Raw genomic sequence first — 56,843 nt, 5'->3', positions numbered from 1 at the left:
ATCGGCACGTTGATCGTGCCGCGATACTCCTGCCGATCGAAATTCGCCGCCGTGAATGCGAAGCGCCCCTCGGTGCGGTTCACCGGCTGATTGGTGATGACGTTGATCGCGCCGCCAATGGCGTTCCGCCCGTAAAGACCGCCCTGCGGACCCTTTAGAATTTCGAGCCGTTCCAGATCCGTGAACTCGTCGAGGCCGACGACTGAAGAGCCGATGTAGACACCATCCTTGTAGAGCCCGTACCCCGGCTCTTCCACATCGGTCAGCCGCACGACGCCGCGAATGGCGATGCTGCCCGTGAAGGAATCATTCTGGAAATCGTCGAAATCGACATTCGCCGCATACTGGAGCGCATCCTCAAGACTGTTGACGCGCAGGTCTTCGAGAAACTTTTCGGAGAACGCCGTGATGGACATTGGCACCTCGATCAGCGTTTCCTCACGCTTGCGGGCCGTCACGATCAGCACATCGTCCTGATTGGCCACTGCTTCTGCGGCATGTGCCGATACGGCAGGCATACCGAGTATGCTCGTCGCCAGCAGTGCCCCGCACACACTCATTTTCAGTTTCGGCATAAGTCATACCCCCTTTTTGCTGCAATCTCTGCGGATCGCGTACCGATATCAAACGAATCAAGTTTATCCTTGGTTTCAAGTTTATACTTGATTATTTTCATCGTTCAAAGAGATGATTTTTATCAATAATTACAGTAATTTAGAAAAATATAGCCACCCCACGAGCGAGGACGAACCTGAAGAATGATGCGTTTCCTGGCCGAAAGGACGGGCCCCGCACCCGGCTCGCCCATTTTGATTTTGGCGGTACGTTGCGTATTGAGGCAGACGCCGGAACGGCACCCCCGGCGATCAGGACCTTTGAGGTAGAACAGGCGACTATGGAAAACCGGGCACGATGACGGCGACGACGCCCCTTCCTCAACGCAAACGGCGCAAGAACGCACGCAAGACGAGCCCTGAACCGCCGAGCACGGAGCGCGGCAAGATCGCGCGCGAGAAGTTCAAGAAGGCAACCGCGAAGCTCCTTGAAAGCAAGAGCTATCGCGAACTCACGCTTGCGGACATCGTTCGCACCGCAAAATTCAACATCGCGACGTTCTATTACTATTTCAAAGACAAGCAGAGCATCGTGCGGGAGGTCATTCAGGATCTCTTCCCCCACGATTCCCTCGTCGCCGAATACCGCAGTAACAGCATCGCGCTGGACGAGCTCTTCGGGATCATCTTCGAAACCACCAAGGGCCAGACCATGGCCTATTCGCAGCACCCCGGCCTCATGCGCAGCATCGCGCAGCTCGCGGACGACGAGCCGGAGCTTGCGGAGATTCTCTACAAGCGCGACCAGATGTGGACGGAGCTGATTGCCGAAGACATTCTGCTGCGCTTTTCCGCGAACGCCATGAAACCCGAATTCGCCCGGGCCCTTGCGGAGTTGCTGAACGGCAACGTGAAATCGTTCCTCACCGATATGTACGTTATAAGGAAGCCGTCCCTCACGCAGACCTTCAAGTCCGAAGACGAAGTCGCCAGGTTTCTGGCAATTTTCTGGTGGCGCGCGCTGTTCCTCAGCAACCCGCAGCCGTCGGATCTGGGGCCGTTCGACGAATTCAGCCGCCTGATGCAAACCACGCTTGAATAGCCCCTGGCCAATAAGCATGGGCCGCAGGGTGTGACATGGCGAACGCGCGCGGTATCGTCGACGCTGAAAGGGGAATATCCGCATGACGATCGCCAGGCTGAATGTGCTCACCTGTGCCGGTATGCTGCTGCTGGCAACGGCAATGCCCGCCGCGGCACGCGCGGATCGCTTCGTGTTCGAAACGTCGATCCCTGAATTGCAGGGGGCGATGGGCGAGGGCAAGGTCACGTCCCGCCAACTCGTCGAGGCGTATCTCGCGCGCATCGCTGCATACGATCAGCGCGGCCCCCGGCTGAACGCGGTTATAGCGCTCAACCCGCTAGCGCTCGAAGACGCTGCCCGCATGGATCGTGAGCGCGCCGAAAAAGGCCCGCGCGGTCCGCTTCACGGTATCCCCGTTCTCATCAAGGACAATTTCGCCGTCGCGGGGCTTCCCACCTCCGATGGCACGCTGGCGCTAGCGACTTACACCGCCACGACCGACGCCTTTCAGGTGCGCCGCCTGCGCGCGGCCGGCGCGATCATTCTCGGCAAGACAACGATGCACGAACTCGCCATGAGCGTGATCACCGTCTCCTCGCTCAGCGGCGAAACCCGCAATCCTTATGATCCCCGCCGCACGCCCGGCGGGTCAAGCGGCGGCACGGGGGCAAGCATCGGCGCGAGTTTCGCGGCGGCTGGCATGGGGAGCGATACCTGCGGATCGATCCGCATACCGGCCGCCTATCAAAGCCTGTTCGGGATGCGCGGCACGTCCGGCCTTTCGAGCCGATCGGGCGTTGTCCCCCTCTCCTCGACGCAGGACGAGGCCGGGCCGCTTGCGCGCACGGTCACCGATCTTGCGATCATGCTCGATGCCACCGTCGGCGCGGACCCGGACGATCCCGTCACGAAGGCGATGACGGAAAGGCCCGCCCCCGCCTATCGGGAGGGCCTTCGCCCCGGCGGACTGAAGGGCGCGCGCATCGGGGTCCTGCGGGCCCTGATGACACCCGAAATGATGGATGCGGCGATGCGCGACAAGACGCTCGCGGCGCTTGAAGCCATGAAGGCGGAAGGCGCCGAGATCGTCGATGTCACGATTCCCGATCTCGATCCCACGATAAAGGCCGCGAGCGTGATCGCGCACGAGTTCACACGCGATTTCGCCGCCTATCTCGCGCGCTATCCGGGCGCACCGATCACCTCGGCGACCGACATCGCAGGCAAGGGCCTCGTTCACGAGGCCGTGGATGCGCGGCTGAAACAGCGCGCCGCGGTCGGCGCGCACGATGCAAAAGCCTATGCCGAAGCCCTCGCCAAACGGGCGGTTGCCCGGCGCACGATCCTGGACGCGATGGCGACGGCAGGCGTCGATGTCCTTGCCTACCCCACCGCCTTGCAGCCGCCTCCGCTTCGGGGTGCCGAGATGTTCGGCGCGGGCACTTGCATGATAAGCGCCGTCACCGGCCTCCCGGCTCTCTCGATGCCGCTCGGGCTCAGTATCAACGCGCTGCCTGTGGGGATCGACCTGCTGGGCAGGCCGTTTGAGGAAGCAAAACTGCTGCATCTCGCTTATGGCTGGGAACAGGCTGCGCACCCCCGCACGCCGCCGTTCAGCACGCCGCCGCTCACAAATGGAAAGGCGCCCGCACCGTCGCATTTCAAGGTGCGAACCTCGAGCGAGGGCCCGCGCGCCGAGGTTGCCTTCATCTTCGATCCGCTGAACGCAACGCTGCGCTACGACGCCCGCCTCGATCGTCTTGGAAACGACAATCCTGTCGCGCTCACGTTGCAGCGTTCCGAAGACGGAAAGCCTGGCGCCATCATCACCAATCTGCTGCGGCCCGGCCAGCGGAAGGCGAAGGGCGTTCTGCAACTCGATACCCGCGCCCGTGCCGACATCGCCGCCGGGCGCCTTTACCTCAGGCTGTTCACGCACGCGCATCCGCTCGGCCGGGAAGAAGCGCCGATACCGCCGCAGCGGTGATCGCGATCAGGGCGTCCGCGTGAACTCCACCGCCCAGGCCCGGCTGTCGCCGTACGTGAGCCCACTCACTGCCCCGGACGCATCACGCACGAAGCGAATAGTCGCATATTTGCTGGTGAACACATCCGTGAACGCCGGCTTCAGCGGCTGCGCGGCAAGGCCGGGCCGTCCCGTTGTGGCAATGGACAGTCCGCCGTCCGGTGCTGCGCGAACCACCATGCAGAATGGATTGTCAGCGCCGCAATACTGACCCGCGAAGGGTGCGGGATCGACCGCCTCAACTGGCTCCATACGCCGATAGCGCAGTTTTTCTCCATTGGCCTCGACGACGAGATCATCGCCGCGCCCGAACACGAAATCCGTGCCGGACAGGCTCCACCGGCCCGGCGCGACCGGATCGAGCGCCGTACCATCGATGCGCAGACCGCCATCGGCGTTCGCGACAATCGAGATCGGTGCTCCGGTGACCTCGCTCACATAGAGACCGGCGGGCAGCTTGCCCGAAGGCGTATGGACAGGCATCGGCGCCAGACCGGAGAGATAGTGATCGGCAACGCTCTGCCCGATCGCGACGGGATCTGCATCCCCCGCATTGCACAGGAGCGCGACGGAGAGGCGCTGCGCCGGGTAGCGCGCGAGCCACGCCCGGTACCCCCCTGTCGAGCCCGAATGGGCAACCTCATCGATCCCCCGGTGCTTCGTGACACGCAGCCCCGAGGCGTAAACGATCCGCGTGCCGTCGGTAAGAACGCCGACGCGCTCCATCGCGGCGCGGAAGCCCGTCCCCAGCCGATCGGCATCCAGCGCGGCATTCCATGCGAGCAGGTCCTTCACCGTCGTCAGCAGACCGCCATTGCCGTGCGCGTCCTCGATCGGCTGATCGATCACATAGGTGTCGCCTTCGCGCGCATAGGCCGTGGCCCGGCCCGGAACCAGCGTCCGGTAGCGTTCGCGCCACTGCGTGCTCGTCATCCCCAGCGGATCGAAGATGCGCGCCTTGGTGAAGGCCGCAAAACTCTGGCCGCTCACGCGCGCCACGATGATGGCGGCAAGATTGAAGTTGGTGTTTGAATAGCTGTAGTGGGCGCCGGGCGCGTAGTTCAGGCGCTTCTGGCGCGCGGCAATGGCCAGCACGTCATCGTTGTTGGCGCTTCGGCTGTTGCGCGGCCAGCCTTCCATGGCGCTGATCGATCCCCAGTCCCGCAGGCCGCTGGTGTGCTGGATAAGGTGCCCGGTCGTGATCGGCGTGCCGTAATCGGGCATCTCGGGCAGGTATGTGCGGATATCGTCGGAAAGCGCCAGCTTGCCGTCCCGCGCCAGCAGAACGATCGCCGCTGCCGTGAACTGCTTGGAGACCGAGCCGGCTTCGTAGATGCTCCCCGGCTGCGCGCGAACGCGCTCCTCGATATCGCCCATGCCATAGGCGCGCTCCAGCACGGTCTTGCCGTCCTTCTCGACGCCGACCGCACATCCCGGAACGCTCTCGCCCGTGTAGCGCGCGAAGATGGTGTCGATCCCGTCGCTGGCCTGTGCCGGAAGGGCTGCTACCGAAATCGAAAGTACGGATATAATTGTTTTCACTCGGCTATTCCTCCGCGAATGGCCCGGCCGGGGCGGGCGGACGCGATCAGCTTGCCCTCCCGGATAACGAAGGTGCCCCCCACAAGAACATGGTGCATTCCCTTCGCGGGTTCAGCCGGTTTTTCATAGGTCGCGGCGGCACCCACCGTCGCGGGATCGAAGACGACGATGTCGGCGTCCATGCCCACACCGATCCGCCCCTTGCGCTTCATGCCGGGCGCAGCAGGCTCCAGAAGCTGCGCGGGAAGCAGCGTCGAACGCCGGATCGCATCGGCAAGGCGCAGGAGTTCCCGCTCGCGGACGTATTCGCCGAGCACCTTCGTAAAGGTCGCTGCCGAACGGGGATGACCGGCAACGGCAGCCGGCAGCGGCCACACCGCTTCGGTCACGATCCGATCCTTCATGGAGTAACGAACCGCGTCACTTGCGATGATCCCGTCTTCAAGAACGAGCGCCTGCTCGATCAACTGGCGTTCCGCTTCGATCGTCTCGTTCAGATAATGCACGATCACCCGTTCATCCGGCTTTGCCTTGCGCAGCTCCGCAAGACGCTGGGCCGTCGCGGGCCGCTCACCGTTAGCGATGACTTCGATGTTCTCCGGCCCGATGTCGAGCAGGGGCAGGTTTTCCGGCGCAAGAAACGGAGCGCCGATCGAAGTCGAGCCCGCGCCCCAGGGATAGGCCTCGCTCGTCACGGGAATGCCGTAGGCGCGCGCCTGGGCGATCATGCCAGTAAGGCGCGGAATGTCGCGCAGGCCGGAGCTGTTGATATGGCAGAGATGCATGTGCGCGCCCGTCGTCGCCGCGGTAGCGATCACTTCTCCGAAGGCTTCGAGCGCACTGTCCGGATCACGCCCGTTCTTCGTGCGGACATGGGTGAATACCGGCACGCCGCGTTTCGCGGCGAGCGCCGCCACGTCCCAGTATTCGGTCCGGTTTGTGCGGGTGGAATAGCCGACCGGCGTTCCGACGCCGAGGCCTCCGGCATCGAGCCCATCCGATACCCGCGCCAGAATTGTTTCGATCTCCGCATCCGTCGCAAGATCCTGGGCACGGTCTCCCATCACCTCCTGCCGGATGCCCGACCATGCGACGGAATAGCCGTAATTGATCGGCCGCCCCTGCTGGGAAGCCGCCCGATAGACGTCGGCGACCGGCCATGCGCCGGTTTCAAGTTCGAGCGCGGTCGTCACGCCGTCGAAGGCTTGCAGCCAGCCGTTCGGAATGGTCATGCCGTGCGAATGCACATCGATGAAGCCGGGTGCCACGACAAGCCCGCCCGCATCGATCATGATGCGGCCCGAAAGCCTATCCGTCGAAACAGCGGCAATGCGGCCATCGGCAATCGCCACGTTCCGAACCGCATCGAGACCGCTCTCGGGATCGATGACCCGTCCGCCGCGGATAACGACATCGTAGGCAGGGTTTTCCGTCGCCGATGGCGCAATTGGGGACCCGGCCACGACCATCGAAAGGATCACACCCAAGGCCCGCAGCCGGTGAATGCCTATGCCTGCGCTCACAGCCGCCCCATTTCCCCCGCTTCAGACATTCGTAAAAACCACTCTAGAGCGGGGACGTATGATGACCTCTATAAAATCCGCCATCTTCCATAACGGATGGTTATGGTTCCGCCGTAACGGCCTGACGCTAAACTCCAGCCTCAGCGTGGCGAACCAAACCCTGCGCAATCCAGATGCCGAGCGTGCGTCCGGCCTCTTCGATGCCGGAGACGCCAAGGCGCTTGATGAGCGCCTCGCACATATCGCCGAAGGTGCCGCCGTTCCTCAACAGGTCAAGGCAGACAGCCTCTTCAGAGCTCAGCATCCGAAACCGTGGATCGAGCCCCTGCCGCCACACAAGGAGGCTCCGCTTCTCATCTAACAGAACATCCGCCGACATGTTTTCATCGTTGGCAATTGCGGTCCAGATCGCACCGCAATCGGCCTGTATCCGCCTTAAGCGCATTCCGGTCACGAATGAAAGGCGAAGCGAGGCCCAGGCTTCTTCAGTAAAGCCTTTCGAGAGCGCGGCGAAGCCGGTGGCATCGAGGACCGGTTCGTCGGCGGCAGTGAAGGCTTGCTGCATCTGCCATTCGAGCCAGGCCAGTTCCGCGACCTCCGAGTCGTCTGGAAAGAGCTGCGCCAGCGTTTCATCGAAGCCGGCGCCCGCATCGTCGAGCGTCCAGCTTCGCGGCGGCTTCGCAATGAGGTGATGCGCGGCTGCGGCATCGAAACTCTCGTCGCCGATCCATGTCCACGTTTTCTCGAACGTGGAACGCAGACATTCGATCAGCCGAGCCCGATAGGCATTCCGGTAGACAGCGAGGCCGGGGCGCAGCGCCGGCTCCCAATCTTCGAACGCCGTCTCACCGGGGCTCGTCACGGCGGCGTAGAACCGGCGCTGGAGATCGACCAAAGTCATGCGGCGTACCGTGCGTCATGCCCCGAAAGACTGCGTGCGATATCGAGTTCGCTCAGCAGCACATCGATCGGCGGAATCGCGTCGTCGCGCTCGATCATCGCGGCAACCGAGGTGAAACGCGCGCAGGCGAGTTGGTAGAGCGCCCATACATCCGCACAGACTGGCGCATCGTGCGTGTCAATCAGCACATCCTGGCCCCGGCTGTGCCCCGCCAAATGAATCTGTCGCACCCGCGAGGCGGGAAGGCCTTCAAGATATGCGATCGGATCGAAGCCGTGATTAACGCTGCTGACGTAGACGTTGTTGACGTCGAGCAGCAGGAAGCAGCCGGTGCGTTCGCACATCGCGGCCAGAAACTGCGACTCGGTCATGTCGGTATCGAAGGCGACATAGCTGGACGGGTTTTCGAACAGCAGCGGCCGCCCGAGCGCCTCCTGCGCCTGCATGATGTTCCTGCATACAACTTCCAGCGCCTCTTCGCTGTAGGGCAGCGGCAGCAGGTCGTGTGTGTTGTGGCCATCCACGCCGGTCCAGCACAAATGATCGGAGACCCATAGCGGTTTCACGCGATCTGCCAGCCGCTTGAGGCGTGCAAGATATTCGCGATCAAGACCCGCCGCCGATCCGATCGACATCGATACGCCGTGCATCACCACCGGGTACCGCTCGCGAACGGCATCGAGCGTGAACAGCGGGCGGCCCCCGTCCACCATGAAGTTCTCTGAAATGATCTCGACGAAATCGACAGGAACGGTCCCGGCCAGATAGTCAGCGTAGTGGTTCTTGCGCAGGCCAAGGCCGAAGCCGGTGAAGGGCTGTATTTCCGTCACGATGGGTATCCTGGAACGAAGGGGTGGGCGATCCGGTCGGGGGGGGGGAGACCGGATCGCCCGGGAGGCATCAGCCGATATCGCCGATCGTACCGCCCTTGCTCAGGCATTGGTCGGCCTTCATGGCCTTGAAGCCGTGACCCTTGCAGCTGTTGTGACCCTTGCATTCGTGCTGCGTGGTCTTGCAGTCGGAGCTGCCCTTGCAGCTGTTGACGCCGTAGCAGTGTACCATGTCGGCACCCGAGATGGCGGCACCGCTGCTACCGGCGGGCGCGGGCGCGGCAGAGGCCAGCGTTGAAAGAGCGAACAGGGCGGCAGCCGATGCGATGCCGGCTCCCTTCAGTGCGATGGACATCAGACAAATCTCCCAATGACGTGCGCCGGATTGGCTATCGTTCATTCGCGTGTGTGCGCCGGACGGTTACAGCGGCAGCGACGAATTTTATTTTTTCGACCCGTGTAACGCGCGGCGCCTTTCGCCCGAACTTCCAGCCAGACCGCCGTGTCGATGGCGGCTTTTCAATTCCAATGGGAGACGAGATGATGACACGCGAAACCTTGACGCCCTTGTTCACGACTCTACTCGCAGCCGCGGTGACCGCCGGTTTGGCGAGCAGCGCACAGGCGGAAACGAAAAAGCCCGAGATGGAAAAATGCTACGGCGTCGCGAAGGCGGGCCAGAACGACTGCGCCGCCGGGGCCGGAACCAGCTGCGCGGGCACATCGACCACCGACTACCAGGGCAATGCGTGGAAGCTGGTGAAGGCGGGAACCTGCCTGAAGATCAAGACGCCTAAGGGCAGCGGCTCGCTGAAGCCGCAGGCATAGACCCATGCTCGCGCTTCAGAGGGGCTGGCAGCGGATCACGGCGTTGTTCTCCAGCCGCGCGGTGGAGGCGTCCGCGCTTCTGCTCGCCCGGCTCGCGCTCGCCGGTGTCTTCTGGCGATCGGGGCGCGCGAAAATCGAAGAGGGCAGCTGGTTTTCGATCAGCGATGCGACCTATTATCTGTTCCGTGAGGAATATACGCGCGTCCCGCTGCCACCCGAGTTCGCGGCCGTCGCCGCGGCGGCAGCCGAGCATGTTCTGCCGGTGCTGCTCGTGATCGGCCTCGGCGTCCGCCTGTCCGCGCTCGGGCTGCTCGGCATGACGATGGTGATCCAGCTGTTCGTCTACCCAGAAGCGTGGTGGCCGGTGCATTCCCTGTGGGCCGCGCTGGCGCTCGTTCTCATCGCAAGAGGCGGCGGTGCGCTGGCGCTCGACGCGCTTTTCAGCCGATTCGCTAGGTGAAAGCGGACGATGCCAGCCTGTCGCGCCTGATGGCGCTGGCTCAGCGGGGCGACCGCCCGGCCTATGCCGCGCTTCTGAAGGCCTGCTCGGCCTGGCTCGGGCGCTATTTCGCGCGCCGGATCGCACCGTGTCATCTGGACGATCTCGTGCAGGAAACCTTGCTGTCGCTGCACGGCAAGCTGGCAAGTTACGATCCGTCGCGTCCGTTCCTGCCCTGGCTCGCGGCGATCGCACGTTATCGCTGGGTCGATCATCTTCGGAAGGTCTACCGCGCGGACGAAGTCGGGCTCGACGAGGAGGTCTCCGTCGCCGGCGGCCAGGAAAGCGTGGCCGCACGGCTCAGCCTTGACGGTTTGCTGGCCCATCTGCCGCCCTCGCAGGCGCAGGTGATAGAGCTGGTGAGGATCGAAGGCCTTTCCGTGGCCGAGGCTGCTTCGCGGTCGGGCCAGAGCGAGGCGCTCGTCAAGGTCAATGTACACAGGGGGCTCAGGAAACTCAGCGCCCTGATCGAGGAAGCGGAATGATCATGGATCCGGATACCGACACGCTCATCGCTTCGCTGGTGGATGACCTGCGTCCGGCGCGCGTTCTGCGCCGTCGCTACGGGCTGGGACTCACCGCTGCCGCGGCAGCCGCCACGCTGGCCATCGTGGCGATCGTTTTCGGCTTCCGGAGCGACATTTCCGCGGGCCGCTTCGACACATTGTTTCTGATCGCCAACGGCCTGTTCCTGATTCTGGGTGTCGCCTGCGCCGCAACTGTGATCGCGATGGGAAATCCGCAGGTCGGGAGCCGGCACTTCGGATGGCGGTGGGTGGCTGCGGCGGCCTGTTTGCTGCCATTGTCGGCAATCATTATACTCGCGTCCGGCACCGAAGCGCTTCCCGGTATAATCATGTCCGTCCACGAGATGGATTGTCTCTTCGCCGGGGTTACCCTCGGCCTGCTCACCGCCGCGGTACTGGTGTTTTGGTTACGCCGGGGTGCGCCGACCTCCCCCGAACGCGCCGGGCTGCTCGTCGGCGTCGCGTCGGGGTGCATCGGGATCTTCGCGTTCGCATTTCATTGTTCGACGGACACGATCTACCACGTCGGGCTGTGGCACAGTGCGCCGGTTCTCATCAGTGCGCTGCTCGGCAGGCTGTTGGTACCCCGGCTCGTGCGGTGGTGACATTTCGCCATAGCGCGCTGCGTGAGCCCATCTACCAATGATCGCGCCGCTTCCTGATCGCAAGGAAAACGTCCGAATCGTTCGCAGGAGCCGGTAGCTCGAGGTTCGTGCGGACTTCGTGGCTGCCGGTCCGCAGAAACAGATTGATCGCGCGCTCTTCGCCGATCGTGGTGAAATGCGGCGCTGTGCCGTCCGTCGATTCGAGCGCGGATGCCAGCGCGCACGCTGCCGCGTTGCCCGGCTCGATGGTCAGCGTGAAAGCGAGGTTGCGCTTAAGGTAGTCGTGCCCGGGATAAACGCGTGTCTCGTCGGCAAGCGATGCGAACACGCCGCTGATCGTTTCCTGAAGCGTCGGCGCGTGGCCGCCATAGCCGCAGTTGCCGACGCCCGCGCCGAACAGCGTATCGCCGGAGATGACGAAGGGTATGCCGCCTTCCTCCTCGCCGAAGATCGCTATGCTCGCCATCGTGTGTCCGGGTACGGCGCGGACCGTCACGCTGTCCGCGCCGACCGAAATCATATCGCCGTCCTCCAGCAGGCGGTCCAGCCCCTCGAGTGTGCCCGCCGCCGCGCGGGGCGCCATCACCGCCGCGCCCGTTCGCGCCTTCATCTCGGCGTTCTTGCCTGCATGATCCCAGTGTTCGTGCGTGTTGACGACGCTGGTGATCGTGACGCCCTGTGCGTTAGCCTCTCCGGCCACGCGCTCGACATCGTAGGGATCGACAGCGATCGCGACCTTCGCCGCATCGCAGACGAGCAGGTAGTTCACATGATCGAAGGCGTTCCGCAGCGGGATCGGAACGACGCGCATCAGACGTCTCCGGCCGCCACGGCCGCCTGCACATTCGCGATGAACAGCCGGTAGTTTTCTTCCGACACTGCCCGCGCCTCGGCCTCCGGCATGTCGACAGGAACGAACGTCGAGCGCATCAGCAGCACGCAGGCAGAGGCCCCAGCCGGGATGATCTTCGCAAAGCCGCAATAGTCCGCGAACGGCACCACATCGCCGGTATCGATGATGCGGAACATCATCTCCATTTCCGCCTCGTCATAATGATCGAGGCGTTCCTTTACGTAACCATCCCCCAGATGCCCTTCGGTACGCATGGTGCGCACCATGCCGAGCCCCTTGCCTTCGAATTCGATCGAGGTGACGAAGCCTTCTTCGGCGCGCCGCTGGCCGTCTTCGGTCGCGAACAGCTTCCAGACCCGCTCCGCCGGGGCCGCGACACGAACCGCACGCTCGACCGTGATCATGAATGTACCTTCCCGCGCAGGCCCGGGCGACGCTCGCCCTCCAGATTCCATTGCAGCTTCATCTTGTGCACCTTCAGCACCATGCAGGTTTCGATGAGGGCGATGTCGGGCTGCCCGTAGCAATGCGCCGCGAGGAAGGTGCGGTAGTGTTCGTGCGACTGGTGATACGTCGCCATGCCGAGATCGAACCGGCCAAGCGTCGAGGTGAGGTAGAACACCTCCGGCACTGCGGCCAGCCGCGCAAGCACGGCATCGATATCGGCGCCGCCCGCCACCTTGATGAAGGTCTGCGCGTTGAAGTTGTAGCCGAACGCCTCGGGCATCGCTTCGGCCTGTATGGTGATGACGTTCTCGTCGATGAGCTGACGTACACGGTTACGCACCGTGCCTTCCGAAACGCCGAGCGCCGTCGCGATCGTCGAATAGGGCATCCGACCGTCCTGCTGCAACAGCGCGATGATCTGGCTGTTGAGCGCATAAACATCCCCTGCCGAGTCGAGAGGATTCGTCTGCTGCTTGTCTCGCGCATCGCGCGATGCACCTCTGCGAACTGCCATCAATGACCCTTCCCCGGTCAGGATTCACACCCCCTGATACGGAAAGCGTGATGCAACCGCAACGCGGAAATGGATTTATTACGATTTGCACATGATATGATGCCATAACTTACGAATACCGTATTGACTCCGAGCCAAGAGCGAGAATATCGAAGCGTCCGTACATAAATGTATCTTTTCGAGGGTGAGATGACCGCAGGCGCAGTCCGGATCGCAGACAGACCGAGGCCGGAAGCAGAAGGCTTCAGGGGCATGTTCAGCCAGACGTGGTTTCCCGTCTGCCTCTCCGAAGAGGCTATCGCGGACGTCGTCAAAGGCTTCGACTTTCTGGGTGGCCGCGTCATTGTCGTGCGCGATGCTGACGGCCGCGCGCAGGTATTGAGCGCCTATTGCCCGCACCTCGGCGCAGATCTCTGCACGGGCGAGATGGTGGAGGGCACGGTGCGCTGCCCGTTCCATTTCTGGCGCTATGGACCGGACGGGCGCTGCGTCGCGACAGGGTCTGGCGACCCCGTACCCCCCACCGCCAATCTCTTCGCGTTCCCGACCGTGGAGAAGTTCGGCTGCATCTTCGCTTTCAACGGCACCGAGCCGCTGTTCGACCTTCCCGACTTTCCCGGTGCCCCCGAAAAGCTCGTCTGGAAGATCGGCGAATACGATCGCCTGATGCCCGCGGACCCGTGGGTGATTTGCTGCAACACGCCCGACATGCAGCACATCGAAGTGGTGCACGGCATCAGCTTCGACAATGGAATGCCGCATCAGGACGTCGAATGGACGCCGCATTCGATGGTCTATCATTTCCGCGGCAAGATGCGCGACGGAACTGCAATCGAGTTTCGCGTCGGCATCTTCGGCACCAACATCTATTGGCAGGATGGCTATGTGGACGGGCGCTGGTTCGGCTTCGTCGCGCCGATGGGGCTGCCGGAACCAGGCAAATCCCGCCTGTTCTTCGCTGTCGCGGTCGGCGCGGACGATGCCGACTCTGAAGGTACGCAGGCGTTTCTGGACGCGATGTACGACATGGAAGTCCGCATCGCGACCGAAGACCTGCCGATCATCGAACGCGCCCGTTTCCGGCCCGGCACGCTGACGAAGTCGGATCGAACACTGGGGCGCTTCCTGCAGTATCTGCGCGACCATCCGCGCGCGCATCCATCCGCCGATTTCATCCGCTGACGACCTTGGGGGGAAACGCTCATGCCTGGCATCGCCGACACTGATCTCGACGACATTCTGGCACTCTGCCCGCGCCTTTATGCGGCCGTGGGGTGGGATGCCGATAAGGCGCCCGACTGGGACATCTTCCGGGCGTGTTGCCATCCTGATGCAACACTTGCCGCGCTGAGTTCCGGCGCTGCAACCCCGATCCCGGTGGAGATGTTCGTCGCCGCCATGAACGAGCAGCGGGCGACAGGCGCGCTCACGGATTTCAGCGAAGTGGAAATCGCACGCCACGTCGAGACCTTCGGCAATGTCGCGGGCGTGCGCAGCAGCTTCATCGCCGAGATGAACGGCGAGAGGCGCAGGGGCGTCACCTTCGCACACATCGTTCGTCACGAGGGCCGCTGGGTCATCCTGTCGGCGATCTGGGACAATGAAAGTGACGGGAAAACCATACCGGCGAGCCTGATCTGAACAGGCCGCCAAATCAAAAAATGGGAGCGGAGGGAAACATGAGGAGCAAGGTGAAGAGCACGGGCCGTTTCGTGCTGACGATGTCAACGGCAATTTCGGCGCTTTGCGGAACGGCCGCAGCACAGGAGCAAGCACGGACGGGCGCGAGTAGCGGCGGCTTTGAAGAAATCATCGTAACGGCACGCAAGCGTGAAGAGAACCTGCAGCAGGTTCCCGATACGGTCACGGCCTTTTCCGCAAGCGTGATCGAAGAACGCCGCCTTGAACGGATCGACGACTTCCTTGCCGTGACACCGAACGTCCACATCACAAACGATCAGGACACGGCAACGAACAACATCTCGATCCGTGGCCTTGGCTCCAACCGCAATCAGGCAGCCGCCGTTGCGTTTTCGGTGGATGGAGTGATCCTGCCGGACGCCGACGCCTTCACGATGGACCTCAGCGATGTCGAACGTCTGGAGGTGCTGAAAGGCCCGCAAGGCGCGCTCTACGGCAAGGGCGCGATCGCGGGCGCGATCAACATCACCACGAAAAGCCCGACGAACACGTTCGAGGGCGAGGCGAAGCTGAGCTATGGAACGGGCGACGCATGGCGCGTGTTCGGCGCCATCAGCGGCCCGATCGTGCCCGACGTCGTGCTTGCACGCGTCACTGTTTCGCATCGCGACAGCGACGGCACGATCAAGAACGCGTTCGATGGACGCACGCTCGACCGCAACCGCCAGACCCGCGTTTCCGGGCGCATCCTCATCCAGCCCACCGATGACTTCAGCATCGATCTGCGCGCTGCGCACATGGACGAGAAAGGCGGGGCGCTGTGGTTCAGCCTTGCCGACGTGCTCGGCACGACGGGCGGCGAGATCACCGAGGATATGGCAGCAAGGCAGCCCAATCTCGACGGCCCGTCCTCGACCGATCGCACCGTGACCGATCTTTCGATGTCGCTGAATTACGATACGTCGATCGGCACGTTCACCTCGATCACAGCGTGGGACAAGATCGACGTCGATTTCTCCGAAGATCTCGACATCTCGCCGTTTCCGCTGGTGCCGCTCGCCCGACAGCTCCGCGTGACGGAAAGCTGGAGCCAGGAACTTCGCCTCACCTCCCCGAGCAGCCAGCGGCTCCGCTACATCATCGGCGGCTATTACCAGCATTCAAAGCGCGACGTGACGACGCTGGCATCGCTCGATCTCTGCCTGTTCGCGGGCACATGCATTACGCCTGATGGATTTGAATCCTCGGGGGTCGTGATCGATGCGACGCTTGCGAACACGCGTCTCACCTTCGATCAATATGCCGTGTTCGGGCAGGTCAACTACGACATTCTCGAAACGCTCGAGCTGACTGCGGCGCTGCGCTACGACACCAACAAGGCGAAACAGGACGACCGCCTCGCGTCCGAGATCGACAAGGCGACCTTCTCGAAGCTGCAACCCAAGCTGTCGCTCGCCTACAAGCCTTCGGACGACCTGACGCTTTACGCCACCTATTCCCAGGGCTTCAAAAGCGGCAGCTTCAATCCAATCGCGGCGGGGTCAGCCTTCCCGCGCGTAATCGGCAAAGAGACCTCGCGCAATTACGAGATGGGAGCGAAAACCTCTTGGCTTGACCGACGCGTGATCTTCAACGTCGCGGCCTTCTATACCGAGCATCTCAACCCGCAGATCTTCCAGCTCGACGCCGTCACCTTCACGCAAGGCTCGCTCAATGCGCGCAAGGCGGCGATTAAGGGCTTCGAGTTCGAACTTGCCGCGCGTCCGGCGAAGGGCGTCGATCTCAACGCCGCGTTTGGCTACATCGATACCGAGATCAGAGATTTCGACGGCACGACGGATGCCTATGTCGGGCAGCAGCTTCCTAACGCTCCGAAATATACGCTGAACCTGGGCGCGCAGTATGCATACGATCTTTCGGACAGGTTGACCGCGAAAGCGCGCATCGATTTCAATGCACAGGGCCGACAGTCCTTCCAGGACTTCCAGCTCCCGGCGGCGCCGAACGTGTATCTGTTCCAGAAGGCCTATTCGACGGTCGATGCCCAGATCGGCCTTGAAGGCGGGCAGTGGGCGATCAGTGTCTTCGGGAAGAACCTGTTCAAGGAGCATTATGCGACCTCGGCCTTTTCACGCTACATTTTCGGCGCGGCGTTGGTGCCGCTCGCCAGCGATGCGATCCAGCCCGATCCGGGCCGGACATTCGGCGTCGAGGCGCGTGTGAAATTCTGAAAGGCACCGGCATGATCGACAGGCAGACGTTTCACCTTCGCCCGGATGGCGAAAAGGCGTTCGGGTACGCGCAGGCGGTGCGGAGCGGCAGCACGCTCCACATCTCCGGCTCGCTCAGCGTCGACGATGCGTTCCGGCCGGAGTTTCCGGGCGACATGGCAGCGCAGATCGCCAGTGTCTATGCGGCGATCGGACGGACACTGGATGCCTTCGGCGCGACGATGGCGAACGTGGTGAAGGAAAACATCTACGTGACCGACATGGATGCGTTCATAGCGGCGAATGGGGCGCGAATATCGCACTACGCGGGGCTCGACCTTCCCGCCACGACCGCTGTCGAGGTGCGCAGGCTGGCGTTTCCCGAATGCATGATCGAGATCGAGATCACGGCGAGTCTGTCGCCAAGGGGGGGGAGCATGCCGGATTCACTCGCGGACGGTTTCGTACGGCCGCTTCACTGCCAGAAAGCCGTCCGCCTCCCCGCCCCTGCGGACGCGGTATGGGCGCTTGTCGGGAATATCGGCGACGAGACCATCGGCAAGGGACTCGTCGAGCGGATCGAAGTGATCGGCGACGGCGTCGGTGCGCTTCGCCTGCTGCATCTGCCCGGCGGCGGCCTGCTCCACGAGCGGATCGAAGAGTATAGCGAGACGGATCGCTATTACGTCTACCGCGTCATCGATTCAGGGCCATTGAATTTCACGAACTACCTTGCGATGGCGCGCGTTACGCCGGCGGGACCGGATGCTTGCATCCTTTCCTGGAACACGCAGGCGCAGGCGGTGAGCGGTCTTGAAGACCAGACACAGGCGATACTTCAAGGGAACATCGACTATATCTGCATGGTGCTCACCGAGCATTTTAAGCCGTGAGCGGCACTCACCCCCCTCTCGGCCACGAACCCATCTCCACATGCCACTGGAGTCGTACGGCACCCGAAGCGCACCCCTGCCCTGTGCTTGAAGGCACGACCGAGGCAGACGTCGCGATCATCGGCGCGGGCTATTCCGGGCTTGTAATGGCGCTGGAACTTGCCGGTGCGGGGCGCAGCGTCGTGCTTCTCGATGCAGAGCAGCCGGGTTGGGCCGCGTCCGGGCGCAATGCGGGCCATATCGCGCCACTGTTCTGGGGCGCGAAGAAAACACCGCGCCAGATCGTCTCCGCCTACGGTGACGACATGGGCGGGCGTATGAACCGGATGATCGCAGGTTCGGGCCGGTGGCTGTTTGACCTGATCGATCGGCACGGCATCGTGTGCGAGGCACGCAGGGGCTATCTCTTTCTGGCCCGAACCGAAGCCTCGCTGGCAAAGCATCACGAGACTTTCGCCGAGTGGAGCGAATTCGGCGGCGTGTGCGAGGCGATCGACCGCACCGGGCTAGCGCGACATGTGAACTCGACTGCCTATGCGGGCGGTATCTGGTTGCCCGAAGGCGGCTTCGTCAATCCGCTCGCACTCTCGCGCGGCCTCGCCGCAACGACGGTGCGCAAAGGCGTGCGCCTGTTCGGCGGTTCGCGCGCGCTCAGCGCCCGGAAAGATGGGCCCGCCTGGCGCATTGAAACTGCGCAAGGCGCAGTCAGGAGCGGAACGCTTCTTGTCGCCGCCGGCGGCTACGCCGATGCGCTGTTTCCCGCGCTCCGTAAGACGGCCTACACCGTGCACTGCGGTGTCCTCGCCACGGACCCCCTGCCCGACAAAGGCGCGTCGATCCTGCCAAACGCGTTTCCGGTCACGGACCTCGACGACAAGGCGGTGTTCAGCCCAACGATCGACGCGGAAGGATGCCTCGTCGTCAGCTTCCTGATCGGCCCCGGCGACCTTGAGATGCGCAAGGCCTTGAAGATATGCGTCCCCCGAATCGCAAAAGCGTTCCCCGGGTTTTCGATCCCGGAATTCAAGCGGATGTGGGCCGGCAAGTTCATGATTACACCGGATGGTACGCCAAGACTGCTCCACCTGGACGACAACGCCTTCGCGGTAACGGGCTGCAACGGCCTTGGCCATACGATCGGCATCTCCGCCGCACGCGAGCTCGCGAAGCTTGCGCTCGGTGTGGACAGGGATGCACTGAATCTGCCGCTTCAGCAGCCAAAATCGCTACCCGCGAGCGGCGCCACCAACTGGCTGCTGAGAAACATCGCGTTTCCGCTGGTAAACCGGGCCGGTTAATGCGGTCTCCAAGCGTCCGCCTGACGGCTCGTCCGCTTTGATTGTCTGCTGGATCCGTGAGGTGAGCTCGAAAACGCTTTGTGCCACGTGTTGAGCAGCCTGCCCGCGAACCTGCCCCGTCCGGCCTGACGGCGGCGGCGTATCCCAATCCAGCGGTTCGGCGACACTATGGGCGTAGGGTTCGCTGTTCGGCTCAGGATCTCAAACGGCCGTCGCGGTCATGTCCTCGAGCAGTTTGTGATCAAGGATCGACGCCACATTGCCCTTGTCGTCCAGAAAGGCAATTGGCCCAAAGTTGGTGAACAGCAGTTCCGTGTACTCTGGAAAGTTCGTGTAATCGTGCACCACGTCGAGTGGTTCGTAGCCGTACGTGCCCGCCGCAGCCTCGCCCATCCGGTAGCACATGCGGCCCTTGATGACATAATATTCTCCGGCGCCGAGGTGCCGGTGTGGCCCGAAGAAGCTACCCGGCCGGGCGCGGAACAGTACCGTCCAGCGTCCGGTTTCCGCGCTCGAATAGAGGAGGCAGACCTCGATTCCGTCGGTCATGGGCGCCCACTTCATCTCCGCGGGCGTGGTCAGGCGTTCGTCGATCATGGGGTTCCCTTTGCCGGAGGTCAGAAGCGGAAGGACAGCTCGACGCCGTATGTGGCGCGCTCGCCGTAATAGCGGGGCACGAAGCCGAAGCCGCTCGTGTCGGTGGCGTCGACGATATAGGCCTTGCCGGTTACGTTCTTCGCCCACGCCGCGAGTTCCCAGCCCTTCGCAGGATCCGCGAGCGTGGCGCGCAGGTTGAGGAGGCCGTAGCCCTCGCCCGAACTGATGAGATCGCTTTGCGCGTTGTTGTAGTATTTCTTGCCTGTGTAATTGTACTCGGCACGCCAGCGTGTCTCGAAGTCGCCGACCGGGATCGTCACCTGCGCGAAGGTCGAGAGCGTGAATTTCGGTGCACCGGGCAGGCGATTGCCCGAGAAATCGCGTGGGTCGCCGGTGTCCGGGTCGATCGCGCCTGACAGGTAGTTCTTGTACTTCGCATCGAGGATGCCGAGGTTGAGGCCGAGATCGAGCCAGTCGGTGGGAAGCGCGGTGGCTTCGAGCTCGATGCCCTTGATCTCCGCGTCGGCGGCGTTGTCGAGGCCGAGCGTCGGCACCGTACTCCCGGCTTGCCGGTTTACCGAAAGCACCTGCAGGTCGGTGTAATCGTAGTAGAAGGCCGAAATGTTGAGCCGCAGGCGGCGATCGAAGAGCGTGCTCTTGAGACCGATTTCATAGGAGGTGAGATATTCGGGATCGACCTGCGTGCGCTCCGCGACGCTGGTGATGATGCCGATGTTGAAGCCACCCGCCTTGAAGCCCTTGTCGATGCTCGCATAGGCTAGCACGTCGTCGGTGATGTCGTAGTCCGCGCCGATGCGCCATGAGAAGGATTTGAACGTGTCCTTCAGCCGCGCAAACGGCACCAGCGGCACGGGCGCGCCGTCCGGAATGTCGGCGTCGAAGAAGCCGGGCACGAGGTCGGCCTGGTGCGTAACGCGGACCTTGTCGATCGTGTACCGCCCGCCGAGCGTGAATCTTAGCGCAGGCGATACCGCATAGGTCGCCTGCCCGAAGATCGCATAGGCCTTGTTCTTGCGCGTAGCGCGCGTGATCAGCGGGAGTGCGCCGTCGGCGAAACTGAGTTCGCCGAGGAGGTCGGCGTTGCTGTCGGCGTCCAGATCTTCTTGGAAATAATAGAGGCCGCCGATGGCGTTGAAGGGACCGCTGTCGTAGGCGAGCTGGAATTCCTGCGTGATCTGTTCCGCATCGGTCAGGAAGGTGATCTCGTCGATCCGGAAGGGGCCGCCGTCGACGTCTACCCGGTTGTCGACGTCGCTCTTGTCATAGCCGGTGATCGACTTGAACGTGAAATCCCCGAAGCTATGCGCGATGTTGAGATTGACGAACAGATTGTCGCTGTAATTGCGCGAGGGCCCGTTGAAATTCAGAAGATTGGCATCGTCCGGATAGGGATCAGTGTAACCGAAGAGGTCGGCGCCATTGATCGTGCCGACGGGCTTGTTTTCGAGATAGTCGCTGCGGTCGCGGCCGCCACCCACCGAGAGGCGGACATCGGTGTCGGCGCTCGGACGCCAGCGCAGGATGGCGCGCGCGGCGGCTTCATCGACGTTGATCGCGTCGTCACCAGTGTAGAGGTTGGTCTTCTCGCCGTCGCGGCGGCGGACCATGCCGGCGACGCGCAGTGAGAGGCCCTCGCCGAGGGGAAGGCTCGCGGCGGCTTCGGCCTCGAACAGGTCGAAGCGGCCATAGCCGAAGCGGGCATTGCCTTCGAACTCATCGCCAGGCAGTTTCGAGAAGAACTGGATGGCGCCGCCTGTGGTATTCTTGCCGAACAGCGTGCCCTGCGGGCCGCGCACCACCTCGATGCGTTCGAGGTCGAACAGCGAGAAGATCTGGCTGCCCGTCGAAGCCACCACCACGTCGTCACGGTAGATGCTGATCGGGCCGATCGAGGAGGCGTTGAAATCGTTGTTGCCGACGCCGCGGATGAAGATGTTGGGCACGCCGCCGAACGTCTTGATTTCAAGGTTGGGCACCTGATCGCCGATCGAAAGGCTGTTGGTGAAGCCCGCCTCGCGGATCGCTGTGTCGTTGAAGGCCGTCACCGAAATCGGCACTTCCTGAAGGTTCTGCGCGCGCTTCTGGGCGGTGATGACGATCTCGTCGATGCCGCCGCTCGCTGCGGGTGCGTCCGCTTCCTGGCCCAGCGCAGGCGCGCTGATGGCGAGCGCGGATACGGCAGCGGCGGCATGAAGCGACGAATGGAAACGGCTTTTCATAAACTCCCCCTCAAGGTCATGTGGGCGCCCTGCATGGGAGCGCCATGTTCGTACCGTCTTCTAGGCCGCGGGCGGGCCTTTGATCATGCGCCTGAGCGGCGCAAAATTTGGCTGGCTGTGAACCGCCCGGGCGCGCCGAAAGGCGGGGTTCCGGGAAAAGCCGACAAGCAACTTGCGCGAAGGCGACGCAACTCTTGGGCGAGCGCGAACCGGCGTGCCATGTCGATTGCATCCGTCTTCCAACAGGCATAGCCTGCCACGTTGGGGAGGGTTGGGCATATGCTTCTGAGCGAAGAACGGTGGAGTTCTGCGTCCTTGCCGCCGCCGCGGCAGTTGCCCGCCTTCCAGGAGGTGCTGGACCGCACCCATTTTCACTGGGGTCTGGCGGGCGCGGACAAGGACCGGTACGGCGCCAAGGTGCGCCGTCGCGCGATCAACGACTTCGTGTTTACGCAGGTCGTTTGCGATCCCATCGCGGGCTTCCGCACCATGGACGACGTGAAGCGCGGTGAGGATGATTATTTCTGCCTGCTCTATTTCGAAGAGGGCACCTGCCGGTTGCAGCAGGGTCGCAACGAATCGATCGTGCGACGTGACCTCATCGCGGTTTGGGACAGCGCGCGGCCCGCGATGTTCGAAAACAGTGACGAACTGCATCAGCTGTCGATCCTGATCCCGCACCGCACGGCGACGATGATCGTGCCCGGCATCGAGGATATGTGCGGGCTCACCGTGGATGGCAGCGCGGGGCTCGGTTCCATCCTGCTGTCGCACCTGCGGCAGATTCACAGGACGGTCGAGACCGTGGACCCGCAGGACCGCGCCGCCGTGCTGCGTGCCACGGTCGAGCTGCTCGCGGCCGCCTTCCGCCCTGAACCCGACCGCATCGCCGGCAGCGCTTTCCGCCGCGCACTGCTCGGCCGTGTGCAGGAACATATCCTCGCGCATCTTGGTGATCCGGCGCTTTCGGCGGCGACGATCGCGGCGGCGTTCCGCTTCAGCCCGCGCTATCTGCACCGATTGTTCGAGGAGTTCGGGGTCACCGTCGGCACCTGGATTCGCGAACGACGGCTGATGGCGGCGCGCAGCGATCTTGCCAGCCGCGCGATGGCGGGATTCAGCATCACGCAGATCGCCATGCGGCACGGCTTCGCCGACGCCTCGCACTTCAGCCACGCCTTCCGCGACGCCTTCGGCCTCTCTCCGCGCGAATATCGGCAAACCGCGGCACGCAGCGCGGATGACGAGCGGAGTTCCCTCCTGTCCAAGTAAGCCGCCGTTCTGGCGCAAGCCAATCGATCGCCCCTCCCGTACGTCTTGGTCAAAAGACGTGCGGAAGGGGAGGTTCATGGGCAGGTTGCAGGGCAAGGTCGCGCTGGTCACGGGTGCGGCGCAGGGCATCGGCGCGGGTATCGCACGGGCGATGGCACGCGAAGGCGCCGCCGTGGTCGCCGCCGACCGCAACGTCGCGGGCGTGGAAGCGCTCGCCGCCGAGATCGGCGCGGAGCCGCTCGCGCTCGATGTGACGAGCGAGGCCGATTGGGCGAAGGCCGCAGCGCATGTCGAAGCTGGGCATGGCAAACTCTCCATCCTCGTGAACAACGCAGGCGTCGAACTCGTGAAGCCGATGACCGAGCACAGCCTCGCCGACTGGCGCGGGCTTATGGCGGTGAACGTCGACGGGCTGTTCCTCGGCTGCCGTAGCTTTCAGGAACTGCTCGCGAAGGGCGGCAACAATGCTGGCCCCGCGAGCGTCATCAACGTGTCCTCGATCGCCGGTCTCGTCGGCTATCCCGATCAGCTCGCCTACAACACTTCGAAGGGTGCCGTCCGGCACATGACAAAGAGCCTTGCGATCGAGTGGGCCGCGCACGCGCTACCCATTCGATGCAACTCGATTCATCCGGGTTGCATTCGCACGCCGATGCTGGAAATGGCGGTGGAAGGCTGGGTGCGCGAAGGCTCGATTCCGGCGGACGATCCCTGGGCGGCGGTCGCGGCGCTCTGCCCTTTGAACGCCGTGGGACTGCCCGAGGACATCGCGATGGGCGCGGTCTATCTCGCCAGCAACGAGGCGCGCTTCGTCACCGGCATCGAACTCGTCATCGACGGCGGCTGGGTGGCGCGATGAGCAATCGCAGCGACCGGCTCTGGATGTACGGCACGATGGTGAAGAGCCGCCATTTTGAAGCGCTCATCAAGCCCGCCTATTTCGAGGGCAAGACCCCTGTGTTCAACATGGCGAAGGGCCCGCTTCCCGGCGAGATGCACCTGTCGGACGGCCAGGAGCCGTGCGCCGTCGGCGTTTGCGCGCACCTGCGCCCCGGCGATACGGTGACGGCGACGCACCGCCCGCACCATGTTGCCATCGCCAAGGGCGTGAACCTCGATGCCATGGCAGCGGAGATTTTCGGCAAGGCGACGGGGCTTTCCGGCGGACGCGGCGGGCACATGCACCTGTTCGACGCGCGCGTGAACTTCGCCTGCTCGGGCATTATCGCGCAGGGCCTCGGCCCCGCCGTCGGCGCCGCGCTGGCGAGTAAGCTGCGCGGTGAGGATCATGTCGCGGTCGCCTTCCTCGGCGAGGGCGCCGCCAATCAGGGTGCGTTCCACGAAGCGCTCAATCTCGCCTCGGTGTGGAAGGTGCCCGCCGTTTTCGTGATCGAGGACAATGCCTATGGCATCTCGGTCGCGAAGCGCGATTGTACGGCGGTCGCACGCAACGCCGACCGCGCCGCCGCCTATGCGATGCCCGGGCACTTCATTCCCGGCAACGATCCCGATGCGATCCATGCCGTCGCCGGAGAGGCGATCGCGCGCGCGCGGCGCGGCGAAGGGCCGTCGCTGATCGAGATCGAAACCTGCCGCCTTGAAGGCCATTTCATGGGCGACGCCGAAGGCTACCGCCCGGCGGGAGAGGTCGAGCGCCTGAAGGCCGCCGACCCGATCCCTGCTTACCGTAATCGCCTGATCGCCGACGGCTTCGATACTGCGGATCTCGACAAGGCCGAAGCCGATGCGCGCGCCGCCGTCGACGCCGCGTTCGCCGCCGCGCGCGCCGCAGCCTATCCCCAGCCGGAGGAGGCGTTCGCGCATGTCTTCGCCTGAGACCATCGCAGCCCCCCGCCCCACGCGGCGCCTGACCATCGCGCGCGCCATCGCTGAAGCCATCGGCCAGGAGATGGAACGCGACCCCGCTGTCCTCGTGATGGGCGAGGATATCGGCAAGCTCGGCGGCGTGTTCGGCACGACCACGGGTTTGCTCGACAAGTTCGGCGCAGAGCGTGTGCGCGATACACCGATTTCGGAAACCGCGTTCATCGGCGCGGCGGTCGGTCTCGCGGCGTCCGGGATGCGGCCGATCGTCGAATTGATGTTCGTCGATTTCTTCGGCGTGTGCATGGACGCGATCTACAATCTCGCGGCGAAGCAAAGCTATTTCTCGGGCGGGCAAGTCGCCTGCCCGATGGTGCTGATGACGAGCGTCGGCGGCGGCTACGGCGATGCCGGGCAGCACAGCCAGACGCTCTACGCCACCTTCGGGCACCTGCCGGGTCTCAAGGTTGTGATCCCTTCGACAGCACACGATGCAAAGGGGTTGATGCTCGCGGCGATCCGCGATCCGAACCCGGTGATCTTCATGTATCACAAGGCGCTGCAGGGCATGGGCTGGCTCGGCACCGTGCAGCGTTCGATCACTGATGCCCCCGAAGGCGATTATGCCGTACCGCTCGGCAAGGCGGCCGTCGTGCGCAAGGGCAGCGATATCACGCTCGTCGGCCTCGGGCTCAGCGTGCATCACGCGCTCGACGCCGCCGCGCGACTCGAAAAGCAGGGGCGTTCAGCCGAGGTGATCGACCTGCGCAGCATCGCGCCGCTCGATCGCGAAACCGTGCGCGCATCGGTGCGGAAGACTGGGCGGCTGCTCGTGGTGGACGACGACTACATGAGCTACGGCGTCGGCGCCGAGATCATCGCCAGCGTCTGCGAGGCAGGAATTCCGCTTCGCGCGCCGCCGTGCCGTATCGCGCATCCCGATATCCCCGTACCCTTCACGCCAGTGATGGAACATTTCGTGCTGCCCGATGCGGACAAGGTTTCCGCGGCGGCAATCACCATGCTGGAGCCATGATCCGATGACCGATATCACCGTCCCCACCGGCCTCTGGAACGACAGCGACGAGGCCGCCATTTCGGCATGGCTTTATGCCGATGGCGACACAGTCACGGAAGGCGCCATCATCGCTGAGATCATGGTGGAAAAGTCGAGCTTCGAGCTGACCGCGCCCGCTTCCGGTACGCTCCATATCGCTGTTGCCGCCGAAACCCCCGTTACGGCGGGAGAGATCGTCGGCCGCATCGACTAAACCCCTTGCTTGACGCCCTGGCACATGCGCTTGCGCCGAATGTACCCATTGCATGTGGGAGCGGCGAGACCGCGATTGCAGAGGATGAACGGCGCCTTGATGACCTGCTCGGTGAAGGACGCGCAATCGACCGCGTGCGACTCTGGACGAACAGTCGCTGCCTCGTCACGACGCGGCGCTTCGCCCGCATGGACCGCTTTGCGGAGGCCGCTGCGGCCAGCAGCGCGCGTGGCTGGCCCGTGTTCGTCCGCGCAAGCGGCGGCACGACGGTGGTTCACAGGCCCGGCATATTGAATTTCAGCGTGTACGATATCGCGCCTGCCGAGGCGATCGACATCACGACCCGTTTCGAGCGCTTCACGCGCCGCCTGATCGCCGGGTTCGCCGACGTCGGCGTCACTGCGGAAACGGGTAGCATCGCGGGCAGCTATTGCGACGGGCGTTTCAACATCGTTTCGGGCGGGCAGAAAATAGCGGGCACGGCGTGCCTCGTTCGAAAGCGTGGCGGCCGGATCGGCGTTCTAGCACATGCGGCCATCAGCATCGATGGCGATACACACGCAGATCTCGCCGCGATCACGGAATTCGAACGCGCGCTCGGTTTCGATATTCCCTACGTGCAGGCCGCTCACACGAATCTCGCGGCGCGCATTCGGGTGGCGCGCTGAGAGGAAACTGGCGGGCCGAAATTCTTTCCGGCCCGCCCGGCAATTACTTCTTGGGGGGAAGCCCGAGCGCGATGCGTTCGATCCGGTCCGCGATCTTGCCCGCACCGACATCCTTGCCGATACCGTTCGCGATCACGGAAACAGTGAGACGGTCTTTCGGGAACTCGTTCAGCGAGGCATTAAACCCGAAGATGCCGCCGCCGTGACCGATACGCTGGTGCCCGTCCACATCGCCGATGAACAGCGCATAGCCATATTCGAACGGCGGCATGTCGGCCGGGCGATCCTTGACGGCGGTCGTGCTGTTCTGCCCATTGTTCAGCTTGCCCGGCGCGATCATCGCCTTGAACGATGCGGGCTTCAGAATCTTGCCGCCGAACAGCGCCGCGTTCCAACGCGCAAGATCGTTTGCCGACGAACGCATGGCACCCGCCGCGCCCGGCACGGTCATCGAAATGAACGCCGCGTTTTTGAACTGATGGGGGCCGGTCCCGTCATAGCCCGCGACGCGGCCGGGCAGGATGACGCTTTCATCGTCAAGCGCGGTGTGCGTCAGCTCGAGCGGACCGAAGAAACGATCCTGCAGGACGGCGCCGAGCGGCTTCTTTTCCGCCTTCTCGATGACGCCGCCCAGGATGAAATAGGCGGTGTTGCTGTAGTTCCAGCCCGTGCCCGGCTCGAAATCCTGCGTCTTCGGCATCTTCGCGAAATGCGCGACCCATTCGTCCGTCGTGCGCTTCAACCCGGCTTCCTGAAGGAAACTCGCATCATCGGTGTAGCTGTGAATCCCGGAGGTGTGATGCAGCATCTGCTTCAGCGTCACGTCCGCGGCGCGCGGGAAATCCGGATAGTATTTCGAAAGCTTGTCGTCGAGCGAGAGCTTGCCCTCCTCCTCGAGCTTCACAAGCGCTGCCGCCGTGAATTGCTTGGTGACCGATCCGATGCGGAAAATGCTGTCGTTGTTCACGGGTGCATTGAGCTCGAGATTGGCGGAGCCGTATCCCTTCACCAGAACGGGTGCGCCGTCCTTGTAGACCGCGACCTGCAGGCCCGGGCTTTCGCCGGCGGCAATGGCATCCTGCACAGCTTTATCGATAGCGGCCGCGAGCGCAGCGTTGTCCGCGGCAAAAGCGGTTCCGCACAAAAGAACGCTGAGCACCGCACCCGTCGCCAGAGTCCGCATCGATACGATCATGTTACACCTCCCAAGTTGAATTCCCGTCAGGCCGCCGCAACCGCGGCCTGGATCGGCCCTGCAAGTATCTCATCCACCGCAGCCTCGATGCCGAAGCGCAGCGGATCGAACGCGGGCAGGCCGGTCCGCGCGCTGGCATCTTCGAGTGCACGCAGGGCCGCATCCTCATCGAGCGCGGAGGTGTTGAGGCTGATACCGACGAAGCGCGCGGCGGGATTCGTGCGCTGCGCGTGCGGTAGATAGGCGGAGATCGCGGCCTCGATCGTGGGCAAGGGATAGCCCGGAAAAAAGCTCGTCTCGGTGCGCACCGGATCGTGACAGAGCACCAGCGCATCGGGCTGGCTGCCGTGCAGCAGGCCGAGCGTTACGCCCGCATACGCGGGGTGGAACAAAGCGCCCTGCCCTTCGATCACGTCCCAATGATCGGGCGCGGCATCGGGGGAGAGGGTTTCGGCCGCGCCGGCGATGAAATCGGCGACGACGGCATCGATCGCGATGCCCCTACCCGAGATCATGATGCCGGTCTGGCCCGTGGCGCGGAATGTGGCGTCAATCCCCCGCGCGCGCATCGCCTGGGTGAGCGCAAGCGCCGTGTATTTCTTGCCAAGCGCGCAATCCGTACCGACCATCAGCGCCCGCCTGCCGGTGCGTTTGCGGCCGGTCGCAATTGGAAACGCTGTCTCGCTGTGACGCACGTTGTGCAGCGTGCGCCCGAGCCGTGCCGCGGCTTCGGCGAGAGCCGGAAATGTTTCGAGCCGGATGTGCATACCGCTCACGATATCCAGCCCCGCCTCAAGCGCTTCGAGCAGAACGCCCTGCCATGCCGCGGGCAACTGTCCGCCAACCGATGCAATCCCGATCAGAAGCGACCGCGCGCCGCGCGCGGCCGCCTCCGATGGCGAGAGGTCGGGGAGACCGATATCGAGCGTTGACGGTGTCAGCCGCAATTGGCCGACGCAATCCTCGCGCGCCCAGTCCCGTACCCCGAGCGCCGTCTTGGCGAGCGTCGGATTTTCCGCGTCCGCCAGGAACAGCAGATAGGGCTTTTCGATATCGGTCACGAATGGCTTCAGTATTTGAAGCCGAGCCGCATCCCGAGCGTCCGCGGCTGGATGATTGTCCCCCTGCCGATGAGCCCCGCGCCGCCGCCGCTCGAATAGTTGGTCAGCCCCTGCGAGTCGGTCAGATTGCGGGCGAACGCTTCGACCGAGATCTGCCCGAACCGGGCGGCAAGCCGCAGATCGAGGGTGTTATAATCCGGAAGACGCGCATGGTTCGTAGTGGCAGGCGCCGTCGAAAAATCGCTGTATCGCGAACCGACATACGTCCACGTCACCCCGCCCGACAAGGTGGAGCCACCGGCCAGTTCGTGGACGTAATCGATCGAAACCGCGTTCTGGAATTCCGGCACGTACGGCAGGCGCTGGCCTGCCAGGCCGCCAAAGGCGGGCGCATCCTGCGTGAGACGCGCACGCGTGTAGCCCCCCGTCACCGCGAAGGTGAGCGGCTTCACCGGGTTCAGGCTCAGCGTGTATTCCAAGCCCTCGCTGCGGGCATTGCCGCCGTTCCCCTGAACGGAGAAGGTCTGCCCATTTGTTTCGGACACGAAATCCGTGATGAGCTGCACGTCCGTCCAGTCGATGCGATAAATCGCGACATCGAAATTGAACACCCGGTCGGCGGTCGAGCCCTTGACGCCGAGTTCGTAGTTGGTCGTGTTATCCGAACTGTAGAATGTCGGGAAATCGGCAGGTGCGCCGGGCACGACCAGCACCGGACCGCCGGGGCGGTAACCCGTCGCGAGGCGTGCGTAGACCGATACGTCGCGGTTCAGCATAAGGCGCGGTGCGATCGAGTATGTGAACTTGTTCTCGCTCGTCCGGATTTCCGGATTCACGATCGGGTCCGGACCACCGCTGCCGATCAGGCCCGCACCGCTCGTGACTTGCGAGCGTTGCCGATTGTGCGAATAGCGACCGCCCGCCGAGATTTCAAAGCTCTCGCCGAACTTGAACGTGGCTTCGCCGAAACCCGCGTATTCCTTGTATCGCGCGGGAAGTGAACTGCCACCGAAGGGGAGCGGCACTTCCAGCACGACGGACGTATCGCTCTCCCGCACAGCGTCATAGTACTGGGTGAAGGTGATGTCTTCGTTGGTGTAGAAGCCGCCGATCTGCCAGTTGAATCGCATGAAACCGGCATCGACATCTTCATTCGAGGCCAGCCTGATCTCTTCGTTGAATTTCGTGAAGCTGTCTTCCTGTCGCCCCCAGATCGCGATCGGCTCGCCGTAAACACCACCGAACAACGCCGCCGCGGTCAGGCCGGGCGCAAGCTGCAGATGCGAGATGTCGTTGCGGTAGAAAGATTTGTACTTGCTGTAGCTGGTCGATGAGAACAGGCTCACCCCGCCGAGATCGTAATTGATGACGCCATTATAATATTCAAAGCGGCGAAATGAGCTTTCCTGCGCATACGTGTTCAGAATGGGTTCGCCGCCGTTGGCGACCTTCGACGCCACGGAGGGTTGGGCGTTCAATCCCCCGACCAGCTCAAGCGCGCCGCTGCCGTCGAAGTCACCGCGCTGCAAAGCAGCGGTCAGACGCACGCTGAGGGCTTCCGTCGGTTCGATCTGGAGCTGCCCGCGCAGGCTGTATTGCTCGCCGCCGTTGACATCCTTTTCGCCGCGGGTCGGATTATCGATATAGCCGGCAACATCCTGATAGGTGCCGGTTACGCGCAGCGCCGCGATTTCACCGAGCGGCACGTTCACGGCGCCCTGTGCGATCCAACCAGTTTCGCCGTGGCGCACAGAATCAAAGCCCGCCTGACCGCGCGCTTCGAACACGCCCAGTCTGGGCTTGTTGGTGATGTAGTGCAGCAAACCGCCCTGCGCCGTGGCTCCGTAAAGCGTGCCTTGCGGCCCGCGCAGCACTTCCACGCGGTCGAGATCGAACGCCAGAAGATCGGCCGTGAGCAGCGAACCGTTGAACAGGGAAGAGGCCGACGAAACAACAATATCGTCCACCATCGTGGCGACCGATGCGCCCGATCCGCCCGCGTTCTGGCCGCGCAGCACAAGGCGTGTGCCGCCGTTTCCGGTCGCCTGGATCGAAAAGCCGGGAACCTGCGATGCAAAATCCGCGATTTGCGTGAGGTTGCGGCGTTCCATGTCTGAACCGCTGATCGCGCTGATGCTGAGCGGCACATCGACGAGGCGTAGCTCGCGCTTGGTGGCGGTGACGATGATTTCGTTGCCCGTCAGATCTTCAGCCTCTCCGCCTGCGGATTGCGCGATTGCGGGCGCGCTGATCAGCAAGGCCAGTACGGAAACCGTTGCCGAAAGAGATCCATTCTGCCGTAGAAACATCTGCGATTCCCCCCACGTTGGCGAATGGATCGCCATGCAGCGAGCCACCGCGTTTTAAAGCCCATTCGGGCCAGTCCCATCCTGACGCTATCAAACGCCTCCTTGATGTCAATAATGTTTCTATTTTGGAAAGGGGCGAACCTCCCACTTACCGGGCGACGTGTGGAGAGGCGGCCACACGCCAGATGCCAGGGCAGCGATATTGCGCTCCCCTGTCAAACGCGCAGGTTCAAAGATGTCAGCGCGTCTTCGGTTTGCGCGTGCGGGACTTCGGTGCCGGATCGTCGGGCGTGCGCGCAGCCTCGGCAGACGGTTCCCCATAGACGAAGTCCTCGGCCCGCTCCGTGCAGACCGCGATGATATCCGTGCCGCCCGGCGTCTTCGAGAGATAGGCGTGGCCCATACGGCTATCGATGTAGATGCTGTCGCCGGGCTCAAGAATCTCCGGTTCGTAGAACTCACTGTGCACTTCGAGCACGCCGTCGAGCACGTAAATCCACTCCTCACCGTCGTGGCTTATCAGCGGCCCGAACTCTTCCAGCGTAGCAGCGTGCACACGGCCCCTGATCGGCACGATGCGCTTGCGGCTGAGTTCGGGCGAGACATACAGATAGTCGTAGCTGCCCGTCTGGATGTTGCGCCCCTCGCCCTTGCGCGCCACGCTGCGCCGCCCGCCGGCATGAACTGCGGTTTGGGCGGTGTCGGTGAACAGGCTGCCGATATCAACGCCAAGGGCGCCAGTCAGCTTCGTCAATTTGTCGTAGGTGAGGCCGAGGCGATCGTTTTCCATCTTCGAGAGCGCCGACACCGAATAGCCGGTGCGCGCGCTCATCACGCTGAGGGGAATGCCGCGGGCTGTGCGCAACGCCTTGATTTTCCGGCCCAGGCCACCCTGCTCGATCATGTTCCTCACCACTCCAACTGCCGGGGGGGGGGGACTTATCGCAACTGCTTGCCATGCGCGCAATGTTTCCATATCGGAAAGCACTGAGAATTCGATCCGGGGAGGAAAAAGCATGTCGAAGACCGCGCTTCTGCTTTTGGGAATGGTGGCGCTGTCCACCCCCGCCGCCGCTCAGAGCTACGACATCCTCGTTCGCGGCGGCACGATTTACGATGGGTCGGGCAAGCCCGGCTATGTCGGCGACGTGGCCGTCAGCGGTGGAAAGATCGCCGCCGTGGGCAAGCGCGTGCGCGGCAAGGCAGCGAAGATTATCGAAGCGCGCGGGCTTGCCGTTACCCCGGGCTTCATCGATGCGCACAGCCATGTCGACTACGGCCTCGAAGAGCGCACGGGACCGATGCTCGACGAGCAGGATCTCCTCCAGGGCGTGACGACGATCCTGATGGGGCCGGACGGCTATTATTCACCAGAAAACATCAAGCAGCGCATGGCGCAGTTGAAGACGCGCGGCTCGGGCGTCAATTACAGCTGCTATGTCGGCCACAACGGCATCCGCGAGCAGATCATGCCCGGCATCCATCGCCCGGCGAATGCCGAAGAGACGACGGCCATGGCCGCGCTGGTCCGTGAAGGCATGGAGATGGGCTGCGTCGGTCTGTCGACCGGCCTGATGTACAACGGCGGCATGTTCAGCGACACGAACGAAGTCGTCGCGCTGGCGGAGCAGGTGAAACCGTTCGGCGGCACCTATGATTCGCACACGCGCAACCCATCCCTGCAAATGCTGAAATCCGAGAAGGAAGCCATCGAGATCGGAAAGCGGGCCGGGATTCCCGCGAAGCTCGGACACCTGAAAGCCACCGGCCTTATCAACAAGGGTCGCATCGGCGACGTTATCGCTGCGGTCGAGGAGGCGCGCGCCGCAGGTCAGGAAGTGGTTGCCGATCAGTATCCCTACGACGGTGCCGCCACCGGACCGCTTGCCGGCATCTTCGTGCTTCCGGGCGGCAAGGACATGCCGTCTGCGGCCGATGTCCGCGCGGCTCTCAAGGACCCGAAAATGCGCGCTGTCGTCCGCGAACTGACCGAGCACGGCGAGGCCGGCGGTTTCTCGTGGGTGAAAGCCGTCGGCTACGGCAACATGCGCATCGTCGACGCGCCGGGCGCTCCTGAACTCGTCGATCAGAACATCGAGCTGCTCGCAAAGGCATGGGGGATGGAGCCGTTCGATCTGGTCGCCCGGCTCGTCCAGGATCAGTCCGACGCGCTGCTCATCACGCTCGGCACGATCGACGAGGCCGACGTGCAAAAGCTGATGGTTCAGCCGTGGGTGATGATCGCGAGCGATGGCGGCTACAGCGCGCCCGAGGGGGCCGAGATCGACATCATGGGCTATCATCCGCGCGCGACAGGCAGCTTCGCCCGCGTGCTCGGCCGCTACAGCCGCGACCTCAAACTGCTCCCGCTCGAAGAGGCGGTGCGCAAGATGTCGAGCCTGCCCGCCGCGCATCTCAACCTCACCGATCGCGGCCTTCTGAAGCCCGGCCTCGCCGCCGACATCGCCGTTTTCGATCCGGCGAAGATCACCGACCGTTCAACCTACGCGCGTCCGGCGCTCCGCGCCGAGGGCATGGTCGCCGTCATCGTCAACGGCGAAACGGTGCTGGAAGGCGGAAAGGTCACAGGTGCGACCCCCGGCCGCTTCGTTGCGCGCGGGTTGGTGCCGTCGAAGCGATAGAGCCCCCTGGGTCAGCGACCGGGGGTCAGGCTGATCACGCGCTCGGCAACCTTTTCAACCGCCGGGCGCGTGTAGGTCATCGGCGCAAACTCGCCTGCCAGCCATCCTGGCAGGAAATCCCGGTAGTGCGGGCTTGACGCGTCCGCCGACTGGCCGGGCATGTTCATGAACACCGATTTGTCCCAGTCGCCGACGTCCATGACGATGCGCACGGAGGGACCATGGATGGCGGCGAGATCCTTGCCCGGCATCGCAAGCGCGACCGTGGTTCCCGACCCGCCCACCGGCTGCGGCCCGATCGTCATCGCCTTCAGTTCATCGGCGCGAAGGAGCGTGCCGAAGGGAGGCTTCAGTTCGAGGGTGTGCACGGCGCCCCACGTCCAGCTTTCCATCTGCGGCCCGAGCCGCCGCCGAAGCTCATCGAGCGTGGTGGAAAGGCTCTCCCGCAGCACGGTTTGAGTCGTCGCGGCCGCGTCCGGTCCAAGCACGGCATCGCGCGTTTCGAGGATACGCAGCGCAGCGTCTGCCGACACGCGCGGCGCCAGCGGCTGCGCATCCGGCGCGACGGCATGAGCAACCAGCGCGGCTCCGAGGTGTGATGCAAGCCATGTGCCCGCGATCGCGGCGGCAGCGCTGTCCGCACGCATGTCGCCGTTCCATCCCCGCAGTAGGTCGAGCGCCTGTGCGCTATCCTCATCCCATCCCTTCGTCTCGTTCAGCAGCGCCAGAAGGCGCAGCGCGGAGAGATCGCGTATATCCATCTGCATGGCCGCCGCATCAGCCACGGAGACGCGCTCTCGGCCGGAGAAAAGCTGCGCGAGGCGTTCGTAGCGACTTCGATCGGCGAATTCGAAGCCGAGCGGCACGTCGGCCGGATAATCCTCCGGCACGTTGCGTTCGTTCGCAGTGGCGATCCAGCCCTGGGCGGGATCCTTGACGCTCGGAAGGTTGCGCGGGGCATGAAACCCGTTCCACTCGTAACGTCCGTCGCCCGGAACCGGCATCAGCCCGTCCCAGTTCGGCCGCACGGGCGCAAGGCCCGCGGCGGTCCAGCCTATGGCGCCGTCCGGGCCTGCCCAGATCAGGTTGAGCGGCGGCGTGCCCCAGTGATCCGCAGCTTTCCTGAAATCCTCCCAGCTCGCCACGTTCGCAAGCCACGAGGCGGCGGCATAGGCGGAGGTTCCCGGTTCGGACCAGACCGAACGAACCGCATAGGCCCGGTTGTCCTTCGGGCTGCGATGGATGACAGGGCCATGCCGGGTGAAACGCAGGTCCACGCTGACGGGTTTCCCGCCCTTGACCGCGATCCTCTCCCGGACGACGCGCATCTTCTCCCACTGTCCGCGATAGCGATACGCGTTGGGGCGGCCCGGCTGCGTCTCGTAGACGTAGACGTCTTCCTGGTCCGTGCTGAAGATGGTGAGCCCGAACGCGCCCTTGCCGTTGTGGCCGAAGGAAATGCCGGGCACCCCCGGTTCGCCCGCGCCGATCAGCGACAATCCCGGCGCTTCAATGTGGACGACGTAGCGCAGGCTCGGCACGGTAAGCGCGCGGTGCGGATCGTTTGCCAAAATGGGCCGGCCGGTTGTGGTGCGCGATCCCGCGATCACCCAATTGTTGGAACCATCCTTCACATCGTCGGGAAGCGCCTCCGCCACTTCGGTCAACGTATCGAAATTCACGGGACCGGTGGCGAGCGCGTAGTCGTCCATGACGTTCGCATCGATCGTGCACGGGTCGAGTCCCTCCGGCACCTGCGGGGTATGATCGGGATAGAGGCGCTCCGTCACGCGCGCCGCATCCAGCCCGCCCTTGCAGACAAGGCGCGCGCGCTGAATCTCTGAGTCCGCGTTCATCACCAGCGCGTGGGTGCGGATGCGCACGACATCCTCCGCGCGCCAGCGCGCCGGTTTGCTGTCGGTAATCGCGAACTCGCGCGGCACCGGTTTCTTTCCGGCCCGCACCTCATCGACATAGGCATTGATGCCGGCAACGAAGGCTTCGTAATTGCCCTGCGCACCCGGCCCGTAGCGGCGCCATTCGCTCTTCATGTCGCCGCGATAAAGGAAAAGGCGCGCGGCGCGATCCTGCTCCAAATGCGTTTCGCCGAAGCTTTCGGACAGTAGCCCAAGGCCCCGCTTGCGCCACAGGTCGATCTGCCACAGCCGGTCGCGTGCGACGTTGTATCCCTGGAGAAAATAGGCGTCGTGCGTGTTCGCCGCATAGATATGCGCCAATCCCCAGCGGTCGATGATGATCTCGGCAGGCGCCTTGAGGCCGCGTACCTGCCCTGTCTCGGTGGGGGTCGCGTGGAGGGTGCTTGCCGAAAACAATACGGCAAGCGCCGCGAAGACCCGAAGTCGCCTGATCAAGCCGTGCCCTCCTTCATATCCCGGACTGTCTATAACAGCCTGAACGGCGAGCGGAAGGAACCGGCTTCGAATGTTTCCTTCGCCGGAGATCAGGCGTTTCCTATAATATCAAATCGCGCCGTTCCCCTTGTGTTGAGCACGGTCAGGACCATTAAAATCACAATAATACATTGATATTTATAAATTTTATTTCTTCTGGCTGTATCGTGCGGCGCCCTAACAAATTTAGTGTATATGAAAAGTCAGTCATATCGGAGACCATATCCGGCGCATCAGCAGGACGTTCGGGGCATGACAAAGTTCGGCAAGGCAAAGTGGATACTGGGCGGCACCGCATTCGCCGTGCTGGCGCTCGCCGCAGGCGCATACGGGTGGCTGCGCACATCGCTGCCGGACTATTCCGGCACCCGGCAGGTCGCCGGGATCAGTGACACACTGGAGATCGTGCGCGATGCGCGGGTGGTTCCGCATATCTTCGCCGCGACACGTGACGACGGCTATTTCGGGCTGGGTTTCGTCCATGGCCAGGATCGGCTCTGGGCCCTCGAAATGACACGCCGCGCCGCACATGGCCGCCTTGCGGAAGCGATCGGCGCCGATGGGCTCGGCACCGACAAGCTCGTCGCCGCGCTCGATATCGAAGCCATCGCCGATCGCACCGAACGCCAGTATTCGCCCGCAACGCGCAGCGCCATCCGCGCCTATGTCGCGGGCATCAACGCGGCGCTCGATGCGCGGCGCGGGGCACTGCCGCCCGAGTTCCTGCTCACCGGCACCGCGCCGGGGCACTGGGAGGCGCGCGACGTCAGCCGCGTGGCCGGGCTGCTGACGCTCGGCTTCGGAGACTGGCGCGACGAATTGCTGCGCGCGCGGCTGCTGCCCGCGATCGACTGCGATGCGCTGCGCTCGCTGTTCGCCTCCGCCGCAGACGCCAGTCCGGTGACGTATCCGGATGCGCCGCATGCGGCGGGCGCGGCGGCAGACACGTGCGGCGCGGTGGCGCTGAAGCCGGTGAAGACGGCATCGGCCGAATCGCTCCCCTTCGGCCGCGCGCTCCCCGCATCGAACAGCTGGGCGGTCGCAGGCACGCGCACGGCGAGCGGCAAGCCCCTGCTCGCCAACGATCCACATGGCCCGCTCACCGCCCCGGCGGACTATTATCCCGTCCGTATCGTCGGCGCGGATTTCGAGCTGGTGGGCGCCTCCCGCCCCGGCCTCCCCGGCTTCGCGACGGCGCGCAACCGCGACATCGCGTGGGGCATCACCGATGTGATGGCGGACCAGACCGACCTCTTCGTCGAACGCCTCGATCCCGCTGATCCAACGCGGTACATGACACCCACGGGGCCGCAAAAGTTCGTGACGCGCACGGTGACGATCCCGGTGAAGGACAAGGCCCCTGAGCGCATCGTGCTGCGCTACACCGCGCACGGCCCGGTGCTTTCGGACATCGACGACGAAGCCGCCCGGCTGGTGCGCGAGCAATTGCCGCCGGGCCATGTCGTCGCGCTCTCGGGCGTCGATTTCCCGCGCGGCCAGCCGATCATGGAAGCCTTCGCGAACATCGCGACGGCGCGCGACTGGCCGGAATTCGAGCGCGCAATCGCGGACTTCCATTTCCAGCACAATTTCGCGTTCGCCGATCGTTCGGGCACGATCGCGATGGCGACCGCCGCGCGCATCCCGCGCCGCGGCGGCGACGGCTTCCTGCCCGCGCCCGGCTGGGACGCGCGCTTCGCGTGGGCCGGCTACGCGTATCCGCAGGAGATGCCGCGAACGGTGAACCCGGCGCCGGGTTTCGTCGCCAACGCCAACAACCGCACGCTTACCGGAGACCGCTTGTACGACAGCATCGCGTTCGAGCCGGGTTGGCGCGCCGCGCGCATCGTGCAGCAACTCGGCACGGCGAAAAGCGCCGATCGAGAAACGATGCGGCGGCTGCAACTCGATACGGTCTCAGCGCAGGTCGCGGCGATGATGCCCATTCTCGCCGCGATGAAACCCGCCACGGCAGACGGCCGCGCCGCGCTCGCCGCGCTCCGACGCTGGAACGGCGACATGGCAACCGACCGGGCCGAGCCGCTGATCTGGTCGGCGTGGTACAGGACGACGGCAACGGCGCTTCTGGAGCCCAGGCTCGGCGCGCTTGCGAAGGACTATCTCGGCGCGACCCGCCCACGCCTTGAACGCCTGCTCGCAGGAGAAGGCGGCTGGTGCGCGCACGATGCCTGCCCGGCACTCGCCGCCCGCGCGCTCGATAGGGCGGTGAAGGATCTGCGCGCGCAACATGGCGACATAGACACATGGCGCTGGGGTGACGTGCACCGCGTGCGCTTCCGGCACGACATCTTCTCGCATCTGCCGCTCGTCGGGGCGCACCTCGTCGCGTCGCCCGCCGCGCCCGGCGACGCGACGACGGTAAACGCCGGGCTCTCCATGCTTTGGGGCGACGATCCCTATGCGGATGTTTACGGCGCGCGCTACCGGCAGATCGTCGATCTCGCCGATCCCGCGCAGAGTCTCTACATGATCGCGCCCGGCATGTCGGGCAACGTGCTGTCGCCGTGGTTCGGGCATCTGGCGGAAGACTGGGCGGCGGGGCGTTACTTCCCGCTCACCGGCAGCGCAACGGAACGCCGCAAGGATTCCGTGGGCGTGCTGATACTGAAGCCGCGATGATCAGCGGCTGTTCCGCTTACTGTCCGTTTGACCTATTGCGTCTGTTTGTTCGTTGAAACTCGCCGGGAGCGCATGGATGGGCCGACCGCCCACGAAACTCGCCGAAGCGCTGCGGGCACTGCGCCGCCGCATGGGGCTCACCATGTCGGAAGTCAGCCGCCGCACGGGCGTCGCCATCTCGACGCTCTCGAAGGTCGAATCCGGCAAGATGTCGCTCACCTACGACAAGCTCACGCAGCTCTGCCAGGGTCTCGGCGTCGATCTTGCCGATCTGCTCGGCGGGCCGGCGCCCGCGCAGGGCGACACGGCGAAGGGACGGCGCAGCATCAACCGCATCGGCGACGGTGTCGTCGTGCGCACCGAGCACTACGATCACTGCTATCTCAGCACCGACGTGTCGGGCAAAGCGTTCGTGCCGCTTGTCGTCTCGCCGCAGTCGCGTTCCTTTTCGGACTTTCCCGATTACGTCCGCCACGGCGGCGAGGAATTCGTCTACGTCTTGGAAGGTGCGGTCGAGGTGCACACGGAATATTACAAGCCGGTGATCCTGCAGGCGGGCGAATCCATGTGGATGGACAGCCAGATGGGCCACGCCTATGTGGCCCACGGCGACGCGCCGTGCCGCGTGATCGCGGTGTGTTCGGGGAACGAAACCGAGTTGATCGACGCGGTGAACGCGGTCGATCATCACCCCGCGCAAAAACCGGAATAAAGCCCCCGGAGATACGCAGTCCCGACCTTGTTCATGACAAGAGTTTCCTATACGCTAAACTTGAATTTAACTTCAAAAAGGCTGCCCACTTGAAGATTGCCGACTTCAGCGCCTCCAAGGCCCGCGGCGCGCTCACCGTGCCACTTGCCGCATTGGCCCTCGCCGCCTGTGCAGGCCAGCCCGAACACGTGGATCTGCTCCTCCGCGGCGGCCTCGTCTACGACGGCACGGGATCGCCGCCGCGCGCCGTCGATGTCGGCATCGCGGACGGCCAGATCCGTTTCGTAAAGAAGGCGTCGTCGCGTGTCGTCGCCGCGCGGACGATCGATGCCGGCGGCCTCGCCGTCGCGCCGGGCTTCATCGATGCGCACAGCCACGCTCCCGAAGCCGTGGAGCGCATCGAGGGACCGTTCATCGACGCGCAGGATCTGTCGCAGGGTGTCACCACGATCATGGCGAGCCCCGACGGCGGCCTCTCGCCGCGCGTGATGCGCCAGCTCCAGGCGGCGCTCACCGCAAAGGGCATGGGGGTCAACTACGGCTGCTACGTCGGCCACAACGGCATCCGCGAAGACGCGATGCCGGGCGCGCGCCGCACCGCGACGCCCGAGGAAGTCGAACGCATGGCGGCGCTTGTGCGCGAAGGCATGGAGATGGGCTGCGTCGGCCTTTCCACCGGGCTCATGTACGATCCCGGCATGTTCGCGACCGAGGCCGAGGTGCAGGCGCTTGCCGCCGCCGTGAAGCCCTATGGCGGCACCTACGATTCGCACACGCGCGATCCCGGCTTCCACATGGTGGAGTCGGAGCGCGAGGCGATCGAACTCGGCAAGGCCGTTGGCATCTCCGCGAAGCTCGCGCACCTGAAGGCCACCGGCCTCATCAACAAGGGCCGCATCGGCGAGGTCATCGCGATGGTCGAGGCGGCGCGCGCGCAAGGCTTCGATATCGTCGCGGACCAGTACCCCTTCGACGGCGCGACCGTGCGCGCGGTCTACGACCTCTTCGTCCTGCCCGACGGGCGCGGCGACCGCCAGGTGACGGAGACGGAAGTACGCGCCGCGCTCGCCGACCCCGCCCGCCGCAGCGCCGTGCGCGAGGCGACCGAGAACGGCGTCGACAAGGGCTTCTCGTGGATCAAGGCGGTCGGCTACGGCAGCATGAGAATCGTCGATGCGCCGAAAAACCCCGACCTCGTCGATGAGAATATCGAGCTGCTCGCGAAGAAGCGCGGCATCGCGCCGTTCGATCTTCTCGCCGACCTCGCCGCCCTCAACAATGTCCGCGTCACGCTCGGCACGATCGACGAGGCGGACATCCGCGAACTCATCGTGAAGCCGTGGGTGATGGTCGCCAGCGACGGCGCCTATGTCGACGCGCAGTCGCTTGCGCGCGGCTATGCGCATCCGCGCGCCAGCGGCAGCTTCACGCGCGTGCTCGGCCACTACAGCCGCGACCTCAAACTGTTCCCGCTCGAAGAGGCGATCCGCAAGATGACTGGCTTTCCCGCCGCGCATCTGGGGCTTGCCGATCGGGGCCGGCTGATGCCGGGGCTCGCGGCGGACGTCGTGCTGTTCGATCCCGCGACCGTGGCCGCGCGCGCCACCTATGCGGACCCGGGCGCTTTTTCCACCGGCATCGCCACGGTGATCGTGAACGGCAAGGTCGCCTTCGAGAATGGCAAGCCGACCGGCGTCACCGCAGGCGAGTTCGTGCCGAGGAAACGCTAAAGGCAGCGCTATCGCTGGTCTTCGACCACTGCCCGCAGTGGCGACGGCGCGGCGGCTTTGCCGCAGCGCTCCAGTTCGTCGATGGTGGCTCTCGCCAAAGCGCGGTAGGCTGGAAGCACTTCGGGGCAGTCGTCCGCGAGTGCGGCCAGGTGCCCGCGGATCATGTTTGCATCGCCGCGCAGCAGCGGCCCGGAAAGCGCGTCAAACCCCTTCGCGATGCTGTTTTCGAGCGAAGCCCGCACCAGCGGCGCGACAAGGGTTTCGGGGTGTTCGACGCCCGCCGCATGGAGCGCGCGTGTCGCCCCCGCGAAGAGCGTGACGAGGTGGTTCGCGGCGTGGGAGAGTGCCGCGTGATAAAGCGTGCGCCGGTCTTCGGCGATCTCCATGGCGACGCCGCCCAGCGCTTCGACCACCCTCCGCGACTGCCGCGTCGCCTCGGCGTCCGATCCGGTAATCGCGAAGCAGGCGCCCGCCATGCGCTGGACTTCGAGTTCGGGGTTGCCCGTGAAGGTCATCACCGGATGGATCGCCGCCGTCCGCACACCCAGGAGGCGGAGCGGTTCGAGAACGGCAGCGCCGCTGCCGCCGCTGACGTGGAAAACCAGCGCGCCCTGCCGAAAACGAACGCCCGCGAGGACGTCCACGATCTGCGGCAGTGCGTCGTCCGAAACGGCGATGGCGATCACGTCGCATTGCGCTGCGATCCCCTCGAGCGACCGTGCCGCCGACACGCCTTCCGCCTGCAAACGTCCCGGTGTCCGGCCCCACATCATCGATCGGCCGCCGAACCCCAGCGCCAGTGCGCGGGCGACCCGGCCCGTCCCCACGATGCCGACCTGCCCGGCGATCACGCCGCCGCCTCGCTCTCCAGGATCGGCAATTCCGTCGTCGACTTGATTTCCGAAAGCGCCACCATCGAATGCACCTCCTGCACGCCCGGCAGCTGCGAGAGTTTTTCAAAAAAGAAGCGTTCGTAAGTTTCGATGTCGCGCGTGACGATGCGCAGCATGAAATCGACCGGGCCGAGCAGAACGAAGCAGTCGAGCACTTCGGGAAACTCGCGGATCGCATCGGAGAATTTGTGGAGATTGGATCGCCCGTGCCGGGTGAGCTTCACCTGCGCGAACACCTGCGTGTTGAGACCCATCTTGCGCCGATCGAGGAGGCTCACCTGCGCCTTGATATAGCCCGCCTCTTTCAGCCGCTGGATGCGCCGCCAGCAGGGGGCCTGAGACAGTCCGACCTCCTCGGCGATTTCCGTCGTGGGCCGCGACGAATCCCTCTGAAGGATGGCGAGGATCTTGCGTTCGAACGGGTCCAGCTCATCCAGCATGATCTATTCCACTAGAGCGTCGTTACAGCATAACTCATTCCCTATATCGCTCAGCACACACATACGAGCAATTTTTATCAGCCGAATGCGTGTTACGCTTTGCGTGAAAGGGAGGTCCGATGGTCCACCGGCCGCACGAAGTCAGCGATTTTCAGGAAGATATCCACGTCGTCAGCAATGCGGATGGCGAAGTGATCGGCGTCATCGCCATTCATTCTACCGCCCTCGGCCCCGCGGCGGGCGGATGCCGCTTCTGGCACTACGACAGCCATGCCGACCTCACCGCCGATGCGATCCGGCTTGCGCGCGGCATGAGCTACAAGAACGCGGTCGCCGGGCTGCCGCTCGGCGGCGGCAAGGCGGTTCTGCAACGCCCAGCCGGCAGCTTCAATCGCGCCGCGCTGTTCCGCGCCTTCGGCGATGCCGTGGAAAGCCTTGGCGGCGCCTATGTCACCGCCGAAGATGTCGGCACTGCTGTCTCCGATATGGAGCGTGTTCGCGAGCGCACACGCTATGTCGCCGGCCTTGATGCGGAGCCGGGCAAAAGCGGCGGCGACCCCTCGCCGTGGACCGCGCGCGGCGTGTTCGAAGCGATGCAGGCCGCAGCCCGCTTCGCGCTCGGCAGCAACCTTGAAGGCCTCACGGTTGCTGTGCAAGGCACAGGCAATGTCGGCGCTGCGCTCTGCCGTATGCTGCGCGCAGCAGGCGCGCGGCTCGTCATCGCGGATGTCGACCGCCGCCGGGTCGATGCGCTCGTCGCCGAACTTGGCGCCCGCGCCGTCGGCGTCGATGAAATCCTCGCCGCGGATGCCGACATCCTGGCGCCCTGCGCGCTCGGCGGTGTCCTCAGCAGCCGCACGATCCCCAGTCTTAAGGCGCGCCTCATATGCGGCGCGGCAAACAATCAGCTTGAGACCGAAGCCGACGGCAAGGCGCTCGCCGCACGCGGTATCGTCTACGCGCCGGATTATGTTGTGAACGCCGGCGGCATCATCAACGTATCCGCGGAATATCTCGGCGAAGCGCCCGAAGCGGTCGAGCGCCGCATCGCCGAAATCGCGCCGCGCCTCACCGCCATTCTCGAATCCGCTGCCCGGGAACACATACCCGCCAATACCGTTGCCGATACGCTCGCCCGCCGCATCATCGCGCGCGGACAGCGTGCAGCGGCATGAGCGGGCGCAAGGACATATCTATGCTCAAGAACAGCACGCGTCTGCACATACCGGAGCCGGGCTGCCGCCCCGGCGAAACGCCCGACATGTCGCATATCAAGGTGCCGCCCGCAGGCGAGGTCCGCCGACCGGCCGAAGACACCGACCCGGCCGAGATTCGCGATCTCGCCTGGGCGCTGATCCGCGTTCTCGACGACGCGGGCAACCCGGTGGGCGACTGGAACCCCGGACTTTCCGCCGACATGCTCGAAAAGGGTCTGCGCGCCATGATGCTGACGCGGGCCTACGACGCGCGCATGGTCCGCGTGCAGCGGCAGGGCAAGTCCAGCTTCTACATGAAGTCCACCGGCGAGGAGGCCGTCGCCGTCGCTGCCGCGCTCGCGCTCGAATACGGCGACATGTGCTTCCCCACCTATCGCCAGCAGGGTCTGCTCGTGGCACGGGACTGGCCGCTCGTCGACATGATGAACCAGGTTTATTCGAACAGCCGCGACCGCCTGAAAGGCCGGCAGATGCCGGTGTTTTATTCGAGCCGCGAGGCGGGCTTCTTCTCGATCTCCGGCAATCTCGGCACGCAGTACAGCCAGGCTGTCGGCTGGGCGATGGCGTCCGCTTCGGCGAGCGACAGCCGCATCGCCGCCGCCTGGATCGGCGAGGGCGCAACGGCGGAAGGGGACTTCCACTACGCGCTCACCTTCGCCAGCGTTTATCAGGCGCCGGTCATCCTCAACATCGTCAACAACCAGTGGGCGATCTCGTCCTTCTCCGGAATCGCGGGCGGCGAACGCACGACCTTCGCCTCGCGCGGTCTCGGCTACGGCATCCCCTCGCTTCGGGTGGACGGCAACGACTTCCTTGCTGTCTACGCCGTCACGCGCTGGGCAGCGAACCGGGCACGCAGCGGCCTTGGCCCTACGGTGATCGAACTTTTCACGTACCGCGCCGAAGGCCACTCCACCTCCGACGACCCAAGCAAATACCGGCCCGGTTCGGAAGCCGCCGTGTGGCCGTTCGGCGATCCCATCGAGCGACTGAAAGCACACATGATCGGCGCCGGTCTCTGGAGTGAAGATCGCCACGCGCAGCTTGAAAAGGAACTGGAGGAAGAGGTGCGCCGCGCAGGCAAGGAATCCGAAAGCTACGGCACGCTGAAGGAAGGCGCGCGTATTCCGGCCTCCACCATGTTCGAAGACGTCTACAAGGAGATGCCGCCGCATCTTGTCGAACAGCGCAAGCAGGCGGGGGTATAACGCCGTGGCGACGATGAACATGATCGAGGCGCTCAACAGCGCGATGGACGTGGCGCTGACGCGCGACCCCGCCGTCACCATCTTCGGGCAGGACGTCGGCTATTTCGGCGGCGTATTCCGCGCAACCGACGGTCTCCAGCGCAAGCACGGCCTCACCCGCGTATTCGACGCGCCGATCTCCGAAGGGGGCATCGTCGCCGTCGCGGTCGGCATGGGCGCTTACGGCAAGCGGCCGGTCGTCGAGATTCAGTTCGCGGACTACATCTATCCCGCCACCGATCAGCTGATCTCCGAAGCTGCGCGGATGCGTTATCGCACGGGAGGTGAATGGTGGTCCCCGATCACCGTGCGCAGCCCTTATGGCGGCGGTATCTACGGCGGCCAGACGCACAGCCAGAGCCCCGAAGGCATCTTTACGCACGTCGCGGGCCTCAAGACGGTGATTCCATCCAACCCCTACGACGCCAAGGGGCTGCTCATCGCCGCGATCGAAGATGACGACCCCGTGCTCTTCTTCGAACCGAAGCGCCTCTACAACGGCCCCTTTGACGGCCATCACGACAAGCCCGTCGAGCCATGGTCGAAGCACCCCGCAAGTGAAGTGCCAGACGGGCATTATGTCGTGCCACTCGGCAAGGCGAACGTCGTGCGCGCCGGGGGCGCCGTCACCGTACTCGCCTATGGCACGATGGTGCACGTCGCGCTCGCGGCTGCGCAGGAAACGGGTATTGATGCCGAGGTCATCGACCTGCGCACGCTCGTCCCGCTCGATCTTGAAACCATCACACAGTCCGTGAGCAAGACCGGCCGCTGCGTCGTCGTCCACGAGGCGACGCGCACCTGCGGTTTCGGAGCTGAACTCGCCGCACTCGTGCAGGAACATTGCTTCTTCGATCTCGAAGCGCCGATCGAGCGCGTGACGGGGTGGGACACGCCCTATCCGCACGCGTTCGAATGGGAATATTTCCCGGGACCCAAGCGCGTCGGCGATGCGCTACGCCGCGCGATGGAGGCGTAAGGTCATGGCGAATTACGTCTTCAAGCTCCCCGACATCGGCGAGGGCATCGCCGAAGCCGAACTCGTTCAGTGGTACGTGAAGCCCGGTGACGTAGTCGCCGAGGACCAGCCGCTTGCCGACGTGATGACCGACAAGGCGACCGTCGAACTCACCTCGCCCGTATCCGGCACTATCGTTGCAATCCACGGCGAGGTCGGACAGCTCCGCCAGATCGGCTCGGCGCTCGTCGAATTCGCGCTGGAAGGTGAAGCCCCCGCCGAACCCGAAGCGGAAAGCCCGCCTGCACCTTCCCCCGCTGAGCCGCTGCCCGCAACCGAACCCTCAGCCACGCGCCCGAAGGCCTCGCCATTGGTGCGCCGTCTTGCGAAACAGGCCGGCGTGCAGCTCGAAGATGTGAAGGGTTCCGGCCCATACGGCCGCATTCGCCGACCGGACTTCGAAGCGCACATCTCCGCCGCGCAGCAATCGCAACCCTCGCGGTCCTCTGCCGATGAATTCACCGAAGTGAAGCTCGTCGGCCTGCGCCGCAAGATCGCCGAGAAAATGGAAATCTCGGCGCGGCGCATCCCCCACTTTGCCTATGTGGAGGAGGTCGATCTCACGGCGCTTGAAGCCGCGCGGGCAGAGCTCAATGCCCGCTACGGCGAACGCCCCAAGCTGACGCTGCTGCCCTTCTTCGTTCAGGCTCTCGTCCGCGTGCTGCCGCAATTCCCGCAAATTAACGCGACATTCGATGATGAAGCGGGCATCGTTCGCCACTATGCGCCCGTCCACGTCGGCATCGCGACGCAGACCGACAACGGCCTCATCGTGCCGGTCGTCCGCAATGCGCATGATCTCGGCCTTTGGGACCTCGCCGCGGAGATCGCCCGCCTCGCCGCCGCCGCGCGCGACGGCACCGCCAAGCGCGACGAACTCTCCGGCTCCACGATCACGATCACCAGCCTCGGCACGCTCGGCGGCATCGCGACGACGCCCGTCATCAATCACCCCGAGGTGGCGATCATCGGGCCCAACCGCCTCGTCGAACGCCCGGTCGTGCGCGGCGGCGCGATCGATATCCGCAAAATGATGAACGTCTCGTCGTCGTTCGATCACCGCGTCGTGGACGGCTACGAGGCCGCGCGCTTTATCGGCGAGGTGAAGGCGCTTCTCGAATCTCCGACGCTGCTGCTGGCGCGCTGATCCTACTGCGCGCGCCGCGCGGTGAGGATGCGCACGGGGCTGGCGATCATCTGCCCCTTCATCACGCCTTGCCCGAGCGTCGGCGAGGTCGGCGCATTCATGATCTTGCGCACCGTGTCCATGCCCTCGACAACGCGGCCGAACACCGCAAAGCCGAGATTGTCGCCGGGTTTCGACGGGTCGGCGTTCAACGAATCGAGCGCACCGATGGTGATGAAGAAATCGCCGTCGGCGCTTCCCGGCGCGCCGCGCGCCATCGAGATTGCGCCGTCGATGTGCGAAAGGCCGGTCTTGGTCGTCGGCTCGTGCGCGATCTTGGGCAGCACCTTCTTCGGGTTGCCCTGCGTACCGCCCTGGATGAGGCCGTAGCTGCCGTCGTCCGAAAGTTTCATCGCACGATAGAAGGCCGTGCCATCCAGCCGCTTTTGATCGACGTAGCGCAGGAAGTTCGCAGTCGTCAGCGGTGCGCGTTCTTTCTCCAGTGCCAGCACGATCGGCCCCTCGCTGGTGGTGATCGCGACACGCACGGTCTCGTAGACCTTCTCCGGCACAGGCGGCGGCGCGGGCGGCGCTTCGGCTGGCGTCGCCAGAATCTGTGGTTCAGTCCGCGGCTCGGTTTGCGCGAGCGACGGCATGGCGACGGCAACGGCGAGCAGCGCGGTGCAAAGGGCGGTCAAGCGAATCATGCCGGCAAGGTTAGTGCGGCTTGCCGTCGGGCGGAATCGCAAATCCGTCTCCCTTAGCCGACGAACGCGCGTTCAATCACATAATGGCCGGGCTCCGCGTTCGATCCTTCCAAAAATCCGAGAGCCTCGAACCGCGCGGCGAGCGACCGGATCATCGTCATGCTGCCGCACATCATCACGCGGTCGATTTCGGGGTCGAACGCTTTCGGCCCAGTCAGCGGGGGGCCGAACAGCGTCCCGTCCTCGATCAGCGCGTCGATGCGTCCAGTGGTGCGGAACGGCTCGCGTGTCACGGTCGGCAAATAAGAAAACTGCAAGAGCGCCTGATCCTGCACCAGCGGATCGCCCGCGAGGTGACTTTCCAGATCAGTTCGGTAGGCAAGGTCGCTCACCTGCCGCACCGAATGCACGAGCACGATCTGGTTGAACCGTTCGTAGATCTCGGGATCGCGCACGAGGCTCATGAACGGCGCAAGGCCCGTGCCTGTCGAGAGCAGGAATAGCCGCCGTCCCGGCAGCAGCGCATCGGCAACCAGCGTGCCCGTCGGCTTGCGGCCGAGGAAGAGCTGGTCGCCGGGCTCGATGCGCTGCAACTGCGCGGTGAGCGGCCCGTCCGGGACCTTGATCGACAGGAATTCCAGATCCTCCGCCCATGCGGGGCTGGCGATCGAATAGGCGCGCAGTAGCGGCCGCCGCTCGCCGGGCAGACCGATCATCACGAATTCGCCCGACCGGAAGCGGAAGCTCGGCGGTCGCGTGATCGTGAAGCTGAACAGATGTTCGTTCCAGTGCCGCACGGCGCACACGGTCTCCACTGTCAGCGCATCAGAAGGCGCGAGGATGCGGGCTGCCACGGCGCGGTCGCTCATGAATAGTCTTTCGTCTCAAGCTGGCGAATCGCGTGCCCTTTTACGCTATTGAGAATGATTTGCAAATAGTCATCCACTGCTCATGCAACGGGACAGAACGTCGCGGAACACCGCGTCGCATTGCAGCGGTCGCGCTGCCCGCCGAAATGTGCTAGCCGGGTCAAACAGATAGGCTGACGGCAAGGAGTCGCCGCTGTGTTCGAATCGCTTTTTGGTGCCATTGATGCCGTGCTGCTGGCACGCATCCAGTTCGCGTTCACAGTCAGCTTCCATTTCATCTTCCCCGCCTTTTCGATCGGGCTGGCGAGTTACCTCGCCGTGCTGGAAGCGCTCTGGCTGAAGACCGGCCAGGACCATTACCTTGATCTCTTCCGCTACTGGCTGAAGATCTTCGCGGTCGCTTTCGCGATGGGCGTCGTTTCGGGCATCGTCATGTCCTACCAGTTCGGCACGAACTGGTCGGTGTTCTCCGACAAGGCCGGGCCGGTCATCGGGCCGCTCATGGCCTATGAAGTGCTCACCGCCTTCTTCCTTGAGGCGGGCTTCCTCGGCGTCATGCTGTTCGGCATGGACAAGGTGGGGAAGAAACTGCACTTCACCGCGACGCTGATGGTCGCGATCGGCACCTTCATCTCCGCCTTCTGGATTCTCAGCGTCAATTCATGGATGCAGACCCCCGTCGGCCACATCCTCGGCGAAAATGGTCAGTTCCTGCCCGGCGACAGTTGGTGGACGATCATCTTCAACCCGAGCTTCCCTTATCGCCTGGTCCACACTGTGATCGCCGCCTATCTCACCACGGCGTTCGTCGTCGGTGCGGTCGGTGCATGGCATCTGCTGAAGGACCGTGCGAACCCGCACGCACGCATCATGTTCTCGATGGCGATGTGGATGGCCGCGCTCGTTGCTCCGGTGCAGATCTTCGCAGGCGACATGCACGGGCTCAACACGCTCGAACACCAGCCGGTGAAGGTGATGGCGATGGAGGGCCACTATCGGAGCCACCCGGAAGGCGCGCCCTTCTATCTCTTCGGCATACCGAACAGCAAAGAGCAGCGCATCGACTTTGCGATTTCGATTCCCAAGGCCTCATCGCTGATCCTGAAGCATGATCTGAATGCGCCGCTCGCGGGGCTCGACACCGTGCCGCGTGAAGAACATCCGCCCGTGGGCATCGTGTTCTGGGCGTTCCGCATCATGGTCGGCATCGGAATGTTGATGTTGGGAATCGGCATGTGGAGCCTCCTCGCCCGCGCGAAGGGCCGCCTTTACGACTGGCCGCTGCTGCACCGCGCGGCGATGGTGATGGGGCCGTCGGGCTTCGTCGCCGTCATCGCGGGCTGGGTCACCACGGAGGTCGGACGCCAGCCGTACACCGTCTACGGCCTGCTGCGGACCGTCGACAGCGCCTCGCCGCTTGCGGCACCTGCCGTGGGCGCCTCGCTCGTCGCGTTCGTCATCATCTACTTCGCCGTATTCGGCGCGGGCACGTGGTATATCCTGAAACTGATGTCGCACCGGCCGAAATCCGGTGAAGCGGGCGTCGAGGCCGAACCCGGCCCGACCCGAACAGCCGGCATCACCCCCGCACCCGCGCTGGAGGGCGGACAATGAGCGTCAACATCGATCTGACCACCGTCTGGGCGTTCATCATCGCGTTCGGCATCTTCGCCTATGTCGTGATGGACGGCTTCGATCTGGGCATCGGCATCCTGTTCCCTGTCTTCAAGGGCGAGGAACGCGACCAGGCGATGAACGCGATCGCACCGGTGTGGGATGGCAACGAAACGTGGCTCGTGCTCGGCGGCGGCGGGCTGTTTGCGGCCTTCCCGCTCGCCTATGCGATCATCCTGCCCGCCACCTATCCGCTCATCATCGCCATGCTGCTCGGCCTCGTCTTCCGCGGCGTCGCGTTCGAGTTCCGCTGGCGAGACCCCGCCCACCGCGCCTTCTGGGACGTGGCGTTCACCGGCGGTTCGCTCATCGCGGCGTTTTCGCAGGGGATGATCCTCGGCGCGATCCTGCAGGGCATCGCGGTCGACGGCCGGGCCTATGCGGGCGGCTGGCTCGATTGGCTCAGCCCCTACAGCCTGCTCACCGGCGCAGGCGTTGTCGCGGGTTACGCGCTGCTTGGCGCGACGTGGCTGATCGTGAAGGTCGAAGGCGGCGCGCTCGATCATGCGTACCGCCTCGCGGGCCGCGCCGCCATCGCCACGCTCGCGCTGATGGTCGCGGTCAGCCTCGCGACGCCGCTGCTCGAACACCGCTACTGGCAGCGTTGGTTCGATATGCCGAACATGCTCTTCACCAGCCAGGTGCCGCTGCTTGTCGCGATCGTCACCTACTTCCTGTTCCGCACGCTCAAAAAGCGCGCCACGTGGTCGCCGTTCTTGCTGTCGCTCGGCCTGTTCCTACTCGGCACGATCGGCCTCGGCATCAGCATGTTCCCCTATGTGATACCCGACAGCGTCACGATCTGGGACGCTGCCGCGCCGGAACGCAGCCAGGTGTTCATGCTCGTGGGCGTCGTCCTCGTCATGCCGCTTATCCTCGCCTACACCGCGTGGGCTTACTGGGTGTTCCGCGGCAAGGTCGGCAGCCATGGCTACCACTAGGCGAAGCCCCGGCGACGCTGCACCGCTCTGGAAACGCCTCGCCTGGATGGCGGCGATCTGGGCGGCGAGCGTCGCGGCGCTCGGCATCGTCGCGATGCTACTGAAAATCTGGCTGCGCTGAACTTTCAGGCCGGGTCGTCGACGCCGAGGTGACGCCCCGTCGCCCGCTTGTGCGCCCGCAGGATCGTCACGACATCCGCCTCGCGGTCGAACTGCATCCCGAACCGGCCGTGCTCCGCCCATCGCACGACACCGGCGAGCGGCGCATTGCCCGGCAGGTCCACCACCACGCGCGCACCAATCTCGGGGTAATAGGGGCTGCGCAGCCGCATCCCGCGTGCGGAAATTTCCACGACGGTCGCCGGGCCCGCCCACCCCCGCGTCCGCATCCGCGCCGACCAGAACAGCGCCAGCGACCGCGTGGCACCGCGCCGCTCCGGCCCTCCCGCGAGCGCTTTGCCGCCGTCACCGCGCCATGTGGGAAGTACGCCCTGCAACTTTGCAAAAAACTGGATCATCTGAGCCGCCCCTTGTCGAAGCTCGTGATCCCCCGTAGCGCCGATGTGCCCTCAAAAGTGTAAACAAACCTTTAATATGCACCCGCGGAAGTTGATTGCGCCGGCAATGTTGCAATTCCTGCAACGATCGATGCAGACTTTGCGGTGGTCAGCATCCCTTCGCAGGTGCAACAAAGGGCCTGCCAGAAATGGCGATCCTCCCCAAGGATTTTACTATTAGGGCCGGCCTTCGGGTCGGCCCTTTTCTTTTCAGGGCTGTTGCGGGAATTTCAGGCGGTGGCGGAAAGCGCGCCGGCTTCGGGCCGCACGGCGGATTCGGCCTGAATCCAGTCGCGGAACCGCCGCAGTGCAACGTCGGAGGCGCCCGGCTTCCGGGAAACCCACCAATAGCTGTAAGGCGTCGCGACGCTTTCGCCGAACGGCCGCTCCAGCCGGGCATCGCCTTCATAAAAGCGTACCGAGTCCTCAAGCGTCAGCGCGATGCCGAGCCCGGCCTCTGCCGCTGCGATCAGCATCGGCCCGCTGTCGTACTGCTCAGTGCGTCCGAGCGCGTTCTCATCGAGCCCCATCGCCTGCAGCCACAGCGGCAGCACCTTCGAAAGCCCGCCGTGCAGCAGCAGCGTGTGTTCGCGCAGCGCCTCACGCACGGGCGTTCCTGGCGGCACGAGACCCGGCGCGCAGACGGCAAAGCCCGCCTGCGGCTTCAATTCGCAGGATTCAGCCCCTTCGGGCACCCTTTCAGCAAACACGATGATGGCATCAAGGCTGGCGCCAAGCTTTTCGAACGGCGCGCCCGATGAATCGAAGCGCAACGCAATATCGGGATAGCGCGCGCGGAAGCGCGCGAGGCGCGGCAGCAGCCAAGCGCTCGCATAGGAGGGCGGTACACCGATCGCGAGGCCGCGCTCCCCATCCGCGCGTACATCACCCAGAATGCGGCCGATGGCATCGAAGTGCGGTGCGATCTGCGTGAACAGCCGGGCGCCCTCGGGTGTCGGCTTCAGTTCATGGTGCCGTCGCTCAAACAACGGCCGCCCCACGTGCGCCTCCAGCGACTGCAGCCGCCGGCTCAGCGCGGAAACGGAAAGGTTGAGCTCGGTGGAGGCCGCGCGCAACGTCCCGCCGCGGTAGGTCGCGACGAATGCTTCAAGTGAACCCATCGGCGGCAGGCGGCGCATGTTACGCCGCCAAGGCCGGTCCGGCGAGGCACCGGCTAAGCATCATGCCCTCACTGGCTTCCACCCGCTCCGCACCGTTGCGAGCGGCGATTGCAGGCGCATTGTTGCAACGCAGCATAATTTTGGCAAGAGTTGAAACCTTATTCGGAATTTTTCCTGATCGGGGGTCAAGGCATTCCATGGACTTACGCCCGCCGTTGCAAAACCAGAAACCCACGTTGCCAAGGTCGCAATGGTCGAAAGGGGGTCATTTTATATGCTGCGACGCACAAACGAACGGTTTTGATCGTTTGCTGAGCAGGGAGACTCATCATGAAGATCATTCTCGGTCTGGCCGTGGCAAGCATGATCGCCGGCGTATCCGCACCGGCTGCCGCCGCACCATATGGTTTTTATAACTCGCGCATCGATTTCACCCATACCCCGACAGGCTATGAGGTTACAGGCCGCAGCACCGCGAGCGGCGTGCTGTTGCTGAAAGGCGAACACCCCGACACGGGCAAGACCTTCGATCTCCGCGTTTCGCGCAAGGGCCACATCACCGGCACATGGGAAGGCGCAGCCGTCGATCGCTGGGTCGGCGGCGAGGAAGCCCCGCGGCTGCTCGCCCAGCGCGAGTTCGACTAAGCATCGGCATCACGACGAAAAGGTCTTGCCGGCACACCGGCAGGGCCTTTTTCACGTTTCCAGGCATCGCGCGACGTTGACCTCCGCCGCCGCCTTGTGGCAAGCGGGCGCAGCCTCGGGGCGCGGGTGTAGCTCAATGGTAGAGCAGAAGCCTTCCAAGCTTACGACGAGGGTTCGATTCCCTTCACCCGCTCCAGCGTTACGACTGCGCCATCGCCGCTTCCCGCAGCGGATAGAGTTCGATGTTCTCACGTCGAATGCGGAGGTCGAGTGCTTCGACGAGTGCCCACGTCGCGGTCTGGAAGGCCTCCCATTCGCTCGTGATGCGGTCCTCGCTCCATTCGAGCATGTAGGCGTTGAAGGCAGCGGCGAGCCCGCCCATTTCGCGCTGGAAGTTGAGCGCCAGCGTGCAGACCCGCGGCGAGCCGTCCCGGACCAAGGCGGGGTAGAGCCATTTATCCTCGACAGCGAGGTGCGCGATCAGCACGCGCGCAAGCCGCCAGCGGCACTTCGCGACCTCCAGACGGTCGCGCGCGATCACGGCATTGATCAACGCCTCGGACATTTCCCCGATCTCGTCGTGCTGCTTGCGGAGCGTCTGTGTATCCATGCGCGTGCCCTTCTCGCAGCGCAGCATCGGCGTGACACGTTGCAATCGGCTTAATGCGTTCGCTCAGGCGGGCTGCGTGCGCGGTAAAACGACGGGAAGATAGAGCGACAAATAGGCGCAGGTGGCGCGACCGGCCTCGTCGGTGAAGACCTCCGTGATGTGGCCGTGCCGGATCACCGAAAGCCCAAAGAACAGGTCGGCGATCTCGATCGCGCGGAAGAAGATTTCGGGCGTGTCGGCAAGCTCGGGAAGCTCGAAATGCGCGGAAATCTGGTCTTTCAGCTGCCCAGCGATGGCAAAATCGTTCTGCCGGTCCTTCAGCTTGATTGCCGAGGGGGCCTTGGGGCCGATCAGGAGTTGCATGGCGTCGCGGTTCGCGTTGAAGAACGCCGCGCCGCAGCTCACGAAGCGGATGACGGCCTGCCGCCAGTCCGCACAGTCCGACGCCGAAACGCTATCGAGATCCCTCTGGATTTCGGTCTCCATGTCGCTCGCGGCGGCCTCGAAAACTTCGAGCACGTGGGAGAAGAAGTGGTAAGCGGAGCTTTTGGGGATTCCGGCGGCGTCCGCCACGTCCGTCAGCGAAATCTGGTCGATCTCCCGTTCGCGCAGCAGCTTGCGGCTTGCTTCGATCAGGATCGCGCGGCGCGTGCGTCCCCGCTCCTGTGTTCGTCTCGCCGATCCGCCCACGCGCCGCCTGTCCGTCCCGTTGCCCGGCCCATCGCCCCAAGCCTGCGATCACTCATTGATCCGCCGCGTGAAGTCAATTCGAATTTAATCCGGTTACCATTCCAACATTGGCCCCTTTTGGACCCACAACGGGGTTGCTTCCAAACTTTACAAATCGAATTGATTCGAAATATAGTACCTGAAACGACGCGAATTGCGTTTCAGGGAGGGGAAAACCACATGCGCAGCAATCCGTTTATCCTTAGATCGCTGAAGCTCGCCCTGCTTGCGGGCGCTGCATTCGCGCCAGCCGCGGCCGCGGCGCAGGAAGCCGCCGTCGTAGACGATGCGATCGTCGTCACCGCGCAGAAGCGCGAGCAGAATCTGCAGGACATCGGCCTCTCGGTCTCCGCAATCGGCGGCGCTGCGCTTGATTCGATGGGCCGACAGGACGTGACCGCGCTCGCAGGACAGGTGCCGAGCCTTCAGGTCGCGCAGTTCAGCCCGACGATCACGGTGTTCAACATCCGCGGCGTCTCGCAGAACGACTTCGCCGATTCGCAGGAAGCGCCGATCGCGTTCTACAACGACGAGGTTTATGTGAGCGCGCTGGGCGCAATCAGCGGCCAGATGTTCGATCTGGAGCGCGTCGAGATTCTGCGCGGTCCGCAGGGTACGCTCTTCGGCCGCAACGCCACCGGCGGCCTCGTGCAGGCGATCACAAAGAAGCCGACGAGCACATTCGAAGGCTTCGGCACGCTCACCGTCGGCAGCTACGGGCAGATCGCAACCGAAGGCGCGGTGAGCGGCCCCCTGTCCGACACCGTGCGCGCGCGCCTCTCGCTCACCACCAACCATCACGGCGGCTATATCGAAAACCGTATCGGCAAGGATCTCGGCAACTCCCGCTTCTTCGGCGGACGCTTGCAGGTTGAGGCCGATGTCGGCGCGAACGGCACGCTGCTTGTGAAACTGCAGGGCCTGCGCAACAAGGACGAGACGAGCGGCGGACTCTTCACGCACGTCGCTGCGGGCTTCAATGAAGACGGCCTCGGTTATGCGCTCGGTCCGAACGAAGATTTCTGGGGAACCTGCGGCGGCTGCGATGCATTCGGCTACCGCGATTCCGATGATGACCCCTTTACCGGCGAATTCGATTACGGCGGTTATTTCGACCGCAAGTTCTGGAGCGCCACAGTCCGTTACGAGCATGATTTCGGCGGCACGCAGCTCACCTCGATCACCGATTATCAGGATCTGAAGAAGCGCTACGCCGAAGACAGCGATATGTCCGCGCTGCCGATCTTCCATTATGATACAGCGCAGGATCTCTATCAGCTTTCGCAGGAACTGCGCCTTTCGGGCGAAAACGACCGTCTGACGTGGCTCGGCGGTATCTACGGCCTCAAGATCAAGACCGAAAACGCCTACCAGATCGATGGCAGCGCGATCCTCGGCTTCATCGAGAATTACGGCGGCACGCAGAAGACTGATTCCATCGCGGTGTTCGGTCAGGCCGAATACAAGGCGAGCGACCAGGTGAGCCTCATCATCGGCGGCCGCTACAGCTGGGATTGGAAGAAGTACGATTATGCGCATGCCGAAAACGGCGTGACCGATTTCGTGTTCAATCCCTCCACGAACCCGGATCTTGCAAAGCAGACGTTCAAGTGTTCCCCGTCAGCGCCAATGGCACAGATTTGAGGTTGTGATTTGAGGAGGGTTGGGTCTTCGTCGCAGTGACGAAGGAACGAAGATGAAG

The 56,843-nt window shown here is 64.1% G+C and carries 54 protein-coding genes and 1 tRNA gene (1 of these 55 running past the window's edge); 31 read left to right on the top strand and 24 right to left on the bottom strand.

The annotated features are described in order from the left end of the window. Positions 1-575 carry the beginning of a TonB-dependent receptor gene (locus H2052_RS14425; protein WP_293782998.1) on the bottom strand. Its footprint begins 1,639 nt before the window's first position, so 575 of the gene's 2,214 nt are visible here — the first part of the coding sequence; the start codon lies at positions 573-575; its stop codon lies beyond the left edge, outside the window. Positions 576-912: 337 nt separating this feature from the next. On the opposite strand from H2052_RS14425, the gene H2052_RS14420 reads away from it, so the two are divergent. Continuing rightward, a complete protein-coding gene (locus H2052_RS14420) occupies positions 913-1,656 on the top strand; it encodes a TetR/AcrR family transcriptional regulator (protein WP_293782995.1) in 744 nt (247 codons plus the stop codon). A gap of 82 nt (positions 1,657-1,738) precedes the next feature. Continuing rightward, positions 1,739-3,625, top strand: a complete 1,887-nt coding sequence (locus tag H2052_RS14415; protein WP_293782992.1) for an amidase family protein — start codon at positions 1,739-1,741, stop codon at positions 3,623-3,625. 6 nt (positions 3,626-3,631) lie between these two features. On the opposite strand, the gene H2052_RS14410 is transcribed toward H2052_RS14415, so the two are convergent. From H2052_RS14410 to H2052_RS14390, 5 genes are all read right to left on the bottom strand, one after another. Next, a complete protein-coding gene (locus H2052_RS14410; protein WP_293782989.1) occupies positions 3,632-5,206 on the bottom strand; it encodes a serine hydrolase domain-containing protein in 1,575 nt (524 codons plus the stop codon). Next, a complete protein-coding gene (locus tag H2052_RS14405) occupies positions 5,203-6,729 on the bottom strand; it encodes an amidohydrolase family protein (RefSeq protein ID WP_293782986.1) in 1,527 nt (508 codons plus the stop codon). The genes H2052_RS14410 and H2052_RS14405 overlap by 4 nt, the downstream gene beginning before the upstream one ends. A 127-nt stretch (positions 6,730-6,856) precedes the next feature. Beyond that, positions 6,857-7,630 carry a DNA-binding domain-containing protein gene (locus H2052_RS14400; RefSeq protein ID WP_293782983.1) on the bottom strand — a complete coding sequence of 258 codons (774 nt, stop codon included), beginning with the start codon at positions 7,628-7,630 and terminating at the stop codon, positions 6,857-6,859. Beyond that, on the bottom strand, positions 7,627-8,451 hold the full coding sequence (locus H2052_RS14395) for a DUF692 domain-containing protein (RefSeq protein ID WP_293783033.1): 825 nt from the start codon (positions 8,449-8,451) through the stop codon (positions 7,627-7,629). Before H2052_RS14395 ends, H2052_RS14400 begins: the two co-directional genes overlap by 4 nt. 79 nt (positions 8,452-8,530) lie before the next feature. Beyond that, positions 8,531-8,815 carry a hypothetical protein gene (locus tag H2052_RS14390; protein ID WP_293782980.1) on the bottom strand — a complete coding sequence of 95 codons (285 nt, stop codon included), beginning with the start codon at positions 8,813-8,815 and terminating at the stop codon, positions 8,531-8,533. 188 nt (positions 8,816-9,003) lie between these two features. Between H2052_RS14390 and H2052_RS14385 the strand changes: the two genes are divergently transcribed. The 4 genes from H2052_RS14385 to H2052_RS14370 are packed head-to-tail and all read left to right on the top strand — an operon-like array spanning position 9,004 to position 10,919. Then, positions 9,004-9,288: a DUF2282 domain-containing protein gene (locus H2052_RS14385; protein ID WP_293782977.1), complete on the top strand. Its 285-nt coding sequence runs from the start codon at positions 9,004-9,006 to the stop codon at positions 9,286-9,288. Positions 9,289-9,292: 4 nt separating this feature from the next. Further along, complete coding sequence (locus tag H2052_RS14380; protein ID WP_293782974.1) at positions 9,293-9,748, top strand: DoxX family protein; 456 nt, start codon at positions 9,293-9,295, stop codon at positions 9,746-9,748. After that, positions 9,745-10,272 carry a sigma-70 family RNA polymerase sigma factor gene (locus H2052_RS14375; protein ID WP_293782971.1) on the top strand — a complete coding sequence of 176 codons (528 nt, stop codon included), beginning with the start codon at positions 9,745-9,747 and terminating at the stop codon, positions 10,270-10,272. The genes H2052_RS14380 and H2052_RS14375 overlap by 4 nt, the downstream gene beginning before the upstream one ends. After that, on the top strand, positions 10,269-10,919 hold the full coding sequence (locus tag H2052_RS14370; protein ID WP_293782968.1) for a DUF1109 domain-containing protein: 651 nt from the start codon (positions 10,269-10,271) through the stop codon (positions 10,917-10,919). The genes H2052_RS14375 and H2052_RS14370 overlap by 4 nt, the downstream gene beginning before the upstream one ends. A gap of 31 nt (positions 10,920-10,950) precedes the next feature. On the opposite strand, the gene H2052_RS14365 is transcribed toward H2052_RS14370, so the two are convergent. Genes H2052_RS14365 through H2052_RS14355 form a run of 3 tightly spaced genes read right to left on the bottom strand, consistent with a single transcriptional unit; the run spans position 10,951 to position 12,733 of the window. Then, positions 10,951-11,730 (bottom strand): hydroxyacylglutathione hydrolase C-terminal domain-containing protein, encoded by a 780-nt coding sequence (locus tag H2052_RS14365; protein WP_293782965.1) that lies wholly within the window; start codon positions 11,728-11,730, stop codon positions 10,951-10,953. Continuing rightward, the gene (locus H2052_RS14360) at positions 11,730-12,176 is read right to left on the bottom strand and encodes an SRPBCC family protein (RefSeq protein ID WP_293782962.1); all 447 of its coding nucleotides are present in this window, start codon (positions 12,174-12,176) and stop codon (positions 11,730-11,732) included. The genes H2052_RS14365 and H2052_RS14360 overlap by 1 nt, the downstream gene beginning before the upstream one ends. Continuing rightward, a complete protein-coding gene (locus H2052_RS14355) occupies positions 12,173-12,733 on the bottom strand; it encodes an AsnC family transcriptional regulator (RefSeq protein WP_293782959.1) in 561 nt (186 codons plus the stop codon). Before H2052_RS14355 ends, H2052_RS14360 begins: the two co-directional genes overlap by 4 nt. Before the next feature lie 252 nt (positions 12,734-12,985). Here H2052_RS14355 and H2052_RS14350 point away from each other — a divergent pair, with 252 nt between their 5' ends. The 5 genes from H2052_RS14350 to H2052_RS14330 are packed head-to-tail and all read left to right on the top strand — an operon-like array spanning position 12,986 to position 18,775. After that, positions 12,986-13,915, top strand: coding sequence for a Rieske 2Fe-2S domain-containing protein (locus H2052_RS14350; RefSeq protein ID WP_293782956.1), 930 nt, complete (start codon positions 12,986-12,988; stop codon positions 13,913-13,915). Positions 13,916-13,936: 21 nt separating this feature from the next. Beyond that, entirely contained in the window at positions 13,937-14,374 is a 438-nt protein-coding gene (locus tag H2052_RS14345; protein WP_293782954.1) for a nuclear transport factor 2 family protein, read from the top strand. Between the two features lie 38 nt (positions 14,375-14,412). Next, a complete protein-coding gene (locus tag H2052_RS14340; protein ID WP_293782952.1) occupies positions 14,413-16,605 on the top strand; it encodes a TonB-dependent receptor in 2,193 nt (730 codons plus the stop codon). Positions 16,606-16,616: 11 nt separating this feature from the next. Beyond that, the gene (locus H2052_RS14335) at positions 16,617-17,477 is read left to right on the top strand and encodes a Rid family hydrolase (RefSeq protein ID WP_293782950.1); all 861 of its coding nucleotides are present in this window, start codon (positions 16,617-16,619) and stop codon (positions 17,475-17,477) included. After that, positions 17,474-18,775, top strand: a complete 1,302-nt coding sequence (locus tag H2052_RS14330) for an FAD-dependent oxidoreductase (RefSeq protein WP_293782949.1) — start codon at positions 17,474-17,476, stop codon at positions 18,773-18,775. Before H2052_RS14335 ends, H2052_RS14330 begins: the two co-directional genes overlap by 4 nt. A 201-nt stretch (positions 18,776-18,976) precedes the next feature. Here H2052_RS14330 and H2052_RS14325 read toward each other — a convergent pair whose 3' ends face one another. Continuing rightward, entirely contained in the window at positions 18,977-19,372 is a 396-nt protein-coding gene (locus H2052_RS14325; protein ID WP_293782947.1) for a 2,4'-dihydroxyacetophenone dioxygenase family protein, read from the bottom strand. 20 nt (positions 19,373-19,392) lie between these two features. Then, the gene (locus H2052_RS14320; RefSeq protein WP_293782944.1) at positions 19,393-21,612 is read right to left on the bottom strand and encodes a TonB-dependent receptor; all 2,220 of its coding nucleotides are present in this window, start codon (positions 21,610-21,612) and stop codon (positions 19,393-19,395) included. Between the two features lie 279 nt (positions 21,613-21,891). Here H2052_RS14320 and H2052_RS14315 point away from each other — a divergent pair, with 279 nt between their 5' ends. From H2052_RS14315 to H2052_RS14290, 6 genes are all read left to right on the top strand, one after another. Continuing rightward, positions 21,892-22,884, top strand: a complete 993-nt coding sequence (locus H2052_RS14315) for a helix-turn-helix domain-containing protein (RefSeq protein WP_293782941.1) — start codon at positions 21,892-21,894, stop codon at positions 22,882-22,884. Between the two features lie 76 nt (positions 22,885-22,960). Continuing rightward, the gene (locus tag H2052_RS14310) at positions 22,961-23,743 is read left to right on the top strand and encodes an SDR family oxidoreductase (protein WP_293782938.1); all 783 of its coding nucleotides are present in this window, start codon (positions 22,961-22,963) and stop codon (positions 23,741-23,743) included. Then, entirely contained in the window at positions 23,740-24,720 is a 981-nt protein-coding gene (locus H2052_RS14305; protein WP_293782935.1) for a thiamine pyrophosphate-dependent dehydrogenase E1 component subunit alpha, read from the top strand. The genes H2052_RS14310 and H2052_RS14305 overlap by 4 nt, the downstream gene beginning before the upstream one ends. Then, on the top strand, positions 24,707-25,744 hold the full coding sequence (locus tag H2052_RS14300) for an alpha-ketoacid dehydrogenase subunit beta (RefSeq protein WP_293782932.1): 1,038 nt from the start codon (positions 24,707-24,709) through the stop codon (positions 25,742-25,744). The genes H2052_RS14305 and H2052_RS14300 overlap by 14 nt, the downstream gene beginning before the upstream one ends. 4 nt (positions 25,745-25,748) lie before the next feature. Further along, positions 25,749-25,979 carry a lipoyl domain-containing protein gene (locus tag H2052_RS14295; protein WP_293782929.1) on the top strand — a complete coding sequence of 77 codons (231 nt, stop codon included), beginning with the start codon at positions 25,749-25,751 and terminating at the stop codon, positions 25,977-25,979. A 5-nt stretch (positions 25,980-25,984) separates the two neighbouring features. Then, on the top strand, positions 25,985-26,647 hold the full coding sequence (locus H2052_RS14290) for a hypothetical protein (RefSeq protein ID WP_293782926.1): 663 nt from the start codon (positions 25,985-25,987) through the stop codon (positions 26,645-26,647). Between the two features lie 43 nt (positions 26,648-26,690). On the opposite strand, the gene H2052_RS14285 is transcribed toward H2052_RS14290, so the two are convergent. From H2052_RS14285 to H2052_RS14270, 4 genes are all read right to left on the bottom strand, one after another. Then, on the bottom strand, positions 26,691-27,842 hold the full coding sequence (locus H2052_RS14285; RefSeq protein ID WP_293782923.1) for a serine hydrolase domain-containing protein: 1,152 nt from the start codon (positions 27,840-27,842) through the stop codon (positions 26,691-26,693). 26 nt (positions 27,843-27,868) lie between these two features. Continuing rightward, positions 27,869-28,903 (bottom strand): DUF1611 domain-containing protein, encoded by a 1,035-nt coding sequence (locus H2052_RS14280; RefSeq protein ID WP_293782921.1) that lies wholly within the window; start codon positions 28,901-28,903, stop codon positions 27,869-27,871. An 8-nt stretch (positions 28,904-28,911) separates the two neighbouring features. After that, positions 28,912-31,212 (bottom strand): TonB-dependent receptor, encoded by a 2,301-nt coding sequence (locus H2052_RS14275; RefSeq protein WP_293782918.1) that lies wholly within the window; start codon positions 31,210-31,212, stop codon positions 28,912-28,914. 238 nt (positions 31,213-31,450) lie between these two features. Then, on the bottom strand, positions 31,451-32,116 hold the full coding sequence (locus H2052_RS14270) for an XRE family transcriptional regulator (protein ID WP_293782915.1): 666 nt from the start codon (positions 32,114-32,116) through the stop codon (positions 31,451-31,453). Positions 32,117-32,228: 112 nt separating this feature from the next. Here H2052_RS14270 and H2052_RS14265 point away from each other — a divergent pair, with 112 nt between their 5' ends. Next, positions 32,229-33,854, top strand: a complete 1,626-nt coding sequence (locus tag H2052_RS14265; protein ID WP_293782912.1) for an amidohydrolase family protein — start codon at positions 32,229-32,231, stop codon at positions 33,852-33,854. 11 nt (positions 33,855-33,865) lie between these two features. Here the strand turns inward: H2052_RS14265 and H2052_RS14260 are convergent, their stop codons facing one another. Beyond that, the gene (locus H2052_RS14260) at positions 33,866-36,226 is read right to left on the bottom strand and encodes a penicillin acylase family protein (protein WP_293782909.1); all 2,361 of its coding nucleotides are present in this window, start codon (positions 36,224-36,226) and stop codon (positions 33,866-33,868) included. 291 nt (positions 36,227-36,517) lie between these two features. Between H2052_RS14260 and H2052_RS14255 the strand changes: the two genes are divergently transcribed. The 3 genes from H2052_RS14255 (at position 36,518) to H2052_RS14245 (ending at position 41,347) form a co-directional block, all read left to right on the top strand. Beyond that, positions 36,518-38,905, top strand: a complete 2,388-nt coding sequence (locus H2052_RS14255) for a penicillin acylase family protein (protein WP_293782906.1) — start codon at positions 36,518-36,520, stop codon at positions 38,903-38,905. Positions 38,906-38,981: 76 nt separating this feature from the next. Further along, complete coding sequence (locus H2052_RS14250) at positions 38,982-39,617, top strand: XRE family transcriptional regulator (RefSeq protein ID WP_293782903.1); 636 nt, start codon at positions 38,982-38,984, stop codon at positions 39,615-39,617. Between the two features lie 89 nt (positions 39,618-39,706). Continuing rightward, positions 39,707-41,347 carry an amidohydrolase family protein gene (locus tag H2052_RS14245; RefSeq protein ID WP_293782900.1) on the top strand — a complete coding sequence of 547 codons (1,641 nt, stop codon included), beginning with the start codon at positions 39,707-39,709 and terminating at the stop codon, positions 41,345-41,347. Between the two features lie 8 nt (positions 41,348-41,355). Here the strand turns inward: H2052_RS14245 and H2052_RS14240 are convergent, their stop codons facing one another. Both H2052_RS14240 and H2052_RS14235 read right to left on the bottom strand, forming a co-directional pair. Beyond that, positions 41,356-42,198 carry a DUF2520 domain-containing protein gene (locus H2052_RS14240; RefSeq protein ID WP_293782897.1) on the bottom strand — a complete coding sequence of 281 codons (843 nt, stop codon included), beginning with the start codon at positions 42,196-42,198 and terminating at the stop codon, positions 41,356-41,358. Then, positions 42,195-42,680 (bottom strand): Lrp/AsnC family transcriptional regulator, encoded by a 486-nt coding sequence (locus H2052_RS14235; RefSeq protein WP_293782894.1) that lies wholly within the window; start codon positions 42,678-42,680, stop codon positions 42,195-42,197. The genes H2052_RS14240 and H2052_RS14235 overlap by 4 nt, the downstream gene beginning before the upstream one ends. A 119-nt stretch (positions 42,681-42,799) precedes the next feature. Between H2052_RS14235 and H2052_RS14230 the strand changes: the two genes are divergently transcribed. From H2052_RS14230 to H2052_RS14215, 4 genes are read left to right on the top strand one after another with little or no spacing between them, the layout of a single operon-like run. After that, entirely contained in the window at positions 42,800-43,855 is a 1,056-nt protein-coding gene (locus tag H2052_RS14230; RefSeq protein WP_293782892.1) for a Glu/Leu/Phe/Val dehydrogenase dimerization domain-containing protein, read from the top strand. A gap of 20 nt (positions 43,856-43,875) precedes the next feature. Next, positions 43,876-45,105: a 3-methyl-2-oxobutanoate dehydrogenase (2-methylpropanoyl-transferring) subunit alpha gene (locus H2052_RS14225; RefSeq protein ID WP_293782889.1), complete on the top strand. Its 1,230-nt coding sequence runs from the start codon at positions 43,876-43,878 to the stop codon at positions 45,103-45,105. A gap of 13 nt (positions 45,106-45,118) precedes the next feature. Then, a complete protein-coding gene (locus H2052_RS14220) occupies positions 45,119-46,123 on the top strand; it encodes an alpha-ketoacid dehydrogenase subunit beta (protein ID WP_293783030.1) in 1,005 nt (334 codons plus the stop codon). A 4-nt stretch (positions 46,124-46,127) separates the two neighbouring features. Next, positions 46,128-47,309: a dihydrolipoamide acetyltransferase family protein gene (locus H2052_RS14215; protein WP_293782886.1), complete on the top strand. Its 1,182-nt coding sequence runs from the start codon at positions 46,128-46,130 to the stop codon at positions 47,307-47,309. A gap of 2 nt (positions 47,310-47,311) precedes the next feature. Here the strand turns inward: H2052_RS14215 and H2052_RS14210 are convergent, their stop codons facing one another. Both H2052_RS14210 and H2052_RS14205 read right to left on the bottom strand, forming a co-directional pair. Next, complete coding sequence (locus tag H2052_RS14210) at positions 47,312-47,995, bottom strand: peptidylprolyl isomerase (protein ID WP_293782883.1); 684 nt, start codon at positions 47,993-47,995, stop codon at positions 47,312-47,314. Between the two features lie 53 nt (positions 47,996-48,048). Continuing rightward, complete coding sequence (locus tag H2052_RS14205; RefSeq protein ID WP_293782880.1) at positions 48,049-48,864, bottom strand: ferredoxin--NADP reductase; 816 nt, start codon at positions 48,862-48,864, stop codon at positions 48,049-48,051. A 195-nt stretch (positions 48,865-49,059) separates the two neighbouring features. Here H2052_RS14205 and H2052_RS14200 point away from each other — a divergent pair, with 195 nt between their 5' ends. From H2052_RS14200 to H2052_RS14190, 3 genes are read left to right on the top strand one after another with little or no spacing between them, the layout of a single operon-like run. Next, positions 49,060-50,478: a cytochrome ubiquinol oxidase subunit I gene (locus H2052_RS14200; protein ID WP_293782877.1), complete on the top strand. Its 1,419-nt coding sequence runs from the start codon at positions 49,060-49,062 to the stop codon at positions 50,476-50,478. Then, complete coding sequence (cydB, locus tag H2052_RS14195) at positions 50,475-51,479, top strand: cytochrome d ubiquinol oxidase subunit II (RefSeq protein WP_293782874.1); 1,005 nt, start codon at positions 50,475-50,477, stop codon at positions 51,477-51,479. The genes H2052_RS14200 and cydB overlap by 4 nt, the downstream gene beginning before the upstream one ends. After that, positions 51,466-51,600, top strand: a complete 135-nt coding sequence (locus H2052_RS14190) for a DUF2474 family protein (protein ID WP_293782871.1) — start codon at positions 51,466-51,468, stop codon at positions 51,598-51,600. The genes cydB and H2052_RS14190 overlap by 14 nt, the downstream gene beginning before the upstream one ends. Before the next feature lie 4 nt (positions 51,601-51,604). On the opposite strand, the gene H2052_RS14185 is transcribed toward H2052_RS14190, so the two are convergent. Both H2052_RS14185 and H2052_RS14180 read right to left on the bottom strand, forming a co-directional pair. After that, entirely contained in the window at positions 51,605-51,997 is a 393-nt protein-coding gene (locus tag H2052_RS14185; RefSeq protein WP_293782868.1) for a PilZ domain-containing protein, read from the bottom strand. Between the two features lie 269 nt (positions 51,998-52,266). Further along, entirely contained in the window at positions 52,267-53,175 is a 909-nt protein-coding gene (locus H2052_RS14180) for a LysR substrate-binding domain-containing protein (RefSeq protein ID WP_293782865.1), read from the bottom strand. A 312-nt stretch (positions 53,176-53,487) separates the two neighbouring features. Between H2052_RS14180 and H2052_RS14175 the strand changes: the two genes are divergently transcribed. Further along, entirely contained in the window at positions 53,488-53,802 is a 315-nt protein-coding gene (locus H2052_RS14175) for a hypothetical protein (protein WP_293782862.1), read from the top strand. A 122-nt stretch (positions 53,803-53,924) separates the two neighbouring features. After that, a tRNA-Gly gene (locus H2052_RS14170) sits at positions 53,925-53,998 on the top strand. A 3-nt stretch (positions 53,999-54,001) separates the two neighbouring features. Here H2052_RS14170 and H2052_RS14165 read toward each other — a convergent pair. After that, positions 54,002-54,412 (bottom strand): hemerythrin domain-containing protein, encoded by a 411-nt coding sequence (locus H2052_RS14165; RefSeq protein WP_293782859.1) that lies wholly within the window; start codon positions 54,410-54,412, stop codon positions 54,002-54,004. Between the two features lie 63 nt (positions 54,413-54,475). Then, positions 54,476-55,102 (bottom strand): TetR/AcrR family transcriptional regulator, encoded by a 627-nt coding sequence (locus H2052_RS14160; RefSeq protein WP_293782855.1) that lies wholly within the window; start codon positions 55,100-55,102, stop codon positions 54,476-54,478. 219 nt (positions 55,103-55,321) lie between these two features. Here H2052_RS14160 and H2052_RS14155 point away from each other — a divergent pair, with 219 nt between their 5' ends. Next, complete coding sequence (locus tag H2052_RS14155) at positions 55,322-56,785, top strand: TonB-dependent receptor (RefSeq protein ID WP_293782852.1); 1,464 nt, start codon at positions 55,322-55,324, stop codon at positions 56,783-56,785. The last annotated feature ends 58 nt before the right edge of the window (positions 56,786-56,843 follow it).

The organism is Sphingosinicella sp. (genome assembly GCF_013911755.1).
In the GTDB taxonomy this organism is placed as follows: domain Bacteria; phylum Pseudomonadota; class Alphaproteobacteria; order Sphingomonadales; family Sphingomonadaceae; genus Sphingosinicella.
This window is presented reverse-complemented; position numbering and strand designations above follow the sequence as displayed.

Coding starts and splice junctions, on each gene's coding strand:
- H2052_RS14420 (WP_293782995.1), top strand. CDS start 913: ATGACGGCGACGACGCCCCTTCCTCAACGCAAACGGCGCAAGAACGCA.
- H2052_RS14415 (WP_293782992.1), top strand. CDS start 1,739: ATGACGATCGCCAGGCTGAATGTGCTCACCTGTGCCGGTATGCTGCTG.
- H2052_RS14400 (WP_293782983.1), bottom strand. CDS start 7,630: ATGACTTTGGTCGATCTCCAGCGCCGGTTCTACGCCGCCGTGACGAGC.
- H2052_RS14390 (WP_293782980.1), bottom strand. CDS start 8,815: ATGTCCATCGCACTGAAGGGAGCCGGCATCGCATCGGCTGCCGCCCTG.
- H2052_RS14385 (WP_293782977.1), top strand. CDS start 9,004: ATGACACGCGAAACCTTGACGCCCTTGTTCACGACTCTACTCGCAGCC.
- H2052_RS14380 (WP_293782974.1), top strand. CDS start 9,293: ATGCTCGCGCTTCAGAGGGGCTGGCAGCGGATCACGGCGTTGTTCTCC.
- H2052_RS14370 (WP_293782968.1), top strand. CDS start 10,269: ATGATCATGGATCCGGATACCGACACGCTCATCGCTTCGCTGGTGGAT.
- H2052_RS14365 (WP_293782965.1), bottom strand. CDS start 11,730: ATGCGCGTCGTTCCGATCCCGCTGCGGAACGCCTTCGATCATGTGAAC.
- H2052_RS14360 (WP_293782962.1), bottom strand. CDS start 12,176: ATGATCACGGTCGAGCGTGCGGTTCGTGTCGCGGCCCCGGCGGAGCGG.
- H2052_RS14355 (WP_293782959.1), bottom strand. CDS start 12,733: ATGGCAGTTCGCAGAGGTGCATCGCGCGATGCGCGAGACAAGCAGCAG.
- H2052_RS14350 (WP_293782956.1), top strand. CDS start 12,986: ATGTTCAGCCAGACGTGGTTTCCCGTCTGCCTCTCCGAAGAGGCTATC.
- H2052_RS14345 (WP_293782954.1), top strand. CDS start 13,937: ATGCCTGGCATCGCCGACACTGATCTCGACGACATTCTGGCACTCTGC.
- H2052_RS14340 (WP_293782952.1), top strand. CDS start 14,413: ATGAGGAGCAAGGTGAAGAGCACGGGCCGTTTCGTGCTGACGATGTCA.
- H2052_RS14335 (WP_293782950.1), top strand. CDS start 16,617: ATGATCGACAGGCAGACGTTTCACCTTCGCCCGGATGGCGAAAAGGCG.
- H2052_RS14325 (WP_293782947.1), bottom strand. CDS start 19,372: ATGATCGACGAACGCCTGACCACGCCCGCGGAGATGAAGTGGGCGCCC.
- H2052_RS14320 (WP_293782944.1), bottom strand. CDS start 21,612: ATGAAAAGCCGTTTCCATTCGTCGCTTCATGCCGCCGCTGCCGTATCC.
- H2052_RS14315 (WP_293782941.1), top strand. CDS start 21,892: ATGCTTCTGAGCGAAGAACGGTGGAGTTCTGCGTCCTTGCCGCCGCCG.
- H2052_RS14310 (WP_293782938.1), top strand. CDS start 22,961: ATGGGCAGGTTGCAGGGCAAGGTCGCGCTGGTCACGGGTGCGGCGCAG.
- H2052_RS14305 (WP_293782935.1), top strand. CDS start 23,740: ATGAGCAATCGCAGCGACCGGCTCTGGATGTACGGCACGATGGTGAAG.
- H2052_RS14300 (WP_293782932.1), top strand. CDS start 24,707: ATGTCTTCGCCTGAGACCATCGCAGCCCCCCGCCCCACGCGGCGCCTG.
- H2052_RS14295 (WP_293782929.1), top strand. CDS start 25,749: ATGACCGATATCACCGTCCCCACCGGCCTCTGGAACGACAGCGACGAG.
- H2052_RS14285 (WP_293782923.1), bottom strand. CDS start 27,842: ATGATCGTATCGATGCGGACTCTGGCGACGGGTGCGGTGCTCAGCGTT.
- H2052_RS14275 (WP_293782918.1), bottom strand. CDS start 31,212: ATGTTTCTACGGCAGAATGGATCTCTTTCGGCAACGGTTTCCGTACTG.
- H2052_RS14270 (WP_293782915.1), bottom strand. CDS start 32,116: ATGATCGAGCAGGGTGGCCTGGGCCGGAAAATCAAGGCGTTGCGCACA.
- H2052_RS14265 (WP_293782912.1), top strand. CDS start 32,229: ATGTCGAAGACCGCGCTTCTGCTTTTGGGAATGGTGGCGCTGTCCACC.
- H2052_RS14255 (WP_293782906.1), top strand. CDS start 36,518: ATGACAAAGTTCGGCAAGGCAAAGTGGATACTGGGCGGCACCGCATTC.
- H2052_RS14250 (WP_293782903.1), top strand. CDS start 38,982: ATGGGCCGACCGCCCACGAAACTCGCCGAAGCGCTGCGGGCACTGCGC.
- H2052_RS14235 (WP_293782894.1), bottom strand. CDS start 42,680: ATGCTGGATGAGCTGGACCCGTTCGAACGCAAGATCCTCGCCATCCTT.
- H2052_RS14230 (WP_293782892.1), top strand. CDS start 42,800: ATGGTCCACCGGCCGCACGAAGTCAGCGATTTTCAGGAAGATATCCAC.
- H2052_RS14225 (WP_293782889.1), top strand. CDS start 43,876: ATGCTCAAGAACAGCACGCGTCTGCACATACCGGAGCCGGGCTGCCGC.
- H2052_RS14220 (WP_293783030.1), top strand. CDS start 45,119: ATGAACATGATCGAGGCGCTCAACAGCGCGATGGACGTGGCGCTGACG.
- H2052_RS14215 (WP_293782886.1), top strand. CDS start 46,128: ATGGCGAATTACGTCTTCAAGCTCCCCGACATCGGCGAGGGCATCGCC.
- H2052_RS14210 (WP_293782883.1), bottom strand. CDS start 47,995: ATGATTCGCTTGACCGCCCTTTGCACCGCGCTGCTCGCCGTTGCCGTC.
- H2052_RS14205 (WP_293782880.1), bottom strand. CDS start 48,864: ATGAGCGACCGCGCCGTGGCAGCCCGCATCCTCGCGCCTTCTGATGCG.
- cydB (WP_293782874.1), top strand. CDS start 50,475: ATGAGCGTCAACATCGATCTGACCACCGTCTGGGCGTTCATCATCGCG.
- H2052_RS14190 (WP_293782871.1), top strand. CDS start 51,466: ATGGCTACCACTAGGCGAAGCCCCGGCGACGCTGCACCGCTCTGGAAA.
- H2052_RS14185 (WP_293782868.1), bottom strand. CDS start 51,997: ATGATCCAGTTTTTTGCAAAGTTGCAGGGCGTACTTCCCACATGGCGC.
- H2052_RS14180 (WP_293782865.1), bottom strand. CDS start 53,175: ATGCGCCGCCTGCCGCCGATGGGTTCACTTGAAGCATTCGTCGCGACC.
- H2052_RS14175 (WP_293782862.1), top strand. CDS start 53,488: ATGAAGATCATTCTCGGTCTGGCCGTGGCAAGCATGATCGCCGGCGTA.
- H2052_RS14165 (WP_293782859.1), bottom strand. CDS start 54,412: ATGGATACACAGACGCTCCGCAAGCAGCACGACGAGATCGGGGAAATG.
- H2052_RS14155 (WP_293782852.1), top strand. CDS start 55,322: ATGCGCAGCAATCCGTTTATCCTTAGATCGCTGAAGCTCGCCCTGCTT.